We start from the raw sequence: 52,862 nt of genomic DNA, 5'->3' as shown, positions 1-52,862 counted from the left end.
GCGCCCTGCGCCCGAGCAAGGGCGGTCCGGCCGCCGGGAGTTCGGGCACGGCGGACCCCGCGGCGGCCGCGCCCGCCGACGACCCGTCCGCCCGCCACCCCCAGCCGCAGCCGCCCGCCGACGGGACGGTCTCCATCCGCGCGCTGCGCGCCGGTGGCGGAGCGCCCGCCGGGCAGGCCGATGGACCGTTCTCCGTCCGGTCCATGACACCGGGCGCATCCGCGGCGCCCACCACGCCCGCGGCCCCGGCCGCGCCCGCTCAGCCCCAGCCGCAGGCCCCGGCCCAGCGCCGCCCGCAGCCGCAGGCGCCCGTCCAGCCGCAGCCCCAGCCGCAGGCGCCCGTCCAGCCGCAGCCCCAGCCGCAGGTGCCCGCGCAGTCCCAGGCGCCCGTCACCAACGGCCCCGGCGGCGGCTCCGCCTCCTGGGCGCAGCAGGTCCATCGGCTCGCCCAGCCCGGATCCGCGGACGCCGCAGAGGCCGAGCAGCCCGTCGTGCCCTGGAAGCCGCCGGTCAGCGACCCGTTCCTGCAGGCCGCCCAGGCTCAGGCGGCGGCCCGTCCCGCCTCGCTCGGCAAGCGGCTCGCCGCCCGGCTGATCGACGCCCTGCTGCTCGGAGCGCTGGTGGGCGCCGTCGCCGTACCCGTCCTGTCCCAGGCGCGCGCCCATGTCGACGAGAAGATCGAGGCGGCGAAGCAGTCGGGCGAGACGGTCACCGTCTGGCTGGTCGACTCCACCACCGTGGGCCATCTCGGCATCATCCTCGGCGCGCTGCTGGTCCTCGGTGTGCTGTACGAGGCGCTGCCGACGGCGAAGTGGGGCCGCACTCTCGGCAAGAAGCTCTGCGGGCTCACGGTCTGGGACATCGAGTCCCACCAGCCCCCGTCCTTCGGGGCCGCGCTGCGCCGCTGGCTCGTCTACAGCGTGCTCGGCGTGATCGCACTCGGGGTGCTCAATGTGCTGTGGTGCCTGTTCGACCGCCCGTGGCGGCAGTGCTGGCACGACAAGGCGGCGCACACCTTCGTGACCGGCTGATTCGCGACCGGCTGACCGCGTTCCCCCGAACGGCGTGCGAGCCGTTGCGGGGGCCATCGGGGCGCGGTGCACTGCCCCCATGAGCAACAACCATCCGCCGCCCGGCCAGCCGCCCGAGGACGACCCCTTCTTCAAGAAGCCCCAGGAACCCACGCCGCCGTCGGCGGGCGGTCCTCAGGAGCCCCGGCCCCCGGGGGGACCGCCGCCGCCCGGAGGCCCGTACGGGCCTCCACCGGGTGGCTCCGGTCCGTACGACGGCGGTGGCGGCCAGCCGCCGCCGGGCGGTCCGAACGCCTACGGAGGGGCGTACGGCGGCGCGGACCCGCTGTCCGGGATGCCGCCGCTCGCGGACTTCGGCAGGCGGTTCCTGGCCCGCGTGATCGACGTGCTGATCGTCTTCGTGCCGCTCTTCCTGATCTCTCTGGCCTTCGGAGGCTGGGACGTCGGGACGGACGACGGCGACAGCTGGGACGACTTCACCAACCAGGTGAACACCGGAAGGCAGTGGATCTGGTCGCTGGTCTCCCTGGTCGCGTACGTCGGCTATGACACCGTGATGACCGCCAAGGGGCACGGTCAGACCGTCGGCAAGCGCCTGATGAAGATCCGGGTCGCCATGCTCAACGACGGCAGCGTGCCGGACGTCAGCTCCTCGCTGATGCGAGCGATCGTCCTCTGGGTGCCCGCGCTGGTCTGCTGCTTCTGCCTCTGGTGGCTCATCATCATCGCGACGATCCTGGCCGACAAGCCGTACAAACAGGGTCTGCACGACAAGGCGGGCAAGACGGTCGTGGTGTCAGCGCCGCAGTGAGGGCTCGCCGACCCTGGTCTCTGCGCCCGCGTGCGCGCGCGATGCGGACACCCGGGTGGTGAGACCGTCGGCGGAGGCGGCCGAGGCGGCAGGGGTGGAAACACCGGAGGCGGCGGCATGGTTCGTACGGACCGTGCCCGCCGCCTTCGTCGTCCTCGGTCCCCGTGCGGTCCTGCCCATCGGCAGGGCGACGGCGACCACCAGGCCGAGCGCCATCGACGCGACGCCTATGGCGGCGACAGCGATGCCGTTGGCGGTACGGGTGAGCAGCAGCAGGGCGAGGGTCGAGAAGACCACAGTGGCCGAACCGTAGGCGAGCTGTGCGGCAGTCGGACGCGGCATGACGGAATCCGTCCTCGGGACATGGTCGGGGGGTGTCTCTCTCAACGCGGTCGCACTGACAAATGACTCTACGACGGTGGATGCCCTGGAGGAACGGGCGGTAAGCGTGACCTAACCCACGGTGCCGGTGCACGGGGGGCGCACGGAGTCATTCGTTCGGCCAACTGCCTAATCCGGTGCGCCCGTTGTTCGATTGTTCGTCGTCCGGATACCGGAACTTGGCTCGCGCATAGTGCAGTTGGTCTGCTCAAGTCAAGGTCTGTCTTTTCTCCGGCAACTCCGGTCGAATGTCGTCACTTGTGACGCGACACCGCGCGCGGACGACCCCACATCCGGTCCGTTGCGACGGACCGCGGGGGAGGACAGCATCAAGTGACCACCAAGCGACGGACGATCAGAGCGTCCGCGATGCTCGTGGCCCTGGCCGCGAGCACCGCGTCGGCCTCGGCGTTCAGTAGCGCGCAGGCCGACAACCAGCCGTCGTCGGCATCGACAGGCATCGAGCGCCATGACCCGGCGCCGCAGAAGGGCCATGTCGAGCACGATCTCGAGGGCCCGTTCAGCAAGCAGCAGGAGCAGCAGCGCGAGGCTGCGCTGGAGCAGGTCATAGCCGGCGACGCGACCGTGCAGAAGCGCGGCGCGTCCAATGTCGTGAAGCTCGGCGAGAAGAAGTACGTCGAGCTCGGCCGGGAGAAGACGGACAAGATCTTCACGATCCTGGTGGAGTTCGGCGACAAGGTCGACGACACCACCATGTTCGACCCGGACGGCCCGGAGGGCCCAGAGGCACCGGTCAAGAAGTACGGGGGCACGCCGGGCCCGCTGCACAACAAGATCGCCCAGCCGGACCGTAAGAACGACAACTCCACGGCCTGGCAGGCGGATTACAACCAGAAGCACTTCCAGGACCTGTACTTCGGCACCGGCAAGGACAAGACCGGTCAGCCGAAGCACTCCCTGAAGACCTACTACGAGAAGACCTCCTCGGGCCGTTACTCGGTCGACGGCGAGGTCTCCGACTGGGTCAAGGTCGACTACAACGAGGCCCGCTACGGCTCCAACTACTGCGGCGACAGCAACTGCGCCAACGTCTGGGACACGGTCAAGGACGGTGTCACCTCCTGGGCCGCCGACCAGAAGGCCAAGGGCCGTACCGACGCGCAGATCAAGGCGGACCTGGCCAAGTACGACCAGTGGGACCGCTACGACTTCGACAACGACGGCAACTTCAACGAGACCGACGGCTACATCGACCACTTCCAGATCGTCCACGCGGGCGAGGACGAGTCGGCGGGCGGCGGCGCCGAGGGCACCAACGCCCTGTGGGCGCACCGCTGGTACGCGTACGGCACCGACGCGGGCAGGACCGGCCCGGCGAACAACAAGGCCGGCGGCACCCAGATCGGCTCCACCGGCATCTGGGTCGGTGACTACACCATGCAGCCCGAGAACGGCGGCCTCGGTGTCTTCGCCCACGAGTACGGTCACGACCTCGGTCTGCCCGACCACTACGACACCTCGGGCAAGGGCGAGAACTCGACCGGCTTCTGGAGCCTGATGTCGGCCGGCTCCTGGCTCGGCACCGGCAAGGACTCCATCGGCGACCTGCCGGGCGACATGAACGCCTGGGACAAGCTGCAGCTGGGCTGGCTCAACTACACCAAGGGCAAGGCGGGGACGAAGTCCACGCACAAGCTGGGTGTGGCGGCGTACAACACCAAGAACCCGCAGGCGCTCGTCGTCGAGCTGCCGAAGAAGCCGGTCACCACGACTGTCGTGAAGCCCTCCGAGGGCTCCAAGCAGTGGTGGAGCGACATGGGTGACGACCTCAAGAACACCCTGTCCCGCCCGGTCGACCTCACCGGCAAGTCCAAGGCCTCCCTCGAGCTTTCTGGCTGGTGGGACATCGAGGCGGGCTACGACTACCTGTACGCCGAGGTGTCGACGGACGGCGGCGCCAACTGGACGCCGGTGGACGGCACGGCGGACGGCAAGCCGATCAGCCGCGACGCGGGCGACAAGCCGGCGCTGACCGGTGCGTCGAACGCGTACAAGAAGCTGGCGTACTCGCTGGACGCGTACGCCGGCAAGAAGGTCGACGTCCGCTTCCGCTACCAAACGGACGGCGGCGCGGGCGGCAAGGGCTTCGCGGCGGACGCGCTGAGCGTGGTCGCGGACGGCAAGGCGCTGTTCACCGACAACGCCGAGGGCGACGACGCGGGCTGGACCTCGAAGGGCTTCTCGCGCATCGGTGAGTCCTTCACCAAGGAGTACGAGCAGTACTACCTGGCCGAGAACCGTCAGTACGTCTCGTACGACAAGACGCTGAAGGTCGGCCCGTACAACTTCGGCTTCAAGGCGCCGAAGGACTCCTGGGTCGAGCACTACCCGTACCAGAACGGCCTGCTGATCTGGCTCTGGGACACCTCGCAGAAGGACAACAACACCAGCCAGCACCCGGGCCGTGGCCTGGTCCTGCCGGTGGACGCGCACCCGAAGGCCATGAAGTGGGCGGACGGCACGCTGCTGCGGAACAAGATCCAGGCGTTCGACTCGACCTTCAGCCGGTGGCGGACCGACGGCTTCACGCTGCACAAGGCCGACGTCGGGCTCCGGATCAAGCCGCAGGCGGGCAACCCGGTCTTCGACGACCGCAAGGGTGTGTACTGGTTCGCCGAGAACCCGACGGCGGGTGTCCAGGTAACTGACACCAACACCAAGATCTCGATCGTGAGCGAGCCGCTGAACGGCCAAACGATCACGGTCAAGGTCGGCCCGTCGACCAAGTAATTCGCGTTTTAGCAGGTCAGAGCATGATCGGCCGTCGCCCTCTAGCGGGCGGCGGCCGATCGTGTTTAGGTGCGTCTTGCCAGGTCCTTATTGACATGCCATCTCACGGGGGAGTGGTTCCGCATGCCCGGCGGAGGTTTTTGCAAGTTGCCGAACGGCAACGTGGTGGTCGCGCTCAGCCTGCCGAGCCCGGTGGGCGACGGCAGCCAGGTCCGCTTTCTGGTCCTCGCCGCGAACCGCGCCAGGGCGCTGACGCGGCTGCGGAATCTGGGTCTGCGGGCGGTGTATCTGCGGGGCAACGCGGAACCGCCGACCCCGGACGAGATCACGGCGGTGCTGCACCATCCGGACGGCCTGCTGTGGCGTGCGACGCCGGAGGTCCGCGAGGAGCTCTGGCACCCGATAGGGGCGCTGCTGAGCCCGGCGCGCTTGGCGTGAACCGGGGCTCCGCCCCGGACCTCCCCCATAGCCCTTCGGGCATGGGAGGTGCCCCCACCCCCTACGCCCTGCGGGCGTGGGGGGACCCCCACGCCCGCAGGGCGGCGAGGCTGGAATTCAGCCCCGGCAGTCACACCACCGGCTTGCCGGACAGCTCCACGCCCGCCGCCCGCAGCTCCGCCAGCGCCTTCTGCGTCGTCTCCTGCGCGACGCCCGCCGTCAGGTCGAGCAGCACATGCGTCGTGAAGCCCGCCCGCGCCGCGTCCAGCGCCGTCGCCCGTACGCAGTGGTCCGTCGCGATGCCGACCACGTCGACCTCGGAGACCTCACGCGCCCGCAGCCACGCCGCCAGCGTCGTGCCGTTCTCGTCCGTGCCCTCGAAGCCGCTGTACGCAGCCGCGTACGCGCCCTTTTCGAAGACCGCGTCGATCGCGCCCGACGCGACCGCCGGAGCGAAGTTCGGGTGGAAGCCCACGCCCTCCGTGCCGGCGACGCAGTGCGGCGGCCACGACCTGACGTAGTCCGGGTGCTCCGAGAAGTGGTCGCCCGGCTCTATGTGGTGGTCGCGGGTGGCGACGACATGGCGGTAGCCCGGCTGGGCCTGGCCCACCAGGTCCGTGATGGCGGCTGCGACTTCGGCACCCCCCGCCACCGCGAGGCTGCCGCCCTCGCAGAAGTCGTTCTGAACGTCCACGACGATCAAGGCGCGGTGCATGGCGGGTGTCCTTCGATGGGGGGCGGCGGGGAGACCTGCGGGCGGCGAGCGGATGTATTGAGCCTAGAGACTCCGGACGCCTTGCGGGAGAGGGCTTCAGGCGGCGTTCACGCGGACTCCGTCGTACGTACTTCGTCACGCGTACTCGGTGGGCAGGACCGGCTCGCCCCTGGACAGCTGCATCGCCGACATCGGCAGCCCCGCCCGCGCGGCGATGTGCCGCTCGCGCACCGCGTCCAGCGGCTCGCGGGCGACGACCTCGCCGCCCTTGACCAGCTCCACCAGCAGCTGCCGGTCCACGAGGTCCGGCGGCACCGCGTCGACGCAGATCACCTCCGCCTCGGCGACCCCGTCCGCGTCCAGCCGGCGCGCGGCCCATTTGCGGCCGCCGATGGAGGTCTTGCCGCCCAGCGACTTCTTCGCGACCGGCAGCAGCGGAGCCTTGGGGTCGGCGGACCCGGACCTGGCGACCAGCTTGTAGACCATCGAGCAGGTGGGGTGCCCGCTACCGGTGACCAGCTGTGTTCCCACGCCGTACGCGTCCACCGGCGCCGCGGCCAGTGAGGCGATGGCGTACTCGTCCAGGTCCGAGGTGACCACGATCTTGGTGCCGGTCGCGCCGAGCTCGTCCAGCTGCTGCCGCACACGGTGGGCGACCAGCAGCAGGTCCCCGGAGTCGATGCGTACGGCTCCGAGCTCGGGACCGGCGATGTCCACCGCCGTACGGACGGCCTCGGCCACGTCGTAGGTGTCCACCAGCAGCGTCGTGCCCCGCCCGAGCGAGTCGACCTGCGCCTGGAAGGCGTCGCGCTCGCTGTCGTGCAGCAGGGTGAAGGCGTGTGCGCTGGTGCCCACCGTCGGAATGGCGTAGCGGAAGCCCGCCGCCAGATCGGAGGTGGAATTGAAGCCGCCGACGTACGCCGCGCGGGCCGACGCGACCGCGGAGAGCTCGTGCGTACGCCGTGCGCCCATCTCGATCAGCCGCCGCCCGCCCGCCGCCGTCGACATCCGGGAGGCCGCGGCCGCGATCGCCGAGTCGTGGTTGAGGATCGACAGGACGACGGTCTCCAGCAGCACGCACTCGGCGAAGGTGCCCTCGACCCGCATGATCGGCGAGCCCGGGAAGTAGACCTCGCCCTCCGGATAGCCCCAGATGTCTCCGCCGAAGCGGTACGAGGCGAGCCACCGCAGGGTCGGCTCGTCGACGATCTTCCGCTCTTTGAGAAAGTCCAGCACGCCCGCGTCGAAGCGGAAGTTCTCGACGGCGTCGAGCACCCGGCCGGTGCCCGCCACGACGCCGTACCGCCGGCCCTCGGGGAGCCTGCGGGTGAAGACCTCGAAGACGGATCGGCGATCGGCGGTTCCGGACTTCAGTGCCGCCTGGAGCATCGTGAGCTCGTACTGGTCGGTGAAGAGCGCCGTCGACGGAACGTCCACCGGCAGCCCAAGGTCCGCAGGGTTCATACGCCGGATGCTACCGCACATCTCGTCAGAGTGACGAGATGTGCGGGTCGTTTGTGCGATGAGCCCTCTTGGGTGGCAGCATGGACCAGGTGAGTGTTGCTCCCACAGAGATCGAACGCCCTGAGTCGGCGGAAGAGACCTTCGCCGTGCCCGAGCCCGACGTGCCGTGGGTGACGCTCGTCCACAACGATCCGGTCAACCTGATGAGCTACGTCACCTATGTCTTCCAGGCCTATTTCGGCTACTCCAAGGACAAGGCGCACAAGCTGATGCTCGATGTCCATCACAAGGGACGCGCCGTCGTCTCCAGCGGCAGCCGCGAGGAGATGGAGCGTGACGTGCAGGCGATGCACGGTTACGGCCTGTGGGCGACGCTGTCCCAGGACCGCTTCTGATGGCCGGGCACTTCGAGTCGATTCCCGGCGGCGGCGCCGCCGTCGCGCTCGACGAGGTCGAGATCTCCATCCTGCGCTCGCTGGCCGTACAGCTGCTTGAGCTGATCGGGCCCGGCGACGAGCCGGTGGAGGGCGAGGACCCGCTGGCCGCGCTGTTCGCCGAGGGGCCGAGTGAGCCGCCGACCGACCCGGCGCTGGCCCGCCTCTTCCCGGAGGCGTACGCAGGTCCCGGCGCCGACATAGAGGACGAGGAACTGCTCGCCGCGTCTTCGGAGTTCAGGCGCTTCACCGAGAAGGACCTGCGCTCCCGCAAGCGCGACGACGCGCTCGCGGTCGTCCGCACCCTCGACTCGCTGGCCTCGGCCGGCGAGGGCGGCGCCGTCCTGAAGCTGACCGCCGACGACTGTCTGCACTGGCTCGGCGCGCTCAACGACCTGCGGCTGACCATCGGCACCCGTCTGGAGGTCGGCGACGAGGACGAGAACGGCGAGCTGTACCGGCTGCCCGACTCCGACCCGCGCAAGCCGATGGTGATGGCCTATCTCTGGCTCGGCGCGCTCCAGGAGACGCTCGTCGAGACGCTGATGTCCTGACTCCGCGGCTCCTGACTCCTGATGTCCTGAGATGTCCATGTGGGCGCCATCGGGCGTTCGCTCAACGGACACTCAAATCCGGATAACGATCCCGTCACCACAGCGCCTTGGATTGCGTTGCCGAGGGACGTTTGTCCCCTTCTTCGTGTGGCGTGCGGCACGTTTCCCTGGGTGAATCAATGTTGCAGGCGTGATAAATCTTCACGACCGCCTGCGGGACGCCACCCATGTCCCCGGGGGCGCTTGGGCCGGCTGACCGCCGGTAGCACTCCATCCACTTCCGGGGGGATCAGGACCTGGTCCGCAGTCGCGCGGCAGACGCGGCGCGCGGGCCAGCATGGAGAAAGGGCGCATCACCATGACCTCACTGCAGGTCGACAAGCACGACGGCAATGAGGCCGCGGGGTCCGCGGCAGGCGGAGACGAGGGCTACCAGCGCGGACTGGGTGCTCGTCAGATCCAGATGATCGCGATTGGCGGGGCCATCGGCACCGGCCTCTTCCTCGGCGCGGGCAAGGGCATCTCCAAGGCCGGCCCCAGCCTCATCCTGGCCTACGCCATCGCGGGCCTGGTCATCTTCTTCATCATGCGGGCGCTGGGCGAGCTGCTCATGTACCGCCCGGTCTCGGGGTCCTTCTCCGAGTACGCGCGTGAGTTCGTCGGTCCCTTCGCGGGCTTCGTCACCGGATGGACGTACTGGCTCTTCTGGGTCGTCACCGGCATCACCGAAGTCACCGCGGCCGCCACGTACATGACGTACTGGTGGGACATTCCGCAATGGCTCTCCGCGCTGGTCTTCACGGTCATCCTCTACGGCGCGAACCTCATCTCCGTGAAGCTCTTCGGCGAGCTGGAGTTCTGGTTCTCGATGGTCAAGGTGACGGCCATCATCGGCATGATCCTGATCTGCGCCGGTGTACTCACGATCGGCTTCTCCGACGCCGGTGACACCGCGTCCGTCACGCACCTGTGGTCCGACGGCGGCTTCTTCCCCAAGGGCATCGGCGGCACGCTGATGACCCTTCAGCTCGTGATGTTCGCCTTCCTCGCGGTCGAACTGGTCGGCGTCACCGCCGGCGAGTCCAAGGACCCGGAGAAGACCCTCCCCAAGGCCATCAACACCGTGCCGTGGCGTATCGCCGTCTTCTACGTGGGCGCGCTGATCATGATCCTGTCGGTGGTGCCCTGGACCCACTTCCAGCCGGGCATCTCGCCGTTCGTCGCCGCCTTCGAGAAGATGGGCCTCGGCATCGGCGCCGCGATCGTCAACTTCGTCGTGCTGACGGCCGCGCTCTCCTCCTGCAACTCCGGTATGTACTCCACCGGCCGCATGCTGCGTGACCTGGCGCTCAACGGGCAGGGCCCGAAGGCCTTCACCAAGCTGACGAAGAACGGCCTGCCGCTGATGGGCACGACCTTCTCCGCCGCGCTGATGCTGGTCGGCGTCTGGATCAACTACAAGGCTCCGGGCGAGGCGTTCAACTACGTCGTCTCGTTCGCGACCATCTCCGGCATGTGGGCCTGGATCATGATCCTGGTCTGCCAGATCCGCTACCGGGCCCAGGCAGACCGCGGCCGGCTGCCGCAGTCCACCTTCAAGGCGCCCGGGGCCCCGTACACCAGCTGGTTCGCGCTGCTCTTCATCGGCATGGTCATCGTGATGATGGGCATCGACAAGGACGCGCGGATCTCGCTGTACTGCGCGCCGCTGTGGGGCCTGCTCCTCGCCGTGACGTACCTGGTCCTGAAGAAGCGCAACCCCGAGGGCGCGGCCTTCGCCAAGCGCTCGACGCAGGGTGGACCCAGGCGCCGGCCGCTGCGCTGACCCCAGCGCCGACGTCCGTCATTCGGGCCGGTCCGTACCACTCATCGGTACGGGCCGGCCCTTCTGCTTATCCTGTCGCTCATGCTGACCCTTACCCAGGCCCTGTTCGACCAGATCGTGGCGCACGCCCGCGCCGACCACCCCGACGAGGCCTGTGGCGTGGTCGCGGGCCCCGAGGGCAGTGGCCGCCCCGAGCGCTTCATCCCGATGCTGAACGCCGCCCGATCGCCCACGTTCTACGAGTTCGACTCGGGGGACCTGCTGAAGCTCTACCGGGAGCTGGACGACCGCGAAGAAGAGCCGGTGATCATCTACCACTCGCACACGGCGACCGAGGCGTACCCGTCCCGTACGGACATTTCGTACGCCAATGAGCCGGGCGCCCACTATGTCCTGGTCTCCACGGCCGACGCCGATGGCGCGGGCCCCTTCCAGTTCCGCTCCTTCCGCATCGTGGAGGGCGAGATCACCGAGGAAGAGGTCAAGGTCGTAGAGGCGTACTGAGCGCGGCCGCCTCACCCCGGCACCTCCTGTGACCGCATGCTGAGCAGAGTTCGTCCATCATGCGAGATCACATTCCGGAACCCGGACCGGGAATCGTTACGATGACCGCATGGTTTCCCATGACGTGAGCGACAAGACGCCGAGCGCCCCGCTGCTCGTGGCGCGGCTGCACGTCGACCTGTGCCGTCTCGCCAGCGCGATGTGTACGACCCGCGCTGCGTCCTGACCGTTCCGGCCGGTTGCCAACCACGGCCGCACGGCCCGAGCGCACTGCACCGCACCACCCCCTCGCGCGGGGGCCAGAGCCGCGCGCCCCTTGTGCCACCCCCGCCACCCTCCCGAAAACAGGAGCCCACGTCATGGCCATCGAGGTCCGCATCCCGACCATCCTCCGCCCCTACACCGGCGGCGCCAAGGCCGTCGAGGGCAGCGGGGACACTCTCGCCGAGCTCTTCGCCGACCTCGAGTCCCGCCACAACGGCATCCAGGAGCGCATCGTCGACGGCGACCAGCTGCGCCGCTTCGTGAACGTCTATCTGAACGACGAGGACGTCCGCTTCCTGGACGGCATCTCCACCAAGCTCGCCGACGGCGACAGCGTCACGATCCTCCCGGCCGTCGCCGGCGGCATGGTCTGATGCGTTACGACTCCCCGCTCGCGGCGGTCGGCAACACCCCGCTGGTCCGCCTTCCGCGGCTGTCCCCGTCGGACGAGGTCCGCATCTGGGCGAAGCTGGAGGACCGCAACCCGACCGGCTCGATCAAGGACCGCCCGGCGCTCCACATGATCGAACAGGCGGAGAAGGACGGCCGCCTGACTCCGGGCTGCACGATCCTGGAGCCGACGTCAGGCAACACCGGTATCTCGCTGGCGATGGCGGCCAAGCTCAAGGGCTACCGGATCGTGTGCGTGATGCCGGAGAACACGAGCGAGGAGCGCCGTCAGCTGCTGGCGATGTGGGGCGCGGAGATCATCCCGTCGCCCGCGGCGGGCGGCTCCAACACGGCGGTACGGGTCGCCAAGGAGCTGTCGGCAGAGAACCCTTCCTGGGTGATGCTCTACCAGTACGGCAACCCGGACAACGCGGGCGCGCACTACGCCACGACGGGCCCGGAGATCTTGGCGGACCTCCCCTCCGTCACCCACTTCGTGGCGGGCCTGGGCACCACAGGCACGCTGATGGGAGTGGGCCGCTACCTGCGCGAACACGTCCCGGGCATCCGCATCGTCGCCGCGGAGCCGCGCTACGACGACCTGGTCTACGGCCTCAGGAACCTGGACGAGGGCTTCGTCCCCGAGCTGTACGACGCGTCGGTCCTGACGACCCGCTTCTCGGTGGGCTCGGCGGACGCGGTCACCCGCACCCGCGAACTCCTCCAGCAGGAGGGCATCTTCGCGGGCGTCTCGACGGGGGCGGCGCTGCACGCGGCGATCGGAGTCGGCAAGAAGGCGATGAAGGCGGGCGAACAGGCGGACATCGTCTTCGTGGTCGCGGACGGCGGCTGGAAGTACCTGTCGACGGGCGTCTACACGGCCCCGACGACGGAGGCGGCGATCGAAGCGCTGCAGGGCCAGCTCTGGGCGTAGGCCCAGCCGACGCGACGCCGCGGGGGAGCGGGGGCGCGAGCCCCCGCGTCCCCCCGGTCGGCGGGACCGCGAGCCGCGACGTAGCCCCGGGGTCTGCGGGGCGAGAGTCGCGTATCCCCCGGGCAGAGGGGCGCGCGAGCCCACGTATCCGCGAGGCTGACGTACCCAGGTCATTGGGGTGTGGGACCTATGTCCCCTTTGGGCCAGTGAGCGCGCCAGCCCTGAGTCCCCCGGTCGGTGGGGCCGCGAGCCGCGACGCAGCCCGGGGTCTGTGGGGCGAGACTCACGTATCCCCGGGTCGGTGGGGCCGCGTACGGGCGAGGCCCGCTTACCCACCAGGTCACGGCGTCAGGTGCCGTACCTGGTCCCACACCGTCGGGTCCACCACTCCCACCCTTCGGCGAAATTCCCACACCCCTACATTCCGCAGCTCGTCCGTCTCCAGAAAGCTCGGCCGCCCCCGCGCGTCCCCCACCGTCCCCGGCGGCAGTGAGATCACGCCCGGACTCTCGTCGTGGTACTTGCTCGTGATCTTCGCGACCTGCGCCGTCCCGCCCCGTACCGACAGCACCAGGCACGGCCTGTCCTTCGACCCGGGGCCGTCCTCGTACGGGACCTCCGCCCACCAGATCTCGCCCGGTCGCGGGCGCCGCTTCGGGCCGCGCCGGGGCCCCGGCGGTCGGCCCGGCGGGCGGGCGCGGCCGCCCGGGCGGCGGGACGCTATCCGCCCGCGCCCGTCCACCACCGTGGCGACCAGCGCGATCACCACCACGGCGAGCACTGCGAGCCACCACGACGTGTCCATACCCCAGACGGTACCGGCGCGCCGCCACACGCGCGCGCTCCGTCCGAACCGGTGACAGAGCAGGTGAGTTCCCCCACAACGGCCCGCCACCGAGGAGCGACCAGCCGTTTCGCGCCTTACGCTCGACAGACCGCACGACCCTCTCCCAGCCCTCCCCGTCAACGGAGGTTCAAGCTCCATGAAGCTCACCGTCGTCGGCTGCTCGGGGTCGTTTCCGTCCGCGGAATCGGCCTGCTCGAGCTACCTCGTAGAGGCCGACGGCTTCCGGCTGCTTCTCGACATGGGCAACGGCGCCCTCGGCGAGCTGCAGCGCCACATCGGTCTCTACGACCTCGATGCGATCTTCCTCAGTCACCTTCATGCGGATCACTGCATCGATATGTGCGGGTATTTCGTGGCCCGCTACTACCGACACGATGGCGGTCGCTGCGACGCCCTCCCGGTCTACGGCCCGGAAGGCACCGAGCAGCGCCTGACCACTGCGTACGCGGACACCCCCTCCGCCACCTCCATGAGCGAGGTCTTCGACTTCCACACGCTCAAGGCCGGCAGCTTCCACATCGGCCCGTTCTCCGTGCGCACGGAGAGGGTGAGACACCCCGTCGAGGCGTACGGCATCCGCCTGGAGCACGCCGGCAAGTCGCTGACGTACTCCGGCGACACCGGCGTCAGCGAGACCCTGCACGAACTCGCCGACGACACCGATCTGTTCCTCTGCGAGGCGTCCTTCACGCACGGCAAGGAGGACGTCCCCGACCTCCACCTCAACGGCCGCGAGGCCGGCGCCCATGCCCAGCGCGCGAACGTCGGCCGGCTCGTGCTCACTCACATCCCGCCGTGGACGGACGCGCAGCAGAATCTGGCGGACGCCCGCATGGTCTACGGCGGCCCTGCCGAACTGGCCGTCGCGGGTGCGGTCTACGAGGTCTGACCGGAAGAAAGAAGAAAGCCGAAGCCCCTGCCCTTCCGTACGGAAAGGCAGGGGCTTCGGTCCTCAGCGGAGGGCTGACTACGCCTTCGTCAGGTCCTCGACCTCTTCCTCGGGCTCACGGCCCGGGGTGGTGAGGTTGAACCTGACGATCGCGAAGCGGAAGACCGTGTAGTAGATCGCCGCGAACGCCAGGCCGATCGGAATGATCATCCATGGCTTGGTCGCGAGTCCCCAGTTCAGGAAGTAGTCGATCGCGCCGGCCGAGAAGCTGAAGCCGTGATGCACGCCGAGCGCCCAGGTCACAGCCATGGACACGGCGGTCAGTACGGCGTGGATGGCGTACAGCAGCGGCGCGACGAAGAGGAACGCGAACTCGATCGGCTCGGTGATGCCGGTGACGAACGACGTCAGCGCCAGCGACATCATCATGCCCATCACGGCCTTGCGGCGCTCGGGGCGAGCGGTGTGCGCGATGGCGAGCGCGGCGGCCGGGAGGGCGAACATCATGATCGGGAAGAAGCCCGACATGAACTGACCGGCCGTGGGGTCGCCGTGGAAGAAGCGCGGCAGGTCGCCGTGCCACATCTGGCCCGCGGAGTCCTTGAAGGAGCCGATCTCCTGCCAGGCCACGGTGTTCACGAACTGGTGCATACCGATGGGCAGCAGCGCCCGGTTGATGACGCCGAAGATGCCCGCGCCGACAGCGCCGAGGCCGGTCATCCACTCGCCGAAGTCGGTGATGACGTTGCCGACGGGCTCCCAGATGAGGCCGAACAGTACGCCCATGGCCGTGCCGACGAAGGCCATGATGATCGGCACGAGGCGGCGGCCGTTGAAGAAGCCGAGCCAGTCGACGAGCTTCTTGCGGTGGTACCGCTGCCAGATGACGGCGGCGAGCAGGCCCATGATGATGCCGCCGAAGACCTTCGGGTCGTTGTAGGTCGCGGGTATGTCGGCGCCGGCCTGGACCTTGGCCTCTGCGATGGGGAACGCCGTGAGGACGTTCTTGTACACCAGGAATCCGACGAGCGCGGCGAGCGCGGTGGAGCCGTCGGCCTTCTTGGCGAAGCCGATCGCGATGCCGATACAGAACAGCAGGGGCAGGTTGGCGAAGACGGCGTCACCGGCCGTGGCGAAGACCGCGGCGACCTTGTTCCAGCCCAGGCCGTCCTTGCCGAACACGTCGTCCTGGCCCAGACGCAGCAGGATGCCTGCCGCCGGCAGGACGGCGATCGGCAGCTGCAGGCTCCGGCCGACCTTCTGCAGGCCCTGGAACAGACCCGAACCCCACTTCTTGGTGGGCGACGCCGCCGTAGCGGTAGCCGTACTCATCAACTTCCTCCAGTGGGCAAGGCGCCGCGGCATACACGGGGGAGGGCGGCATCTCAAGGGGAACGCGGCGAAACGCCGCGTGGTCTACACCACTCAGTGGTGTAGACCAGTTTTAGCACGGTGAGGGCGGGATAAGGAACCTTCGATTTCTGTGGGCTGGACCATAGGGCGAAATGCACGACATAAGGCCCCCGGACCACAGGTCCATGGGGCCTTATGAGGCATTACGCCGAGGGCCGCAGGGCGCAGGAAGCGCTGTCCTACTTGATGACGTCCCGGTCCAGTTCGCCCTCGACTTCCTCCGGTTCACGCCCCGGCGTCGGGATATTGAACTTGGTGATCGCGAACCGGAAGATCGCGTAGTACACCACCGCGAAGCCCAGGCCGATCGGAATGAGCAGCCAGGGCTTGGTCGCCAGGCCCCAGTTGATGACGTAGTCGATCAGACCGGCCGAGAAGCTGAAGCCGTCCTTGGCTCCGAGGCCCCAGCTCAGCGCCATCGAGACACCGGTGAGCAGCGCGTGGATCACGTACAGCAGCGGCGCGACGAAGAGGAACGAGTACTCGATCGGCTCGGTGATGCCGGTGACGAAGGACGTCAGTGCGAGCGACAGCATCAGACCGCCGATCTCCTTGCGGCGGTGCGGCTTGGCGCAGTGCGTGATCGCCAGCGCCGCCGCCGGGAGAGCGAACATCATGATCGGGAAGAAGCCGGTGGTGAACTGGCCCGCGTTCGGGTCGCCCGCCAGGAACATGCTGATGTCGCCGTGCACGACCGTGCCGTCCGGCTTGGTGTAGCTGCCGAACTGGAACCAGATGGGCACGTTCAGGAACTGGTGCAGGCCGACGACGAGCAGCGCCCGGTTCGCGACACCGAAGATGCCCGCACCCCACGCGTCCAGGCCCGACAGCCAGTCGCTGAAGCTCTCCAGCGCGTCGCCGACCGGCGGCCAGACGAACAGGCACAGGGCTGCGAAGACGATCGCGACGAACGACATGATGATCGGGACGAGTCGGCGGCCGTTGAAGAAGCCGAGCCAGTCCACGAGCTTGGTGCGGTGGTAGCGCTGCCAGAAGTAGGCGGCCAGCAGGCCCATGATGATGCCGCCGAAGACGCCCGGGTTCTGGTACGCGTACGCCACGACCATGCCGTCTTCCGACTGGCAGCCGACGGTCACTGCCTTCGCCGTGCCCTCGCAGTCCTTGGGGAACTGGTGCAAGACGCCGTAGTAGACGAGGAAGCCCGCGACGGCCGCGAGCGCTGTGGAGCCGTCCGCCTTCTTGGCCATGCCGATCGCGACGCCGACGCAGAACAGCAGTGGCAGGCCGATGTTGGGGTCCAGCAGCGCGCCGCCGGCGCCGGCCATCACCTTGGCGACGTCGTTCCAGCCCAGGCCGTCCGCGCCGAAGACATCGGGCTGGCCGAGCCGGTTGAGGATGCCGGCCGCGGGGAGGACGGCGATGGGCAACTGCAGGCTGCGGCCCATCTTCTGGAGCCCCTGGAACGCGCCGGTCCACCACTTGTGCTGTGGTGCGGCAGCGCTGTCCGAACTCATCGGCGTCCTCCCGGAAGATGCCTGGTTTGGCAGGTGTTGCAGACTGGTGTAGACCAGTTGCGGTACGGTCCCGGGGTCCGGTCGCGGGACAGTGTTCCCGTGATCGTCATCATTCGGTACGAGATGGTTACTCGCCCGTGAAGATGGGCCAACCGTGCGTTACCGTGACAAAGCGGGCCGATGGTGGGCCGAGGCAGCGCTGAGCGCCCAGCGAACGCGCTCTTGAACGCAGGGAGAAGACATGGCCAGCAAGGCTGAGAAGATCGTCGCCGGGCTCGGCGGGATCGACAACATCGAAGAGATCGAGGGCTGCATCACCCGCCTCCGCACCGAAGTCGTGGACCCGGCCAAGGTCGACGAGGCCGCCCTCAAGGCCGCCGGAGCCCACGGTGTCGTCAAGATGGGCAACGCGATCCAGGTCGTCATCGGCACCGACGCCGACCCGATCGCCGCCGACATCGAGGACATGATGTGAGCCGCTGAGCCACTGTACGAAGCCGTACGCAGCCGTACGAGAAGGGCCCCGCTCCGGCCGGAACGGGGCCCTCGTACACGCGGAACGGGGCCCGCGCGACAGCAGCTAGGCTCGACGGCATGTCTCGAATCGACGGCCGCACCCCCGAACAGCTCCGCCCGGTCACCATCGAACGCGGATGGAGCAAGCACGCCGAGGGCTCCGTCCTCATCTCCTTCGGCGACACGAAGGTCTTCTGCACCGCCTCGGTCACCGAAGGCGTCCCGCGCTGGCGCAAGGGCAGCGGCGAAGGCTGGGTCACCGCCGAGTACTCGATGCTGCCGCGCTCCACCAACACCCGCGGCGACCGCGAATCCGTACGCGGCAAGATCGGCGGCCGTACGCACGAGATCAGCCGCCTCATCGGCCGCTCGCTGCGCGCCGTCATCGACTACAAGGCGCTCGGCGAGAACACCATCGTCCTGGACTGCGACGTCCTCCAGGCCGACGGCGGCACCCGCACCGCCGCCGTCACCGGCGCATACGTCGCACTCGCCGACGCCGTCGCCTGGGCCCAGGCCAAGAAAATCGTCAAGGCCGGCCGCAAGCCGCTCACCGGGACCGTCGCCGCCGTCAGCGTCGGCATCGTCGACGGCACTCCGCTCCTCGACCTCTGCTACGAGGAGGACGTGCGCGCAGAGACCGACATGAACGTCGTCTGCACCGGCGACGGCCGCTTCGTCGAGGTCCAGGGCACCGCCGAGGCCGAGCCCTTCGACCGCAAGGAACTCAACGCGCTCCTCGACCTCGCGACCGGCGGCTGCGCCGACCTGGCCGCGCTCCAGCTCGAAGCGCTCGGCGCTACCGAGCCGCTCGGGTAAAGAGGCAACCAAGAACGCGCCACTGGGCGTCGATACAGTCACGGGCGCACGGGCCGAACCGTGCGCCCGTCCGTATACAGGAGGCCAGTTCCATGTCTGCGCGCCGCCGCATAGCCCTCACGCTCGCCACCGCCGCTCTGATCGTCCCGATCACCGTCGGCTGCAGCGCCATCGACAAGGCACTCGACTGCGTCGAGACCGCCGACGCCATAGCCACCAGCGTCGACAAGCTCCAGCAGGCCGTCTCCAGTGCCGGGGACGACCCGACACAGGCCAGGCAGGCTCTCGACGACATCGACAAGGAACTGAAGAACCTCGGCGACAAGACCGACAACGCCGACCTGAGCAAGGCCGTCGACGACCTGGGCACGGGTGTCGACAGCGTCCGCAAGGCGATCGAGAACGGCGACACCACCCCGGACATCAAGCCCGTCACCGACGCCGCGAGCGAGATCGGCAAGGTCTGCACACCCTGATAATCGGGGCATGACCCGTCTGATCCTCGCCACCCGCAACGCCGGGAAAATCACCGAACTCAAGGCCATCCTCGCCGACGCGGGCCTCACCCACGACCTCGTCGGCGCGGATGCCTACCCCGACATCCCCGACGTCAAGGAAACCGGCGTCACCTTCGCCGAGAACGCCCTGCTCAAGGCGCACGCGCTGGCCCGGGCCACCGGCCTGCCGGCCGTCGCCGACGACTCCGGACTCTGCGTCGACGTCCTCGGCGGCGCGCCCGGCATCTTCTCCGCCCGGTGGGCGGGCCGACACGGCGACGACACGGCCAACCTGAACCTGCTGCTGGCCCAGCTCGGCGACATCGACGACGCCCACCGCGGCGCCCACTTCGCGTGCGCGGCGGCCCTGGCCCTCCCGGACGGCACCGAACGCGTCGTCGAGGGCCGCCTGCTGGGCACCCTGCGCCACGCGCCCTCGGGCACGGGCGGCTTCGGCTACGACCCGATCCTGCAGCCGGAGGGCGACACGCGTACCTGCGCGGAGCTGACCCCGGCGGAGAAGAACGCGATCAGCCATAGGGGGAAGGCGTTCAGGGCGCTGGTGCCGGTGGTGCGGGAGCTGCTGGGCTGACCCACGCAGAAGGGCGCGGCACCGATGCGGTGCCGCGCCCTTCGCTGTGGGCCCGGTGGGACTCGAACCCACGACACACCGGACCTAAACCGGCGCCCTCTTGGCCAGCTGGGGTACGGACCCGCGGCGCCCACTGTACTGTGCCTCGCCCCGAGGGTTCGAGAAGGATCTTGTCTGGCTGTGGCACGAGGGGCAGAGGAAGTGCAGGTTTTCCAGCCGGTTGTCGAGACGGTCGCCGTTGATGTGGTCGATCTCCAGGACGAGCAGCTTGCCCTGCCAGGTGTTCCCGGTGCCGCACTCGCCGCATGCCCGGAGTCGTGCCCGCCGCTTGCCGGTTCGGGCCCTTTCGGGAACAGACCTCAGATGCCGAGGTCCTTGATGATCTTGGCTACATGGCCCGTCGCCTTCACGTTGTACAGCGCCTGCTCGATCTTGCCCTCCTCGTCGACCACGACCGTCGAGCGGATGACACCGGTCACCGTCTTGCCGTACAGCTTCTTCTCGCCGAACGCGCCGTACGCCGCCAGGGTCTCCTTGGACGGGTCCCCGACCAGCGTGACCTTCAGGCTCTCCTTGTCGCGGAACTTCGCCAGCTTCTCCGGCTTGTCCGGCGACACGCCGATGACGTCGTAGCCCGCCCCCGCCAGCAGGTCCAGGTTGTCCGTGAAGTCGCAGGCCTGCTTGGTGCATCCGGGAGTCAGCGCCGCCGGGTAGAAGTAGACGATCACCTTCCGGCCTTTGTGGTCGGCGAGCGAGACCTCGTTGCCGTCCGCGTCGGGCAGGGTGAAGGCCGGGGCCGTGTCGCCGGGCTGGAGTCGCTCGCTCATGGTTCTCCTCGGGGGGACGTGAGGTGTACGCGGTCGAGCGTAATAGGGGTCCCATGGGGTACGGGAACGGCCGAGCTGACAGACTGTCGAGGAAGGACTACCGGACACGACCACGGAGGCAGCGCGGTGTCGGATGCCAGGACCCCTGCGCAGATCGAGGCGGACATCGTCCGCAGGCGCGACCAGCTTGCCGAGACGCTCGACGAGATCGGGGTGCGCATGCATCCGAAGACGGTCATCGGTGATGCGAAGGCCCGGGTCGCCTCGACCGTGGACCAGACCGCGGGGCGTGCCTTCGTCGTGGTGAACCGCACGGTGTCCGACATCAGGGCGCAGTTCGTGACGGAAAAGGGCGCGCCCCGGCTGGAGCGGCTGGTTCCGGTGGCGCTGGTGGCCGTGGGGCTCGTGGGCCTGCTCGCCGTGTCGGCGAGAAGGCGGCGGCTGTGACCCTCGGGCGTGCGGAAGGCTCCCGGGCAGGTAGGTTCGAGGCGTGAGCGACAACACCCACCACGACAAGCTGCCCATCCGGATGCTGCACGACCGCGTGCTGGTGCGGACCGACATCCCGGAGGGTGAGCGGCGTTCCAGCGGCGGCATCGTCATCCCGGCGACAGCGGCGGTCGGCAGGCGTCTGGCCTGGGCCGAGGTGGTCGCGGTCGGGCAGAACGTGCGCACAGTGGAGCCGGGCGACCGGGTGCTGTACGACCCCGAGGACCGCGCCGAGGTCGAGGTGCGGGGCGTGGCGTACGTACTGATGCGGGAGCGCGATCTGCACGCGGTCGCGGCGGACCGTTTCCAGGGCTCCGAGGACTCCACCGGGCTGTATCTGTAGAACTGGCGCCTGGGGCCCCGCGCCTTGAGCGCCCCCACCTGAAGAGCGCGCAAAGGCGCAGGTCAGGCCTTTGCTATCGTTGACTGTTCCCGACGAGACGCGTCGTACCGGGTCATGCAAAGACGACGCACCCCGCTGAAGTTCCGCGTCTCGGAGGTGCCGTCATGGCCTGGGTTCTGCTTGTTGTCGCCGGTCTGCTCGAGGTCGGCTGGTCGATCGGGATGAAGTTCACCGACGGCTTCACCCGGCTGTGGCCGAGCGTGTTCACCGGACTCGGGATCGTCGCCAGCATGATGCTGCTCTCGCACGCCGCCAAGACGCTGCCGATCGGCACGGCGTACGGCGTCTGGGTCGGCATCGGCGCGGCCGGTGCGGCGGTCGTCGGCATGACGGCGCTGAACGAGCCCGCGACCGCCGCGCGGATCTTTTTCGTCTGTCTGCTGCTGGTTGCCGTGGTGGGACTGAAGGCGACCTCGGGTCACTGACTCGCCGGCTCACTGAGGCCGGGTGGGATGAGTGGGCGGGGGCCTGCGGCCCGTGCCTCGTCCGTGTCGCCCGTGTCGTCGTCGCTCGTGTCGTCGTCGCCCTCACCGCGGTCGGTGGTGCCGTCGCTGTCCGTGCCCTCTTCCGTGTCCCCGTCGGTCTCACCGCTGTCCGTCGCCCCGTCGTCGGTGGCGTCCCCGTCCGTCTGCCCCTCGCTCTCGCCCGAACTCTCGTCCGGTGTCTCCGGCGACTCGTCCGTCGACTCCTGCTCCTGCTCCTGTGACCACTCGTCCTCCGGCTCCTGCTCCCACGGCTCCTCTTCTTCCTCCGCGCCCTCCTGCAGTTCTAGGTCGAACTCTTCGATCTCGGAGCCCTCCAGCGCGGCGCCCGTGAACTGGCCCCAGATCTTCGCCGGCGCCCCGCCGCCGTTGATCCGCGGCAGCCCCAGCGCGCCGTACAGCGGCTTCTGCACACCCGTGACCGGGTCCTGGCCCATCACCGCGACCACCGTCGCCAGGTTCGGGGTGTAGCCCGCGAACCAGGCCGCCTTGTCCTCCTCCGCCGTGCCCGTTTTGCCCGCGGCGGGACGGCCCGCCGACCTGGCCGCGAGACCGGTGCCGTCGTCGACGACGCTCTGCAGGATCGAGGTGGTGGTGTCGGCGGCCTCCCGGCTGACGGCCTGCTCGCTGTCCTCCTTGGGCAGTCGGACGTCGAGGCCGTTCTTGGTGACCTTTTCGACGAGGGTGTACGTGCCGTGCCTGCCGTGGTTGGCGAGCGTCGCGTACGCCTCTGTCAGGTCGAGGACGCTCGCGGTGGCGGGGCCCAGCGCGATGGAGGGGGAGGCGTTCAGGTCCGGGGTGCTCGCGGGGATCCCGAGGTCGATCGCGGTCCGCTTGACCCTGGCGGGGCCGACGTCCATGGCCATCTGCGCGTACACCGCGTTGACGGACCTGTCGGTGGCGGTGCGGACCGTGATCGGGCCGTACGAGACGTGGTCCTCGTTCTCGGGGGCGTACGGCTTGCCGCTCCAGCCCTCGACCCAGCGCCTGTTGGTGCCGTCGTAGAAGGTGTTGGGGGTGACGGTCCGGCCGTCCTGGGTGCTCGACCCGTTCTCGACGGCCGCGGTGAAGACGAACGGCTTGAAGGTGGATCCGACCTGGTAGTCACGGCGGGTCGCGTTGTTGACGTACTGCTTGGTGTAGTCGACGCCGCCGTACATGGCGACGACCTTGCCGGTGGCCGGGTCGATGGAAGCTCCGCCGACGCGGACATTGCGGTCCGCTGGGCGGCCCGCGTCCAGCTTGGACATCACCTGGTCGTCGACGGCCTCGGCGAACGCGTCCTGCTTGTGCCGCTCCAGCGTGGTGGTGATCCGGTAGCCGCCGGTGGCCAGGGTGCTCTCGTCGATGATCTTGTTGCTGGTGAGGTAGTCCTCGACGGCCTGGACGATATAGCCGCGCTGGCCCGACAGCGCCGTCGCGGGCTTCGCCGTCTGCGGCATGGGGAACTTCATGGCCGCTCGCTCGGCGGGGCTGAGCCACTTCTTCTTGACCATGCCGTCGAGCGTGTAGTTCCAGCGGCCGAGCGCGGCCGCCCGGTTCTCCGGGTGCGTGGCGATGTCGTAGGCGCTGGGGGCGTTGAGCAGCGAGGCCAGGTACGCGCCCTTCGCGGTGTCGATGTCCTCGATGTCCTCGCCGTAGTAGGCATGGGCCGCGGCCTGGATGCCGTACGCGTTGCGCCCGAAGTAGCTGGTGTTGAGGTAGCCCTCCAGGATGTCGTTCTTGCTCTCCTCGCGGCCCAGCTTGATCGCGATGAAGAACTCCTTCCACTTCCGCGAGATGGTCTGCTCCTGGCCCAGGTAGTAGTTCTTGACGTACTGCTGGGTGATGGTGGAGCCGGACTGCCTGCCCTTGCCGGTGAGGGTGTTCCAGGCGGCGCGGACCATCGCCTTGGGGTCGACGGCGCGCGCGGAGTAGAAGTCCCGGTTCTCGGCGGCCAGTACGGCCCGCTGCACCGCCAGGGGTACCTGCGCGAGGCTCACGTTCTCCCGGTTGACCTCGCCGTCACGTGCGATCTGGGTGCCGTCCTCGTAGAGGTAGACGTTCGACTGGGCGGTGGCCAAGGCGTTGGCGGGCGGGATGTCGACGAGCTTGTAGCCGGCCAGGAAGCCGCCGATCAGCAGCAGGGCGACGATCAGAAACGCACCGAGCGCCGCCCGCCAGGTGGGGATGGCGCGACGCCAGCCGGTGCGCTTGCCGGGGGGCCTGAAGCCCTTCTTCTCGAGTGCGGCAGGCGGTCCGACGACGGTCGCGTCCCGGGGGTTCCAGCCCTGCTGCTGTGGCTCGTCGCTCATACGCCCATACTGCACTTTTCGGTACGACAACCCGCGGACCCGGCAGGCGTAAAAGCGCTCGCGGCGGCTCGCCCGGCTGGGCTAGGGTCGTGCGCTTTGGTGCCCGCGTGCGGAGGGGGGAATCAACGTGCGGCTGTACGTGGTCGTCGCCGCCGGTGGGTTCCGGCGCTATGCGACGTACCGGGTGGCGACGGCGGCAGGGGTGTTCACCAACACCGTCTTCGGCTTCATCATGGCGTACACCTATACGGCCCTGTGGGACCAGCGGCCGCAGCTCGGCGGGTACGACCTCTCCCAGGCGCTCACCTATGTGTGGCTGGGACAGGCGCTGCTGATGACCTGCGCCATGATGGGCGGCGGCTTCGAGGACGAGCTGATGGAGCGGATCCGCACCGGGGACATCGCGATCGACCTCTACCGGCCCGCCGACCTCCAACTGTGGTGGCTTTCGGGCGACTTGGGGCGGGCAGCCTTCCATCTCATGGGCCGCGGCATCGTGCCGATGGCGCTCGGCGCGCTCGCCTTCGACCTTGCGCTGCCGAGCTCGCCGCTGACCTGGCTCGCTTTCCTGGTGTCGGTGGCGCTCGGAGTGGTGGTGAGCTTCGCGGTCCGGTTCCTGGTGGCGCTCTCCGCGTTCTGGCTGATGGACGGGGCCGGGGTGATGCAGATCTGCTGGCTGGCCGGGCTGTTCTTCTCCGGGATGCTGCTGCCGCTGAACCTCTTCCCGGGCGCCCTGGGCGAGGTGGCCCGGGCGCTGCCCTGGTCCTCGCTGCTCCAGGTCCCGGCGGACGTCTTCCTCGGCAAGCACACCGGCTGGGGGCTGGTGCAGGCGTACGCCTTCCAGGGCGGCTGGGCGCTGGCGCTGCTGGCCGCCGGGCGGGCCCTGCAGACAGTCGCCACCCGCAGGGTGGTGGTCCAGGGTGGCTGACGCCCTCTTCGGCGGACTGCGGGCATACGGACTGATCGCCGCGATGTGGATCCGCTCCACGATGGCCTACCGCGCGTCGTTCGTGATGACGGCCTTGGGAAACTTCGCCGCCACCTCCTTCGACTTCATCACGATCCTGCTGATGTTCTCGCACGTGGACGCGCTGGGCGGCTACACCCTGGGCGAGATCGCCTTTCTGTACGGAGCGTCGGGCACCGCCTTCGGCCTCGCCGACCTGGTGATGGGATCGATGAACCGGCTCGGGCGGCGGGTGCGTGACGGCACGCTGGACACGCTGCTGGTGCGTCCGGTGCCGGTGCTCGCCCAGGTGGCGGCGGACCGGTTCGCGCTGCGCAGGCTGGGCCGGATCACCCAGGGACTGCTGATCTTCGGATACGGAGTGCTCGCCCTCGACATCGAGTGGACGCCGCTGCGGGTAATGATGGTGCCGCTGATGCTGCTCAGCGGGGCGGCGATCTTCTCGGCGCTGTACGTGGCGGGGGCGGCGTTCCAGTTCTGGGCGCAGGACGCCTCCGAAGTGCAGAACTCCTTCACGTACGGCGGGAACACGCTGCTCCAGTACCCGCCGACGCTCTTCGCGAAGGACCTGGTGCGCGGGGTGACCTTCGTGGTGCCGCTGGCCTTCGTCAACTGGCTGCCGGCGCTGTACGTGCTGGGGCGGCCCTACCCGCTGGACCTGCCGCAGTGGCTCGCCTTCATGCCGCCCGTGGTCGCCGCGGTCTGCTGCTGGCTGGCCGCCCTCGCCTGGCGTGTCGGCCTTCGTTCGTACCGGAGCACAGGGAGCTGAGGGTGGACCTCGCAGAGGGGGACTTCATGGACTTCATCGAACTCGACGGCGTCGAGAAGGTCTTCGACGTACGCCGGAAAGCCGGCCGGCTGCGCCGCGAGAAGCACCAGGTGCGGGCCGTCGACGGGATCAGCTTCCGGGTGCCGCGCGGCGAGATGGTCGGCTACATCGGCCCGAACGGCGCCGGGAAGTCCACCACCATCAAGATGCTGACGGGCATTCTGACCCCGAGCGGCGGACGGCTGCGGGTCGCGGGCATCGACCCGTCCCGGGAGCGTACGAGGCTGGCGAGGCGGATCGGCGTGGTCTTCGGGCAGCGTACGACCCTGTGGTGGGACCTGCCGCTGAAGGACTCGTACCGTCTGGTGCACCGGATGTACCGGATCCCCGACAAGCGGTTCCGCGAGAACCTCGACCGCTGTGTCGAACTCCTCGACCTGGCAGAGCTGTTGGATGTGCCCGTGCGCCAGCTCTCGCTCGGGCAGCGGATGCGCGGCGACATCGCGGCGGCCCTGCTGCACGACCCAGAGGTGCTGTATCTGGACGAGCCGACCATCGGCCTCGATGTGATCTCCAAGGCGAAGGTCCGGGACTTTCTCCGGGACCTGAACGCCGAGCGGGCCACCACGGTGCTGCTCACGACGCACGATCTGACCGACATCGAGCAGCTGTGCAAGCGCGTGATGGTCATCGATCACGGGCGGCTGATGTATGACGGGGCGCTCGCCGGGCTCCACGAGGTGGGGGAGAGCGAGCGGACGCTGGTGGTGGACCTGGAGCGCGAGCTGCCGCCGATCGTCCTCGACTCCGCTCGTACGGTGAAGGTCGAGGGCCCCCGCCAGTGGCTGGCCTTCCCGGCTTCCCAGTCCGCGGCGCCGCTGGTGGCCGCGCTGGCCGACACGTATCCGCTGGTGGACCTGTCGGTGCGGGAGCCCGACATCGAGGCGGTGATCGCGAAAATGTACGCGGAGAGGCCGGGGATGTAGCGCGCGGCTCGGGGCTGTAAGCGCGGCGCGGCCTTGACTAGGCTGCTGACCATGACGAGTGAACTCCCTGAAATGCGCGCTTCGGACTCCGAGCGCGAAGGGGTGGCCGAGCGGCTGCGCGATGCGGTGGCGGAGGGGCGGCTCGACATGGAGGAGTTCGAGCAGCGCCTGGACGCCGCCTACAGGGCGCGTACGCACGGCGACTTGGAGCCGCTGGTCAGCGATCTTCCCGCGGCGGGCACGGTGTTGTCGTCACCGGCGGTCGCCGCAGGCGTGGGCAGCTGGGCCGCGCGCGTCGGCGGCCCGGCCACCTCGAAGGGGGCCTTCGCCTTCTGGGGCGGCTTCGTACGCAAGGGCACCTGGACGGTGGCCCGCAGGTTCACCAGCTTCACGATGATGGGCGGCGGCGAACTCGATCTGCGGGAAGCCCGTTTCGAGGACCGGGTGACCGTGATCCGCTGCATCGCGATCATGGGCGGGGTCAATATCGTCGTGCCGCCCGACCTGAACGTCGAGGTCAATGGCATCGGCCTGATGGGCGGCTTCGGCGAACAGGGCGAGGGCAAGCCCGACCCGTCGGCGCCGCGCGTGATCGTCTCCGGCTTCGCGCTGATGGGCGGCGTGGGCGTGGAGCGCAAGCGCACCCGGGCGGAGAAGCAGCGGCTCAGGGCTGAGCGCGAGGAGGAGAAGCGCGGGCGGCTGGAGAAGGGCGACCGCAAGGAGCTCGACTGAGCCCGGTGGTGTCCCGTCGGGTTCACAGCCGCGTCGGGTTCACAGCCGCGCCGGGTCCACCGCCTTGGCCATCCGCGCGTAACCGGCGTCGCTCGGGTGGAGATGGTCGCCCGAGTCGTAGCGCGGGAGCAGCCGGTTCGGTGCGTACGGATCGCGCAGCGCGCGGTCGAAGTCGACGACCGCGTCGAAGATCCCACCCGCGCGGACCATCGCGTTGACCTGGTCGCGTACGGACTCGACTGCGCGCGTGCAGCGGTGGTGTCCGCCGCAGGGCAGCAGCGTCGCGCCGACGACGCGCAGTCCGCGTGCGTGCGCCCGGTCGGCGAGTTCGGCGAACCCGGCCGTGATCGTGTCGGCGGTGGGGGCGGGGACGTACGGAGAGGCGTGCAGCAGGTCGTTGATGCCGATCGCGACGATCACGGTCTTCGCCCCGGACCGGGCGAGCACATCGCGGTCGAAGCGGGCGAGGGTGCTGGGGCCGCGGCCGTCGGCGAGCAGGCGGTTGCCGCTGATGCCCTGGTTGAGGACGCCGTAGTGGCCCGCGCCCCGGCCGGCCAGCCGGTCGGCGAGGACGTCCGGCCAGCGGCGGTTGGCGTCGGAGGTGGAGGTGACCCCGTCGGTGATCGAGTCGCCGACGACGACCACCGCGCCGCGTGCCTCCCGGGTCAGCACGTCGACGGCGGTGAGGTGGTGCCAGGCGCGGATCCGGCCGGTGTACGCGTCCCCGCCGACGTCCTGCGTACGGTCGCCGTCCGCGACGTACGAGGTCTGGCGCGCGCGTGGGTGGATGGTGACGGGCCCGTCGGCTGCATGCACCGTGACCAGCAGATCGCCGTCGTAAGGGATCTCCAGGACGACGGGGTCGCTGACCCACTGGCCGCCGGCCGCGATCGTGACGGCTTCGGCACCCTGGAATGTCACGCGGCGCAGGGTGGCGGGGACGGCGGCGGGGCCGCGGCCCGCGCGGACGGCGAGCGAGACATGGGCGATCTCGAGCGGACGGCGGCCGAGGAGGTTGGAGAGGGTGACACGGGCGGCGACGCCGCCGATGCTGGTGTGGACGACATTGCGTACGGAGTGGCCGGCGGTGGTGCGAGCCGTGCCAGTTCCGGTGGCTGCGGCCTCGAGGGCCTGGACGGCCTGGACGGGAGCGGCTGCCTCGACGGCCTCGACGGGGGCGGCGGACCAGGTGCCGACCCAGACCGCGGGCCCGGCGGAGGGCGTACGAACGGTGGTCCGGCCCTGGGCGGCCCCGACTCCGAGGTATATCGCGCCGCAAATGAGGGCCACGACGACGGTGAGGGCAGCGAGGGTCGCGTACCCGCGGCGCTTATGCATGAGCACATCATCCGGCATGTCCGGGGAACTCGATGTGCGCCCCGGGAGTACCTGAGGTAGGGACTATTGCGTACGGGACGCGCGCGGATGGGTGGAGCGGATGGAACGTACAGGTCCGGAACGGACGGAACGGGAACCGACAGGACCGGAAGGGCCAGGACCGGGACGGAAAGGACGGGGTCGGAAAGGACCGGGACGGCCGGCGCTGACAGGGGGCGGCCGCGCCGACGCGAACCCGTCTGCCGAGGACCGGTCTGCCGAGGACCGGTCCGCCGATGGCCGGTCCGCCCACGACCGGTCTGCCGATGGCGCGGTGCGGGCACGCACGCCCCTCGCCTCCTTCGCGTTCACCGAGGCGGACGCCGAGAAGCAGCGCGGCGTCCGCAGGATGAAGGCGACGGCGACCGGCGCGCTGGTGTTCGTCGCTGTGATCTTCGCCCTCGCCACCTGGGGGAAGAACGCCGGGCTCGGCGCCTGGACCGGCTATGTCGCGGCCGCCGCGGAGGCGGGCATGGTCGGCGCCCTGGCCGACTGGTTCGCGGTCACGGCGCTGTTCCGCTACCCCCTGGGTCTGCCCATCCCGCACACCGCGATCATCCCGAACAAGAAGGACCAGCTCGGCACCACACTCGGCTCCTTCGTCGGGGAGAACTTCCTCTCCGGCGATGTCGTCCGCGCCCGGCTGCACGCCCTCGGCATCGGCGGCCGCCTCGGCGCCTGGCTCGCAGAGCCCGCCCACGCCGACCGGGTCACCGCCGAGCTGTCCACCGCACTGCGCGGCGCGCTGACGGTGCTGCGCGACTCCGACGTCCAGGCCGTCGTCGGCGAGGCGATCACACGCCGCGCGGACAGCGCGGAGATCGCCCCCGGCATCGGCAAGACCCTGGACAAGGTCGTCGCCGACGGCGCCCACCACCGCGCGGTCGACCTGATCTGCGCCCGCGCGGCCGACTGGCTGGTGCTCCACTCGGACTCGGTGTTGGTCGCGGTCGAGGGCGGGGCGCCGGGCTGGACCCCGCGGTTCGTGGACAAGAAGGTCGGCGAGCGCGTCTACAAGGAGCTGCTGCGCTTCGTCACCGAGATGCGCGACATGCCTGCCCACCCGGCGCGCGGCGCGATCGACCGCTTCCTGACGGACTTCGCGGCGGACCTCCAGTCGGACACGGACACTCGGGCGCGGGTGGAGCGTATGAAGTCGGACCTGCTGTCGCGTTCGGAGGTGCAGGACGTGATCGCCTCCGCCTGGTCCTCCGTACGCACCATGATCATCTCGGCGGCCGAGGACGACCGGAGCGAACTGCGGCTGCGCGCCCGCGCCTCGCTGCTGTCGCTGGGCTCGCGGCTGGCGACGGACAGCCGGCTTCAGGCGAAGGTGGACGGCTGGCTGGAGGACGCGGCGGTCTACGTGGTGACGACGTACCGCGCCGAGATCACCTCGCTGATCTCGGAGACGGTCGCGAGCTGGGACGCGGAGCACACCTCGCGCAAGATCGAGGCGCACATCGGCCGGGATCTGCAGTTCATCCGGATCAACGGCACGGTGGTCGGCGCGCTGGCCGGCCTGTTGATCTACACGGTGGCACACGCGCTGGGCGCGTGACCGGTCCCTGGGGTACGGTCACGCGCCCAGCCACCTGGGGGAGGTGTCGTGGAATACGTACGGCGGTCCGTACGCGTTCACGGCGGGCCCGTACGCGTTCACGATGGGCCGTGCGCGCTCAGTGGAAGAGCTGCCCGCGGACGGCCCCGTCGGGGAACTCGGCGGTGTGGATGTTGGAGTAGTAGTTCTGCGGGTTGGCCCGCACGCGCTTGACCACGTCGGGGTTCTGCCCCGCCAGCTTCCCGGAGACGGCGAAGATCCCGTCCGGCACGGGCCGGTTGAAGAAGTCGAAGACGACGTCGCCGTTCTTCCCGAACGCGCCCTTGTGGATGTGGCCCTTGGAGGGGCTCTTGATGTTGACCCATGCCAAGGAGTAGTCGACGTTCGTACCCTTCGGGTGCAGGAACGTCACGGCGTGCCCGTCCGGATCGCCCACCTTGGACGCGTCGTTCTTCGGGACTTCCTGGTCGCCGTTGGACAGCGCCCGCAGCTTGCCGCCCTTGATGATGTCGAGCGGGTTGATGTTCTTGTGGAGCGGCTTGAGCTGCCCTCGTACGGCTCCGCCCGGGAACTCCGCGCTGTGCAGGTTCACATAGAAGCCGGACGGGTTGGTACGGATGCTCTTGGCCAGCTCGGCGTCGGTGATGGCCACTTGACCGGCCGCCGAGTGAACGGTGTCGGGCATCGCGGTCCCGAAGAGCGGGACCTTGACGGCGCCGTTCTTCCCGGTGACGCCCTCGTGGATGTGCCCGAGGCTGGGCACGAAGCCCTTCCACTGAAGCGCGAAGGTGACGCGGTCGCCCTTCACCTTGACGAGGGCGACGGCCTTGCCGTCGGGGTCGTTGACGGCGGGCCCGCCGGGGACGGCGACTTCATTGGCGCCGGAGAGCTGGGCGGCGAAGGTGACGGCGCGCCCGCTGGAGGCCTTGCTGAAGGTGGCGCCGGCGTTGCCGCCCGCGGCTGATCCCTGGCTGCTGCTGTGCCCGGCGCTGTGACTGCTGTGACTGCCGTGGGCGATGGCCGGAGTAACACCTGCAACACCAAGCACAATTGCGGCGGCGGTAACAGCAACATAACGCTTCTGCATTGTTTTGATCCTCCCCTTGAGGCCGACTCCGGACGGGGCCGGTCGCGATGAAGTACGCGCCCCGAAGTCGACTCGTTCAATGGAAAATTCTTGAATTCGTTTGAACCCCGGTTCAGTTGCCGCCGTACCACTCGATGTACCCATCACCCACAACACACCGGGGGAACAATCATGCGCAGCACCCGTAAGAAAGCGCTGCTCGCCGCACCGCTGGCAGCGCTCGCGCTGCTGACTCTGGCGGCCTGCGGCGGCTCGACCGAGGACTCCAAGGACGGCGGCAAGGACGGCGCCGGGAAGCCGGGAGCGAAGCCCGCTGCGACGGTGTCCGTCAGGACGGCGGACTCGTCCCTCGGCAAGATCCTCGTCGACGATTCGGGCCGTACGCTGTACGGATTCACCAAGGACAAGGCCGGCGCCAGCAAGTGCGACGCCGACTGCATCGCGGTCTGGCCGGCCCTCACCTCCGCGAAGGACGTGAAGGCTGGCGCGGGGACCGACGCCGCCCTGCTGAAGGAGACGAAGCTCGGCGAGGGCGCGGAACAGGCGGTCTACGGAGACTGGCCGCTGTACTACTACGTGGGCGACGCGACGGCGGGGGACGTGAACGGGCAGGGCCTGGACGGGGAGTGGTTCGTGATCGCGGCGGACGGCAAGCTCATCAAGAAGCCGGCGTGATGTCCGTGCGCATTGCGGAATTCACCAGTCCTTCATAAATGGGGGACTTGATTCATCGGATTCAATTCCGTATCTGCTCCTGCTCCCGCTCCTGCTGCACAAAACCTGCGGCGGCCGTATCCACTCCACGGCCGCCGCAGTCATGCCCATTTCCGTTACCAGCAGCCGACGCCGCCGCCCGGGTGCTCAGCTCACCCGCGCCAGTCGGCGTTCGACGCGGCTGCGCGGCGGCTCGGCTGCGGTGGACGTGTGGGGATGTGGTCGGACCGAGGGCGTGGCCTACGGCGCGAGCCACTCCGCCTGGAGCTGGGGAGCCACGTTGGTCTCTCCTGTGAACAGCCAGGTCGAGGTGGCGGCACTTCCGGTGGTCTGGAAAACCCTGAGGGAGATTACGTCACCGACATTCAGCTGAACAATCGTTGACACGTCCTGCGAGGTGCCCATGCCGACCGGGGCGTCCGCGGTGTCCTGCCCGTCAAAGGCGACGACACTGCCGTTGACGGAGATACGAAGTTGACGCTGCCCCTCGTCATTCGGGGTGAAGTTCCAGAGAACCCTTCCCTTGAGGAGGTAGCGCCCGGCGGTGTTGACCTCCAGCGTCGAGTTCGTCGCGTCGAACATCGTGTCCGTGTCGTAGGCGGTGCCACTGAAAGTGATCTGGGTCTGGGCGTTGGTCGGGATGTTCTGATCTGCGGCGCCGAAGATGCTCGCACCGACATTGACCGTGGGCGCGGCAGGCCCCGTAGCCCCGGTCGATCCGGTAGCCCCGGTCGGCCCCGTAGCCCCGGTCGATCCTGTCGCACCCGTCGGTCCCGGCCCGCCCGTGGCACCCGGGTCACCCGGCACGCCCTGCGCGCCCGTTGCCCCCGGCCCGCCCGTCGCCCCCGTCGCCCCCGTCGCACCGGTCGGACCCGTCGCACCGGTCGCGCCCGTCGGGCCCCTCTTGCACTCGTCCTTGCCGCCGCGGTCCGCCCCTTCCCGGCACTTGTCGTCTCCGCCGCCCGGGCCGCTCGACACGCTCACGCGTTCGCCCATGCTCTGAGCCGCGACCCCGACCGGACTGACGAGCCCGGTCGCCAGGACCAGCGCGAGTGAGGCGATCGCGCCGCCCGCGGTCCAGGTGGCTCGACAAGCCAGCGGTCCCAGTCGGGACCCTGTCCTGTTGGCAGGACTCATGTACGCGCTCCTCGCTTCGACCGGTTGGGGACTCCACGTCCGGTCCCAAGGGCGAGTTTGACCCGCGCGCAGCCGATCGATCGTCACAGCCGGTCGGCACGCGCTGATTATCAATAACTCGGAGTAATCGGCAGATCCAGGTGGGGTGCCTGTCGGGGTCACCAGGCGTGGCGCCCGCCGAGGTCGGCGCATTCGCCGCAGGGAGCCGATGTGCTAGGCGCAGCGAACCAAATCCCCACAGCCCAGGCGACGTTGTGGCCCCGACCTCGAACGGGGTCAGGGCCACAACGTGGTGGAGGAGGCGACCGATCCGGGCGGGAGTTGCACGAGCGGGCGTGCTCTTCAGGGCGGATCAGTCACCGGACCGCGAGAGGCGGCGGGAGATCGCCGTGGCTAGGCCGGGCGCGCTCACCTGTTCCCGGGCGACAGCACCGGGATGCGGACGTCGCTCTGGCCGGGCAGCACTGACGTCAGGTCGGGCTTGTCGTCGTCGCGCTTCTTGCACAGGGTGACGGTGGAGGGCAGATAGGTGTCGTCGCCGGGGAAGGCGGCGGTGTAGCAGGTGTCCTTGTCCTGCTTACCGGGGACCTTGCAGGTGGCTTTGCCGCGGTCGTCGGTGGTCTCGGTGCACAGCAGGACGGCGTTGGTGAAGGTGATTTCCTTGCCTTCCAGGGGCAGGCCCTCGGCGGTCAGCTTGGCGGTCAGCGTGAGACCGTTCCCGCCCTCGGGGTGGTCCTTGTCCTTCCCCTTCTTCTTCGCCTTCAGCGTCAGCTTGGTCGGGGTCCGCTCCGTGGTGACGGTTCCGATCGCCACGCCCGATGGGCCGACACCGACGGGGACGGTGGTGATGACAGTGTTCGTCGCGGTGTCGATCACCGACACGTTGGCCGAGCTGGTGTTGGCGACATAGACGCGAGAGCCGTCCGGAGTCGCCGCCTCCGCAGTGGGTCCCACGCCGACCGGGATGTTGGTGATGACGGTGTTCGTCGCGGTGTCGATCACTGCCACGTCGTTGCCGAAGGCGTTGGTGACGTAGACGCGGGAGCCGTTGGGGGTCACCGTCAGGCTGATGGGGACGTCGCCGACGGGGATGGGGGCTCCGATGACGGTGTTGGTGGCGGTGTCGATCACCTGCACGCTGTTCGTGTCGACGTCGGTGACGTAGGCGCGGGTGCCGTCCGGGGTGACCGCCACATCCGTGGGGCCGCCACCGACGGGGATGGTGGTGGTGACGGTGTTGGTGGCGGTGTCGATCACCGACACATCGCTTGAGGATTGATTGGTGACGTAGACGCGGGTGCCGTCGGGGGTGACCGCCACGCCCTGGGGGAAGTCGCCGACGGGGATGGTGGTGGTGACGGTGTTGGTGGCGGTGTCGATCACCGACACGTTGTCCGAGTCGCGGTTGGTGACATAGACGCGGGTGCCGTCCGGGGTGACCGCTACACCGAAGGGGCCGTCGCCGACGGGGATGGTGGTGGTGACGGTGTTGGTGGCGGTGTCGATCACCGACACGTCGTTCGAGGAGTTGTTGGCGACGTAGACGCGGGTGCCGTCCGGGGTGAACGCCACCCCAACAGGGCCGTCACCGACGGGGATGGTGGTGGTGATCGTGTTGGTGGCGGTGTCGATCACCGACACGTTGTCCGAGTTGAAGTTGGCGACGTAGGCGAAAGTTCCGGTCTGCGCGGCAGCGGGCGTGGCCACGGCGAGCGGGACGGCCAGGCCGGCCAGAACCGCCAGTCCCGCCACCCAGGCCCGCAGCAGCACCCACCACGAGCCCCCGCCCCCGCGACTTCGCCCCCCACTCTCCGGATCCGACGCCGCCCGTACCGCGATACCCGACATGAAGACCTCCTGCAGCGCACGACACCGAGGTGTATGCGAGTGATCAGAATGGACTCGGCGATGATGCCCCCGTCATGGACGGGCGGGATCGCCGCGGCGCTGATGATCGCCGCGCCAGACGCTAACTGCCACGATCAGCCGCACCCGCTTGAAACCTGTGAATACGGGCCAAACGGACGACTCGAGTCCCCCTTGCGGGCCCCGCCGTCGCCGGCCCGCGGCGAACCCAACCTGCGCAACCGCTGCTGGAAGGCATCCGAGTGCCCGCGTCGGTCTTGTTCGACCGCGCTGCGGACGTCACCACGTCATCGCTGCCCAACAGGTTTTGGACTCGCCACTGCTGTGGACGTGGGGTAGCCCCGGCCTGTCCGCGCGAGGGGGGACGCAGACAGGCGGGGGCCGGCGGATTGTTCAAGCCGTCGAGGCGTTGGAGGCCGGGCCAGCGAACCCGAGTGACGCCCGTCCACTGGACTGACGCAGGGCGCGCCGACCGCACCGGTGTCACGGCGGTCGGTCTCGTGGGAATCAGGGAGATCGTGGGTCAGCGGCGCGTCCTGCGAGGGCCGGAAGCGCCCGTCCCAGGCGTGCGAGCGGGGATAGGGCCATCAGTACTGGGGACAGCATCATGCCTGCGGCCGTCACCAGGAGGCTGGTGCGCAACCCCCACTCCTCCGCGAGAAATCCGCCGAGTAGCGCTCCGAGTGGGGTCAGCCCCATGCCGACAAATGTGATCGTCGCGGCCGCGCGGCCCTGCATCCCGTCCGGAGTGACGGCCTGCCGGACAGCCATGACGGTGACATTCACCAACTGGCCGCCGGTCCCGAACACGAAACTGACCGCAAGGAGCGCGGGAACCGTCACCGCAGAGGAGCCGTGCAGCGCGGGCACACACAGGAACGCGCCGTCGCCGAGTGCCGCCGCGGACACGAGCACCGCACCATAACCGAACCGGCTCGGCAGGCGGGCGGCCAGCACCGAGCCCAGGAGCGCGCCGGGCCCCGTCGCCGCAAGCGACAGCCCGACGGCGGTGCCCGACAGGTGCAGTTCCCGCGGCAGGAAGAGCAGATAGACGGTCATCATGGCCGCGAAGGAGAACTGGAAGGCCGCCGAGGCGAGGCACACGGTCCGCAGCGAGGTATCGCTGACGACAAAACGGAGGCCCTCATGAATGCGCCGCCATATGCGAGGGGGACGTTCGGAGCGCTCCGAGATCGATTCGCGGTGACGGATCCGTCGGATCGACAGGAACGACAGCGCGAAGAACAGCGCGCTGAAGGCGACAGCGATCGGCGCCGACAGCAGTGACACCAACGCACCGCCGAGGGCAGGACCGCCGATCTGCGCCGCGGACCGGCTGCCCTCGAGCGCGCTGTTGCCCCGCACCAACTGATCGCGTTTCACCAGCCGTACGAGAGACGCCTGGTATGCCACGTCGAAGAACACCGACAGGGCCCCGACGGCAAAGGCGACCACGAACAGCGCAGGCAGGCCGAGCCAACCGAGGAGGCCGGCCACGGCGGCGGCGCCCAGTGCCAGGGTCCGGCCGATGTCCGTCAGCACCATCACCGTGCGGGACCGCCACCCGTCTACCCACGCGCCGACGAAGAGCGAGAGCAACAGGATCGGCGCCTGCCCCACCGCGCGCAGGACGCCCAACTGGCCGGCACCGGCGTTGAGCGTCAGGACGGCGAAGAGCGGCAACACCAACAGACCTGCATGTTCGCCGAGTTGGGAGGCGGTCTGACCCACCCAGAGTCTGCGGAAGTCGCCGTCCCGCCACAGACTTGAAGGGACAGGTCGACCGGAATCGGATACAGCGGAGGAAGCGGACGGCACGGGGATCCCTTGGATTGCCGACAACGAGGCCCGTCACCCGGCGCACAACGGGCGCACCGATGGCTCAGGCAGGGGAAGGCTCGCTATGCCGCAACATCAAGGGCAGCACGCGATGACAGGCCGATCACGGCCTACGACGTCAGCGCGCGCTCGGACGACCGATCATGTCTTAGCTCCTCGTGGGTCACTCGCCGAACCCGAACACTAGCCTTCGGCGGCCATTGTCTGCGGGAAGACCTCAGACCGCCCCCGCGGCAGACGTCCCGTCAGCCGCCCACCAGGGCCGACAGATCCTTAGCGCCGGTTTTCGTTCCGATGTTCCTACCGACGCCAATTGCATCCGATGCGAATAGGCGACACCCGTCCTGGAAGCGGGCCCAGGACCATATCAAGCGGTCCTGCCAGGGACGTTGGCCTCGGAAATACGGTAATTCAGGGACCCGCGGTTGCGCACAAGCCTCCCGGACAGGTTCCAAAGGCGTCCCGGACACGTCCCGGACACGCCAATGACCAGCACGGACGGGCTGCACGATGTCCCGGACGCCTGAACCTGTTGCGCCGTACACGACAGCCGCAGCACGCTTCCGTCACCGGCCGCCCGCCGCCGCAGATCAGATTTCCAAGGGCCCGTGGGCAGCTCAACCACCACCACTCACAGGGGGAAACAAGGTGAAGAGTTCAAGGCGTAGCGCTCTGGCCGCAAAGAGCGCACTGGCACTGCTGATGACGGCAGGACTGATGACCCCCGCCTATGCCCAAGGCACCGGAGCGGGCGCTAAGGCTGCCCCCGAACCGGCCGCCAAGGCTGCGGTAATCAAGGACCGGGTCATGACCTGGAACTCCCACGGACAAGACCTTCTCAGCGGACCGGGCTTGCTGAGGGATCAGATCCGCAAGTTCAGGCCCCAGATCGTGCTGCTTCAGGAATCGTGCCTGGGCGAGGTCAGGCAGGCCGTGTGGCAGCTGGAAACTTACGGCCTGCACTACCAGTACAAGCCTGGAACGGCCAACTATCACTGGTTGTGCGGGGGAGACAACGGCCAGGCCGTTCTCGTCGCCAAGGGAACACCTCTCAGCAACTACAAGACCGTCCGGTACAGCAAGGATGACGGCGAGAAGCGGGGTTACAGCAAGTTCACGACCAAGCTTGCAGGGCGCACCGTGCAGGTCTTCAACACACACCTGAACAGTGCTGGGGGCGCTGCGACTCGGCCCGAGCAAATAAATGATCTGATCGCTGCGGCGCGTCCCTACCGGCGCACACTGCTGGGCGGTGACTTCAACACCCAGCCCTGGGACAGTGCCATGGGTCCGATGTGGGAAGAGCGTCCGGCCTACCGGGACGTTGACCCCTACTGCGGCAAGAACCAGCATCAGTGGTGCAACGGCACCCAGGAAGGCTCGGGCAAGAAGTTCGACTACCTGCTGCACCAGGGCATCAACTCACGGGCCTGCTATCTGCGTAACACCCGCAACGAGGACCACCGCGTCGTGATCAGTGATGTGACCGCATCGGCACCCTCGACGGCCACCTGCCGGTTCGTGTAGGAGGTCGTTGCCGAACCTCGGAAGCCTTCCGCTTACCGTTCGGCGGGCTTCGAGAACGAGGGGACCCGCCGAGTCGGACCCAGATGGCCAACGGTACGCGCCCGCCGAGCAGCGAGGCCAGGACCAGCACCGCCCTGCAACTCGCCGGGCAGGCCGTCCGTGGAGTCTTCGCTGGCGCTTCTCTCGCCGTTGCTGAGCGGCTGATCAAGCTGTTCTCGGAGCAGTCACCGCCCTTCCCGGCTTCGCAGCCCACGCCGCACAGCCGGGAAGGGCGGCGGTCAGCCGGCCGCCGCTCCGGGAAGATCATCCGCACCTATCGGTGGTCGACCGTTACTCACCGCGATCGCAAGGCGAACCTTGCGGATGAATACGCGACACCGCAACATGTGCGCCTGCCAGTCTCAACCCCCGGACCGCCGGGCGGGGTTCGGCAGCCGCCTGTTGATTATCGATCGAAATCAATCGATAATCGATACATGCATAGCTTCTTCATCGCCGCACTCCGGGCCGGCATCGCCGCAGCGATCTTGGTCGGTCTCTTCGGTCAGATCGTGGTCATCCCGACGGCGGCAGCCGATGAGGTCGACCGTTTCCCTCCTTACGCCCCGTTCGCCGCGCCTTACATGACGGTGGCGATCGTGGGTGTCGCCTGCGTCCAAGTGGCGCTCGTCGCCATGTGGGTGCTGCTCACCATGGTTCAACGCGATGCGATCTTCACGTCACGGGCCTTCCGATGGGTCGACACCATCATCGGGTCCTCGATCACGGCGACGCTGCTGGCGCTCGGGGTCACCGTGCATCTGGCCTTGGCCGACGTCCCCTCTCCCGACGACGGCATGGATGCCATTGGCGCGCTGGCCGCCGCGACCGCGAGCGTCGGCGTGGGGGCATCGTTCGCAATGCTCATGGTCATCATGCGAAGCCTCTTGAACAAGGCGACGGATCTGCAGACCGAGATCGCCGAGGTGGTCTGATGGCGATCATCGTCGACCTCGACCTCCAACTCGCCAAACGCAACCTGTCGGTTGGTGAGTTCGCCGATGCCGTCGGCATCACGCCCGCCAACATCGCCGTACTGAAGAACGGTCGTGCGAAGGCGGTGCGGTTCACGACGCTTGACGCGATCTGCCGCACACTCGGCTGTCAGCCCGGCGACGTGCTGCGCTGGGTGCCCGACGACAGCGCGGAGCAGGCTCGCTGAGATTCCCGAGTACGTGCCATACGGCCTCTTCGATCCGGTGCAGGCGTATCTCGACAGCTCGCTAAGCGAGTGATGCGGCACAGTCGCCGAGTCGCCTGCTTCCAAGCGACGGACCGTGATGTACGTATTCACGGTCGAGTGTGCCAGCCGGCGTGCTCATCGCGCCGCCTCCGGTTCCGCCATTGAGAGACGATTCGGGTGGACGACCTGCCCGCGGGCAACAGTTCCCCGGTGTCCTCGAAGCGGAGGACGCCAACTCCGGGACAGCCCGAGCGACATCACCACGGCAGTACGCACGGCCCTGACCACGGGCGCGGCGCACCCACCACCGTCGGTCTGCCTGGGGGTGCCTACCTGAGCCGCCCTTGGCGCAGGGCGGTCATGAAGTCACCCCAGACGGGGGCTCGGAGAGCGATGCGCGGGCCGCGCGGTTATGACCACTGAGAGCGTCGGGCTCACTCATCCAGGACTCTTGGGTAGGCGGTGCATGTGGCATCGTCGGATAGCCGGAAGGGAACGCCGGTGAGCTTCTCGGACTGCTCCCACAGCCGGCGGGCGGTGGTGGTGTCACGGATGGCGGGCTCCCGGTTGCGCAGGACGGGCTCGCCGCGTAGCTGCAGCGGCCCGTCGGGCACGACATACGCTCCGCCCGGCAGGTCCGGGACGGTCGCGGCGTACAGGGAGGTCTTGGCGCCTTCGGGGGTTGGGCGGAAGGCGACGCGGACCAGCAGCCGGGTCAACGCTCCATAGAGTCGACCGCGGTTGCCGTTGGCACCGCCGGTGAGAACGTTGGTGCGGGTGAGTCCGGGGGCGACAGCCACGCTGCGCAGCCTCAGCCCGGCGGCGTCGGCGCGGCGTTGCAGTTCGGTGGCGAAGTAGAGATTGGCGCGCTTGGACTGCAGGTAGGCGAACACGGTGCGATAGCGGCGTTCAGCGTTGAGGTTGTCCGGGTCGAAGCGGGCGAATCGCTGGCCTTCGCTGCTGACGGTGACCACCCGCGGATCGGGGGAGGCGAGCAGATGGGGCAGCATTAGCCCGGTCAGGGCGAAGGTACCGAGGTGGTTGATCCCGAACTGCGACTCGAAGCCATCGGCGGTCCGGGCAAACGGCACCATCGCCACGCCGGCGTTGTTGACCAGCAGATCGAGCCGGTCATGGTCCCAGCCGTCGGCGAAGACGCGTATGGAGGCAAGATCGGCCAGGTCGAGGAGGCGCACCTCTGCGTGGGCGCCGGGTGCCTGGGCGAGCAGCCGATCCAGGGCGGCCTGCCCCCGTTGGGGACTGCGGCAGGCCAGCACGACGTGGGCGCCCCGGCGAGCGAGCGCCTCTGCTGTGACCTGGCCGATGCCGCTGTTGGCTCCGGTCACCACTACCAGGCGGCTGGATTGGTCGGGGATGGAGTCGAGGGTCCAAGTGCGGGAAGCGCTGGGCATGGCTTTCCTTCTCAGCTCATCGGTTGAGGCGTCCGGTACGCAGCTGGACAGGACCCGCCTCAGTGCAACTTCTAGTTGCGATAGGCTGGAGCCTGACACGCGATCGACCACTAGCGCAACTAGGAGTTGCAATGGAGTTGGGGTCCTCCGGTCCTGCCCGCCCGGTCGGGCGCGGTCGCAAGGCGCAGGCGGCGGTGCGCGCGGCTACCCTCGCCGAGTTGCTGGACCGGGGATATGCCGAGCTGACCGTCGAGGGCGTGGCCCAGCGGGCCGGGGTGCACAAAACGACGGTCTACCGGCGCTGGAAGGATCGCGCGAGCCTGGTCGTGGACGCGCTTGCCGAGCACTTCGCCACCGACATCCCAACCCCGGACACCGGAGCCATCGAGACCGACCTGCGGGCGCTCGCGCGGGCGCTCGCGCAAAGCATGACAGGCCCGGTGGGCAGGGCGGTGCAGACCGCGATGTACTCCGACGCAGGTCGGCTGCCGGAGATCGCCGAGGCGCGGCGGCGGGTCTTCGCCGACCGGTTCCGGCGTGCCGAGCCCGTGATCACCCGCGCCATCGAGCGAGGCGAACTCCCGGCGGAGACCGATCCGGTCGAGCTGCTCAAAACGCTGGCTGCACCGATCTACTTCCGGTTGCTGGTCAGCGCTGATCCGATCGAGGAGGGCACCGCCGACCAGGCCGTGCGGATCACGCTCGCCGCCGCCCGCGCCGGCGCCCTGACACAGGGCTCCGCCGTAGCCGTCAAGGCGACCGAAGCGGACGCCGGTCAGGCATGAAGGGCAGCGTGCTTGCCCCACGCGTACGGTGCCGCCAGAAGGGCGTCCAGACCGGTAGGCACACAGGCCAACGGGCGCCCTTCACCATGGTCGCGGCCAGCACAAACATCGGACTCATTCATCTAGGGCGCCTGCCAAACAGGTTTCGGGCTCGCCACTGCTGAGGAGGTGGGGTGGCCCCGGCCTGTCCCCGACGAGGGCCGTAGACAGACCGGGCCGGCGGATTGCTCAAGCCGTCACGCGAATGGTGAGACGACCCGTGCGCAGGATGGCGTGATTGGCGAAGAGGCCCTCGAGGTGGAACTCGCGGTTCAGGTCGCCGGTCCACTTGGCGTCTGGCAGGTCGCGGTAGGTGGGTGCTTTGACGGTGCGGGCCCGGGTGCATTGGGTGAGGATCCACCGGGCTTGTGTCTGGCTGGTGGGCGGGTTGTTGTACATGCTCGCGGCCAGTCGCCACAGGTGGTCGCCGGTGGCGGTGCCCGGGTCGGTGACGCCGACGACGGCGATGTCGCCGAGGCTGCGGGAGTCGCTCGACTGTGTGGTGTAGGCGACGGTCAGGCCCTCCAGCGGGAAGACGGTGAGGCGGCTGCGGGCGGAGAGCAGGGCGGGCATGGGCGGGTTTCCGTTCTGCGCGCGAGGGTGCGCGGCCCGCTGGGGGAGACGGGCCGCGCGGGGAATCGAAAAGGGGTCAGCAGCCGTCGCCGTCGCCGCAGCAGGCCGGCGGGTTGCACTCCGCGGCGGTGCCCCACAGTTCGTGGTCGACGGCGTAGCCCATCTCTTCGATGGCTTGGACGGTGCGCTTGATGGCGATGCCGTCGCGCAGGCGCCGGCCCCCCAGCGGGTTGTGATGCAGGAACGTGCCGAACCGGCGGTGGCAGAAGTCGGCGTACTCGCGGCTGTGCAGCATGAAGGCGTGCCAGCCCGGGTCGACCTTCCGTGACGGGGACAGCGGTACGTCCGTGCGGTGCCCGGCCATGTCGATGAAGGCGAGGGCCTGGTCCATCACGCGTTCGGCCTGGGGCCGGTCCAGGTCCTCTTCGAACTCGAGGAAGGTGACGAGCCGTTCGAAGAGTTCGGGGTCGAGGAGTCGGCGGCCGGTGGTCTGTTCTGTCGCGAGAGCAGTCATGCAACGCTCCTTGATGTGTCCTCGGCGCGAGGCGTTCCCTCACGCCGTCGTGCACGTCGGGGCCCTAAAGGGCCCGTCACCGCCTCGGCCGGGGTTTCCTGGCCGGAGTCGTCGGCCGAGGCGGGGCTCATTGGTTGGTGGTTACGGGCAACACACGCCCGCGAACACCTCGATGTCGAGGACGTGGGCGCCGAGCCGGCCGCGCGATACTCCGACGCTGCGCGCGCCGGTCGCGAGGGGCTGATCGCACCAGACGCCGGCACGTCCCGCGTACTGCTCCCAGCTGAGGTCTCCGGCCGCGGGCAGCACGCGCGCATCGGCCGTGGACGCGGTCACCGGACGATCCTGCAGCGGGGGCAGGAGCATGGCGGGAAGGCGAGGGGGTCCGGGAGCCGCTCGGGGTCGCCCGTCGGGACCGTCAGCCTCCAGACCTCCCGCCGTCGGCAGGTCGCGGCGTCCACCCGGTACACCTTGATCGTCATCACGGCCTGGCCCCTCGTCGGCGATCAGCTCCGATGCCGACGGTAGGAATCGCGCCCTTGCGTCCGCCATAAACCTGCACCAACTTGCACGGCAATGGATCTGACCTGCACTTGGCCGGTTCGCCACCTTGACGGGTTGCGGCGATAGCCTGAAAGTGATGCAAGTCCGAGCATGTAACCAGGCGTTGGAGGTCGACATGGCGTTACGGTTCATCGGCATCGATCCAGATACGGACCGCGATCACTGCCCGACAGTGTGGACCGATAAAGAAAAGCAGGAGTTGCTTTTCCAGGGCTGGAAGCCTGACGCCGGAACAGTTGCCGAATGCGAGGCGGCCAGCCCGGCGAACGGATCCGTGCCGGAGACTGAGGCCATCATCAGGATTCCGGCGCGCATGGTGCCGATGATCAGGAAGGCGTGCGATGCGATCGAGCGGGGAAATCCCGAGCTTCGCTGAGCTGCTGGCAAGCTGTCACACGTCCGCCGCGCACCTTGAAATGCGCGACAGTTACGCCGACAACGAGCGCTTCGAAGCCTGGCGGCGCGGAGACCGCATCGACTGGAAGGACCGGGCGACGTGGTGGCATCCCTACGACCAGACGATCGCAGACGCGGTCGCCCGCGGCGTCGTCATCCGCCGGGCTCGTATCGTCTCCGAGCCTGTGAGCGAATACATCCAGTGGGAGCACTACGTCACGACTGCCAACGTCACCGCAGGCGAGCAAGTGCGCTGGCTGCCACGTCGGCTGGCCACAGACATTGCCCTTCCTGGGAATGACTTCTGGCTCTTCGACGGCGCCCTTCTTCGGGTCCACCACTTCGACGGCAACGGCGCCGTGGTGGAAGACGAACTCACTGATGCCCCGGCCATACTGAAGCTCTGTGCCGCCGCGTTCGAAACCGTCTGGGATCGCGCAACCCCGCACGATCAGTACCGGATCTGATAGCCCGTAGACACGTGACCGAGTCCGCATCGTCCAGCGTGCAATCCGCACGCGCCGCGCTTGCCGAGCGGCTGCGGGAGGTACGGCTGGACGCGGGCATCACCAAGCGGGAGCTGGCTGCTCGGTGCGGATGGCACGAGTCGAAGTCGTCGCGCATCGAGAGCGCCAAGACGCCACCGTCCGATGCGGACATCAGGTTGTGGTGCCTCGCTTGCGGAGCCGACAGGCAGGCACCCGACCTCATTGCGGCGAACCGGCAGGCCGACTACATGTACGTCCAGTGGAGGCGGCTTCAGCGCACCGGGCTCAAGCGGCTCCAGCAGGCAAGCCTTCCGCTGTACAAGCGGACCAAACACTTCAAGGTCTACTGCTCCAACGTGGTGCCCGGCTTCCTGCAGACGCCCGGCTACGCCACGGTCCTGCTGCGGGCCATCGCCACCTTCCGCGGTCTCCCGGACGATGTGGCCGAAGCCGTCAGCGCCCGTATGGATCGCTCCCGTCTCGTCCGGGAAGGGAATCGGCGCTTCGCGATCGTCATGGAGGAAACCGTCCTGCGCTACCGCATCGGAGATGCCGGAATGATGGCTGGCCAACTCGGCTCACTACTGTCGGTGATGGATCTCCCGTCCGTGTCGCTGGGCGTCATCCCGGCCGGTGCAGAGCGATCCATGTGGCCCATCGAGACGTTCACAGTCTTCGACGACGAGCGGGTACACCATGAGCCGTTGTCGGCGTCCGTGAAGATCACCGCACCGGACGAGGTTGTCCAGTACCTGAAGGCGTTCTCGGCGCTGCACCAGCAGGCTGTGTACGGGGCGGAGGCGCGAGCACTGATAGTGAAAGCCATCGAGGCCCTGACATGACAGGCATACGAGGCAGCGAACACGGACCTGTGCGAGCCGCGGAGCCCCAGGGCTGGAAGCCGAGCCTCCAAACTCGAAGCGGCCACGAGGCAGTGATCGGGATCCCGACCAGGACGGTGCAAGTGATCAGAGAGGCAAGCGATGCCATCGAGCGCTCCGTCATTCGATGAAATGATCCACCGCTGCACGCGTTCCGCCGTGCACTTGGAGATGCGTGACTCCTATGCCGTCGACTACGAGAAGGGTCCGTACGCGGCCTGGAAGAACGGGTTTCGCCACGATCCGGCCGACCGGGGCGTCCTGGTGGCGGCCGTGGCTCGACCTGATGTCCCGGACGGTGTCGCGCGGTCTCGTCGTGCGGCGCGCCCGCATTGTGTCCGAGCCGGTGAGTGAGTACATCCGCTACGAACACTCGGGCACCTTCACCAACGTGGCGGCCGGGGAACAGGTGCGGTGGTTGCCGCGCCGCCATGCGTCGGACATCGCCCTTCCAGGCAATGACTTCTGGCTCTTCGACGAACAGTTCGTGCGCTGGAACCACTTCGCCGGCGACGGGTCGTCCATGGGCGCGGAGATCAGCGGAGCCCCTACGACCGCGAAACTGTGTGCCGAGGCCTTTGAGGCCGTGTGGTCGCGCGCGATCCCACACGACCAATACGAGATCCACTAGCAGGAAGGAACGGCTTACCCGTGACCTTTTCCCCGTCGTCATCCGCGCAATCCGTCCGCGAATCGGTCGCCCGAAGGTTGCGCGACTTACGCGAGGCGTCAGGGCTGACGGTTTCTGAGCTGGCCGACCGATGTGGCTGGCAGCTCGCGAAGACGTCCCGCATCGAGAATGCCCGCACCGCACCCTCAGCCAAGGACATCCACCTGTGGTGCCGAGCGTGCGGGGACGCCGACCAGGCGAGCGACCTCATCGCCAAGTCCCCCAACACAGAGTCGATGTATAGCGAGTGGCGCCACCAGGTGGGCAGCGGGCTGAAGCAACTCCAGGGCAGCTGGGTGGAGTTCTTTCACCACACCCAACTGTTCCGCATCTACTCGTCGACGCTGGTGCCCGGCCTCCTGCAGACCGAGGGCTACGCAGCCGCGTTGCTGAGCTCCATCGCCGACTTCCGCGAGATCCCCAACGACGGCGCCGAGGCGGCGGCTTCCAGGGTCGAGCGCTCCCGTGTCATCCACGAGCAGGGACACCGGTTCGTCCTTCTCGTCGAGGAAGCCGCTCTGCACCACCAGCTCGGCGACGGGGACGCGATGGCCGCGCAGCTGGATTTCCTCCTCACGGCGGGCGCTCTGCCGAGGGTGTCGCTCGGTGTGATCCCGATGGCCACCCCGCGGCGTCGGCTCTGGCCGCAGGAGACGTTCAACATGTACGACGACACCCTCGTGTCGGTGGAGCTGTTGTCGGCGCAGGTGGACATCACGCAGCCGAGTGAGATCGCCCTGTACCTGAAGGCGTTCGAGGAGCTGCGCGCCATGGCGGTGTACGGGCAGGCGGCACGGGCGCTGATCGTGAAAGCAATCGACGCCCTCAACTGAACCCGGACACGCCTAGGTGGGCGTCCCTCGCGGGCGGGCGTCCACGAACTCCCCCAGGCGGCCGGTCGGAGGTCGAGTTATGACACGAGACCGGTGCGTCAGCAACACCGGGCCGGGACACGACAAAGGGATTCCCGCTCATGAGTCGGTGATCCGTATCCCCGCCCGCCTGGTACCCATGCTGAGGGAGGCCTGCGATGCCGCAGAACGAGCTGCGCTTTAACGACCTGCTGGAAGCGGTGAAGAACTCCGCTGTCCACTTGGAAATGCGTGACGTGTACGGAGTCGGCGACGAGGCCGACGACTTCACCCAGTGGCAAGAGACCGGGCGGCGAGACGGCGACCCCGGCTCCGCCTACTGGGCACCCTGGGTCGACCTGATCTCCCGGGCGAAGGGTCGCGGTGTCGCCGTGCGACGGGCGCGCATCGTGTCCGAGCCGGTCACCGACTACATCCGATACGAGCACGCCGGGACTCACGTCAACGCGTATGCTGGAGAGCAGGTGCGTTGGCTGACGCGCCGGCGGGCAGGCGATCTGCTGCTTCCTGGCTGCGACCTGTGGATCTTCGATGGGGCGCAGGTGCTGTTCAACCACTTCACCGGCCAAGGAGATTGGGCGTCACCGCCCCTCGAACTGCGTATCGAGCCCGGCATCGTCAAGCAGTGCGTGGCTTCCTTCGAGGCGGTATGGGACCGAGCCATCCCGCACGACCAGTACGAGATCCGCTAACAGGAAGTAGGGACAGGTCAGCTCCTGCCCATCTCCCCGTCGTCCGCGGCTCAGGCAGCCCCCAAGAGGCCTTTGGACCGCGACCGTCTACCGGGTCGGACTCCACCTCGCAGCCATCCTCATCTGGGCCGGGAGGTGATCCGAAAGCAACGGCCTGGTTCTCCTCGTTGTTCTAGTCCGTCCCCTTGAATCCGCTGCACTCGGTGCGCTCGTTGCCCTGCGACACGGTGTACTTGGCGTTCTCCACGTTCAGCATCTGAAACCCGCCGTTGTCACTGATGGTGAATGACCCGCCCGCGGCGGTCGGCGAGGACACGAACGCGGGCCCCGGCTTGAAGCCGCCACCGGAGAGGTGCACCTTTCCGTTGGGCAGGACACCGGAGATGGAGCAGGTGGCGGCGGGGGCCGCGGCGGCCGACGGGCCCCAGGCGAAGGCGGCCGGGGCGGCGATGAGCGCGCCGGCCACAAGGGGGGTGAGCATGGAGAGACGTACACGTCGGTGCATCATTCTTCCTCCCGAAGGGAGTCAAGGGAAAAGCAGTAACGGAAGGCACGGGCGCACGCCCGCGGTGTGAGCCTCCCTCGGGGCCCCGCACTCTTCGGTTGGGCCGTGAGCTTGCGTCGGCGGGCGGCCGGGGGGCCGGAAACAGTCCGTCGCTTCCATCGTCCCCCGCCCGGCCTGAGGTGTCGACCGGTGACCGGACCCCGCAGCCCGATCCGAATCCGGGCCCAAGGCGGCCCGTTCTCCCCAGCGCGACTGGGGCGTTACGGACTGGCTATGACATCACGCTTACACAGCACAGGGTGGAAAGGCTCCAGCCAGCGATCACGACAGAAACGGCCGGTGAAGGGAGGGCCGGCCCGTGCAGGCCGCGTCGGCCGCCACGCGATGACGAGGTCGGGCCTGCTGAGGCGTCCCTCGCGCAGGGCGCCCGCGAATTCCCCCCAGGCGGACGGTCGGAGGTCGAGTCGCGCACCGTGCGGCACCTTGGAGTCCCGCACGGCGACGTCAGCGGCGGACGCGGCGACCTCGACACACTCCGTGCCGCTTCCCCCGCTATACGAGGACTTGAACCATTCAGCCGGTTGAATGTCATGCCGGTGCATCAAGTGTCCCATCAGGCAAGACGGTCGCCCCGCAGCGCGTCCAAAAAGCTGGCCCAGGTGTTGGTGCTGAATGCGAGCCGGGGCCCCAGAGGATTCTTGCTGTCCCGTACTCCAGCGCCGTTCACAATCGCTGCCGCCTCGACACACTCGCTGGTGTTAGCCCCGCTGTACGAGGACTTGAACCAAGCCTCGGCCGGTATCTCAGGGGTGTTGCTCTGCATCACATCTCCTCATGGACTCGCTCGATCATGGCTGATGAGGCAGCCATGTCCAACGCTTGTGCGCGGAGGTAGTCGAACGCAAGCCGGTATCGGTCCAGTTCCTCGGCCTTCTCCATGAAGAGAGAGCCGAGGTGGATGTCCACGTAGACGACATCCAGGCTGGGCTCCGCGCCCCCGAGGATCACGAAGCTGCCCATCGCTGCCGAGTGGGCACCCTTGGAGAACGGCAGCACCTGGAGCGTGATGTCCGGGGACTCGTTGGCCTGGAGCAGATGGCTGAGCTGCTCCCTCATGACGTCGCGCGAACCGACCATGCGGCGGATAACCGACTCGTCGAGGATGGCCCAGAGGTGCAAGGGCTTGGTCCGACTGAGGATCTCCTGGCGCTTCATCCGGATGTCAACGAGGCGCTCGATCTCTTCGGGCAGCAACCGCATCTCGGAGGCATGTTGCACGGCCTCCGTGTACCTGCGGGTCTGCAAGAGCCCGGGTACGTAGAGGCAGTTGAAGTGATCCTCGCGTACCGCCTCGTCTTCGAGGGTGAGCAGGAGGTTCATCGTCTCCGGGATGGAGTCGGCGAACGAGCTCCACCACCCCTGCTGCTTCGCGTCCTTGGCGAGTGCGACAACCGCCTTACGTTCGGCTTCGCTCGCGTCGTACTCACGGCAGAGCGCGTCCACGATGGGCCACTTCACTGGCCCTTCTTGTGTCTCGTACCGGCTGACAGTGGCCTTCGAGACCCCAACGAGACGGCCGGCTTCCTCCAAGGTCATGCCCTTCCGGGCGCGCAGCTTGCGCATCGTCACGCCGAGCTGACGGCGTCGGGTTGTGGCCCTCGCGGACATGGCAGAGACCTTCCGTTTCGTACTGGCCAGCCCTGTGGCCGCCAGCAAGGCTATGCAGACCTGAAGTTGAGGAACCACCAGGTTCACTCGATAGATTTCTGTGAGAAGTTTCATGGTGAGACTTCTCGATGCAATACTCCACGTGCATCGCTACGCAGTGCAGCCGTACGGACGCGGTGGGCGCAGGGCTGCTGTGGCGCGGAGGGGAGTGGCCATGTGCGGCAACGAAGTCGCTAATACTCGATCTCGGCTTCGCTTTGTTCTGCCCTTTGTGGCGGAACCAGCTGAACTCCACGTACTCAGAACAGCCGTGCGAGAGCAGCTCGCTCACTGGGGATTCCAAGCGCTTGAAGACGAGGTGCAACTTGCGGTCACGGAGCTCGCGGCGAACGTCATCAAGCATGTAGGTGCAGGTGCGGCGGCAACCCTCGTCATGGAGCCCAGCGAGGCAAGGCTTCGCGTAGAGCTCCATGACAAGAGCAGTGCGGTGCCGACGTTGAGGGATCCGGACTGCGAAGGCGAATGCGGCCGAGGCCTGCATCTGCTGGAAGCCCTGGCAGCGGAATGGGGCACCGCTGTCACGGCGGCCGGCAAGGGCGTGTGGTGTGAGATCGCGCTCGGCTCTGTTCCGCGCCTTCGCCAACTGCGCCGTGCGGTCGCGGCGCTGGAGCACTACCGGGGTGAGGCCGGCCCTGTGGGAATGCGCCAGGTCCGAAACCTGGTGATCCTCGAGGATGCGGCCACGGACCTCATTGCCGACCTCCTGCACTGGGTCGCCGCTCAAGGCGGCGACCCAGACGAACTCCTGGACCGAGCGCTAATGCACTACGAGGCCGAAGCGCAGGCGGCGTGATGCTGTGCGGCTCCAGTGCTCAGCCAGTGCCACGGGTGGCGGCGGCCAGGATGAGGGCGGCATCTTCATGCCGGCCGGCCCGGTGCAATGCTGCTGTGATGTCCAGGACGGCCTGTTTGTCGGCTCGTTCACCAGCATTGACGAGTACGGTCTCCGCGGCCTCCTCTAGGCCTGCAGAACGGCAGGAGGAGACGACATTCAGGACATCGCCCGCGGAGAATGACATTCCAGCCCTCCAGAGCATGAGGTCCGCGTCGCGCTTCCTGCCCTCGGCGAGGTAGCGAGTTACTACCCCGAGTTCCGTCCAGGCGACTTCGGCAGCCTCTGCAGGGTGCCGGTCCCCCGCCTGCAGGGGGACCGGCACCCTCATCTGTGCCGCCAGCACTTGATTCTCGAGCCGACGGGCATGCCGACGGAGGCGGAGTCGCCGCCGACCGTGCCGACTCTGGACAGTACGAGAGGCCGGCTCACCGACCTCCCCGGGTGTGGGCGGGTAGCCGATACGACAGCAGTGGCAGTGCTTCTTGAGCGCGTCGAGGCGCATCTCCTGTAAGGGATCAAGGGCATGCGGCAGTTGGAGGCCCGGGGAGGCGGCAGCATCCTTCTCTACAACCTTGTAAAAGTCCCGAAGGAGGTGTTCCTCCGGGATGCGGCCAGCGTTGAGGTGGTTCGAGAGAGTGGTTGCCGCAAGGTGCGCGTCACGGGCTATCTCGTGCTGGGTACGCGGACTGCACTCCCTGAGTTGACGCATGGCTGCCACCAGCGCCTGGTGGGCGGCGGAGATGCCGCTTGGCAGCTCTTTCCACTTCCTTGGATAGGGCGTCACGAGAGCTTCCGTTCCTCTGGAGGGGGAGGCGAGTGAGCCCCAATTCTGCTGCACAGCACGCACTCTGAGGGAGCGACGGATGTTTTCCGTTCCCCCTCGAAATCGTGCTGAGGCTGGCGTATCGGGTCGTCACGGCTGAAGAGTGGAGGTTGTTCGTAGCGGCAGCTGGTTGGGGGGTCACCCAGCTCCAATACGGGCTTCCGTGTACCTGACGTTAGGGGAACCTGTGATGGCTCTGCCGTCTTGGACAGATGGGCAGTTCGGCACCATGAAGCGCGCCGCACTGTGGCTGGTGTCGGTGGTGGGGGAGGGCAACGTCTTCACGAAGGAGGACGTCAAGACGGCGTTTCCAGGGATCAGTCAGGCCGATCGCCGGGTGCGTGACTTGCGTGACTACGGATGGCAGATCGACACGCACAGGGAAGACGCGTCACTGGGGCAGCACGAGCAGCGGTTCGTCGCGCAGGGTCAGCCGGTCTGGGAGCCGGGGAAGGCCACTAAGACCAGTACTGCGATCACTGATACCCAGCGGCGGAAGGTGCTGGCCAAGGACGGCAACCGCTGCAGGTCTTGCGGGATCGCTCCTGGACAGGTCTACGCCGGCTCGTTTGAATCGGCGCAGATCGACATCGCCCGGCGCCAGGTGAAGCAGCCTGGCGGCAGCAGCAAGTTGGAACTCGTAGCGGAGTGCAATCGCTGTCGTGTCGGCGGCCGTGGACTGGACGCCGACCTTGAGGCCGTACTTGCGGGCATTGCCAAGCTCGGAGGGCTGGAGCGGAAGATGCTCACCGAGTGGGTTGCCGCGGACGAGCGGGAGTTCGGCGCGGTAGAGCGCCTCTGGGCCGACTTCCGTACGTTGCCGGCGGAGGCCAGGGACCAGGTCCGCGAGGACCTTGGATTGCCGCCCGCCTGAGTCGCATCCGCAAGGAACGGTGGGGGCTGCCAGCATCGGCGACCCCATCGCACACACCGCTACGCCGCTGCAATTGGAAGGGAACAAACACCGTGAGCAAGGATCTCGGAGACTTCGGTCGGCCGCCGCTCGCCGTTGAGAACCAGGATCTGGTGGAGCAGCGCCTCCTGGAGGCGGCTGCGGGTACGGGGCTCCAAGAAACCCTGACAGTTGAGTGGCGCACGAAGCCGCTGGTAGTACAGGTCATCGACGTGCCGGTCGAGTCGCTCTACTACAACCCTGGTACGCACCGCATCCGTGCTCAGCGCAGCTTTGACCCGGTCCGCGACCGGCTGCTGGATGAGGACCCCTGGAGTGAGGAGAGCCAGGACTACCTGCAGTACCTGCT

General features: G+C 68.3%; 60 protein-coding genes, 1 tRNA gene, 1 pseudogene and 1 riboswitch (2 of these 63 running past the window's edge). Of the genes and pseudogenes, 38 read left to right on the top strand and 24 right to left on the bottom strand.

The window, feature by feature from the left end:
• Both ACFYWY_RS15515 and ACFYWY_RS15510 read left to right on the top strand, forming a co-directional pair.
• Positions 1 to 1,031: the 3' portion of an RDD family protein gene (locus ACFYWY_RS15515; protein WP_389185574.1), read on the top strand. 529 nt of this gene lie to the left of the window's left edge; only the last 1,031 of its 1,560 coding nucleotides appear in the window; its start codon lies off the left edge, out of view; its stop codon occupies positions 1,029 to 1,031.
• A 79-nt stretch (positions 1,032 to 1,110) separates the two neighbouring features.
• Positions 1,111 to 1,842, top strand: a complete 732-nt coding sequence (locus ACFYWY_RS15510) for an RDD family protein (protein ID WP_389185571.1) — start codon at positions 1,111 to 1,113, stop codon at positions 1,840 to 1,842.
• Here ACFYWY_RS15510 and ACFYWY_RS15505 read toward each other — a convergent pair.
• Positions 1,828 to 2,184, bottom strand: coding sequence for a hypothetical protein (locus tag ACFYWY_RS15505; protein ID WP_389185568.1), 357 nt, complete (start codon positions 2,182 to 2,184; stop codon positions 1,828 to 1,830). The two genes, ACFYWY_RS15510 and ACFYWY_RS15505, sit on opposite strands and share 15 nt — an antisense overlap.
• A gap of 372 nt (positions 2,185 to 2,556) precedes the next feature.
• On the opposite strand from ACFYWY_RS15505, the gene ACFYWY_RS15500 reads away from it, so the two are divergent.
• On the top strand, positions 2,557 to 4,974 hold the full coding sequence (locus ACFYWY_RS15500) for an immune inhibitor A domain-containing protein (RefSeq protein ID WP_389185565.1): 2,418 nt from the start codon (positions 2,557 to 2,559) through the stop codon (positions 4,972 to 4,974).
• 123 nt (positions 4,975 to 5,097) lie between these two features.
• On the top strand, positions 5,098 to 5,412 hold the full coding sequence (locus ACFYWY_RS15495) for a hypothetical protein (RefSeq protein ID WP_389185563.1): 315 nt from the start codon (positions 5,098 to 5,100) through the stop codon (positions 5,410 to 5,412).
• 130 nt (positions 5,413 to 5,542) lie between these two features.
• Here ACFYWY_RS15495 and ACFYWY_RS15490 read toward each other — a convergent pair whose 3' ends face one another.
• Together ACFYWY_RS15490 and ACFYWY_RS15485 are read right to left on the bottom strand one after the other, a co-directional pair.
• The gene (locus ACFYWY_RS15490; protein WP_389185560.1) at positions 5,543 to 6,127 is read right to left on the bottom strand and encodes an isochorismatase family protein; all 585 of its coding nucleotides are present in this window, start codon (positions 6,125 to 6,127) and stop codon (positions 5,543 to 5,545) included.
• A 135-nt stretch (positions 6,128 to 6,262) separates the two neighbouring features.
• Entirely contained in the window at positions 6,263 to 7,591 is a 1,329-nt protein-coding gene (locus tag ACFYWY_RS15485; protein WP_389185557.1) for a nicotinate phosphoribosyltransferase, read from the bottom strand.
• An 80-nt stretch (positions 7,592 to 7,671) separates the two neighbouring features.
• Here ACFYWY_RS15485 and clpS point away from each other — a divergent pair, with 80 nt between their 5' ends.
• From clpS to ACFYWY_RS15450, 7 genes are all read left to right on the top strand, one after another.
• Positions 7,672 to 7,986: an ATP-dependent Clp protease adapter ClpS gene (gene clpS / locus ACFYWY_RS15480; protein ID WP_389185554.1), complete on the top strand. Its 315-nt coding sequence runs from the start codon at positions 7,672 to 7,674 to the stop codon at positions 7,984 to 7,986.
• On the top strand, positions 7,986 to 8,579 hold the full coding sequence (locus ACFYWY_RS15475; RefSeq protein ID WP_389185551.1) for a DUF2017 domain-containing protein: 594 nt from the start codon (positions 7,986 to 7,988) through the stop codon (positions 8,577 to 8,579). The genes clpS and ACFYWY_RS15475 overlap by 1 nt, the downstream gene beginning before the upstream one ends.
• Before the next feature lie 358 nt (positions 8,580 to 8,937).
• Positions 8,938 to 10,404, top strand: a complete 1,467-nt coding sequence (locus ACFYWY_RS15470) for an amino acid permease (protein ID WP_389185548.1) — start codon at positions 8,938 to 8,940, stop codon at positions 10,402 to 10,404.
• Between the two features lie 81 nt (positions 10,405 to 10,485).
• On the top strand, positions 10,486 to 10,908 hold the full coding sequence (locus tag ACFYWY_RS15465; protein WP_389185545.1) for a Mov34/MPN/PAD-1 family protein: 423 nt from the start codon (positions 10,486 to 10,488) through the stop codon (positions 10,906 to 10,908).
• A 109-nt stretch (positions 10,909 to 11,017) separates the two neighbouring features.
• Positions 11,018 to 11,134 carry a putative leader peptide gene (locus tag ACFYWY_RS15460; protein ID WP_389185542.1) on the top strand — a complete coding sequence of 39 codons (117 nt, stop codon included), beginning with the start codon at positions 11,018 to 11,020 and terminating at the stop codon, positions 11,132 to 11,134.
• 133 nt (positions 11,135 to 11,267) lie between these two features.
• The gene (locus tag ACFYWY_RS15455; RefSeq protein ID WP_389185539.1) at positions 11,268 to 11,546 is read left to right on the top strand and encodes a MoaD/ThiS family protein; all 279 of its coding nucleotides are present in this window, start codon (positions 11,268 to 11,270) and stop codon (positions 11,544 to 11,546) included.
• Positions 11,546 to 12,496 carry a PLP-dependent cysteine synthase family protein gene (locus ACFYWY_RS15450; protein ID WP_389185536.1) on the top strand — a complete coding sequence of 317 codons (951 nt, stop codon included), beginning with the start codon at positions 11,546 to 11,548 and terminating at the stop codon, positions 12,494 to 12,496. Before ACFYWY_RS15455 ends, ACFYWY_RS15450 begins: the two co-directional genes overlap by 1 nt.
• Before the next feature lie 340 nt (positions 12,497 to 12,836).
• On the opposite strand, the gene ACFYWY_RS15445 is transcribed toward ACFYWY_RS15450, so the two are convergent.
• On the bottom strand, positions 12,837 to 13,301 hold the full coding sequence (locus ACFYWY_RS15445; protein ID WP_389185534.1) for a type II toxin-antitoxin system PemK/MazF family toxin: 465 nt from the start codon (positions 13,299 to 13,301) through the stop codon (positions 12,837 to 12,839).
• Between the two features lie 178 nt (positions 13,302 to 13,479).
• Here ACFYWY_RS15445 and ACFYWY_RS15440 point away from each other — a divergent pair, with 178 nt between their 5' ends.
• Positions 13,480 to 14,232, top strand: coding sequence for an MBL fold metallo-hydrolase (locus ACFYWY_RS15440; protein WP_389185531.1), 753 nt, complete (start codon positions 13,480 to 13,482; stop codon positions 14,230 to 14,232).
• 78 nt (positions 14,233 to 14,310) lie between these two features.
• Here ACFYWY_RS15440 and ACFYWY_RS15435 read toward each other — a convergent pair whose 3' ends face one another.
• On the bottom strand, positions 14,311 to 15,564 hold the full coding sequence (locus tag ACFYWY_RS15435) for a PTS transporter subunit EIIC (RefSeq protein ID WP_389185528.1): 1,254 nt from the start codon (positions 15,562 to 15,564) through the stop codon (positions 14,311 to 14,313).
• Positions 15,565 to 15,824: 260 nt separating this feature from the next.
• Complete coding sequence (locus tag ACFYWY_RS15430) at positions 15,825 to 17,120, bottom strand: PTS transporter subunit EIIC (protein WP_389185525.1); 1,296 nt, start codon at positions 17,118 to 17,120, stop codon at positions 15,825 to 15,827.
• A 241-nt stretch (positions 17,121 to 17,361) separates the two neighbouring features.
• On the opposite strand from ACFYWY_RS15430, the gene ACFYWY_RS15425 reads away from it, so the two are divergent.
• The 4 genes from ACFYWY_RS15425 to rdgB all read left to right on the top strand — a co-directional run bounded on the left by ACFYWY_RS15425 (position 17,362) and on the right by rdgB (position 19,544).
• The gene (locus ACFYWY_RS15425) at positions 17,362 to 17,595 is read left to right on the top strand and encodes a PTS glucose/sucrose transporter subunit IIB (protein WP_307663158.1); all 234 of its coding nucleotides are present in this window, start codon (positions 17,362 to 17,364) and stop codon (positions 17,593 to 17,595) included.
• A gap of 119 nt (positions 17,596 to 17,714) precedes the next feature.
• Positions 17,715 to 18,455 carry a ribonuclease PH gene (gene rph, locus ACFYWY_RS15420; protein WP_389185521.1) on the top strand — a complete coding sequence of 247 codons (741 nt, stop codon included), beginning with the start codon at positions 17,715 to 17,717 and terminating at the stop codon, positions 18,453 to 18,455.
• Between the two features lie 92 nt (positions 18,456 to 18,547).
• Positions 18,548 to 18,931 carry a hypothetical protein gene (locus ACFYWY_RS15415; protein ID WP_389185518.1) on the top strand — a complete coding sequence of 128 codons (384 nt, stop codon included), beginning with the start codon at positions 18,548 to 18,550 and terminating at the stop codon, positions 18,929 to 18,931.
• A gap of 10 nt (positions 18,932 to 18,941) precedes the next feature.
• Positions 18,942 to 19,544, top strand: a complete 603-nt coding sequence (gene rdgB, locus ACFYWY_RS15410) for an RdgB/HAM1 family non-canonical purine NTP pyrophosphatase (protein WP_389185515.1) — start codon at positions 18,942 to 18,944, stop codon at positions 19,542 to 19,544.
• Positions 19,545 to 19,591: 47 nt separating this feature from the next.
• Here the strand turns inward: rdgB and ACFYWY_RS15405 are convergent.
• The 3 genes from ACFYWY_RS15405 to bcp form a co-directional block, all read right to left on the bottom strand.
• A tRNA-Leu gene (locus ACFYWY_RS15405) sits at positions 19,592 to 19,667 on the bottom strand.
• Positions 19,629 to 19,796 carry an HNH endonuclease gene (locus tag ACFYWY_RS15400; RefSeq protein WP_389185778.1) on the bottom strand — a complete coding sequence of 56 codons (168 nt, stop codon included), beginning with the start codon at positions 19,794 to 19,796 and terminating at the stop codon, positions 19,629 to 19,631. The genes ACFYWY_RS15405 and ACFYWY_RS15400 overlap by 39 nt, the downstream gene beginning before the upstream one ends.
• A gap of 107 nt (positions 19,797 to 19,903) precedes the next feature.
• On the bottom strand, positions 19,904 to 20,371 hold the full coding sequence (bcp, locus tag ACFYWY_RS15395) for a thioredoxin-dependent thiol peroxidase (protein WP_389185512.1): 468 nt from the start codon (positions 20,369 to 20,371) through the stop codon (positions 19,904 to 19,906).
• Positions 20,372 to 20,497: 126 nt separating this feature from the next.
• On the opposite strand from bcp, the gene ACFYWY_RS15390 reads away from it, so the two are divergent.
• The 3 genes from ACFYWY_RS15390 to ACFYWY_RS15380 all read left to right on the top strand — a co-directional run bounded on the left by ACFYWY_RS15390 (position 20,498) and on the right by ACFYWY_RS15380 (position 21,688).
• Positions 20,498 to 20,818: a DUF3618 domain-containing protein gene (locus tag ACFYWY_RS15390; RefSeq protein WP_389185509.1), complete on the top strand. Its 321-nt coding sequence runs from the start codon at positions 20,498 to 20,500 to the stop codon at positions 20,816 to 20,818.
• 43 nt (positions 20,819 to 20,861) lie between these two features.
• Entirely contained in the window at positions 20,862 to 21,203 is a 342-nt protein-coding gene (locus ACFYWY_RS15385) for a co-chaperone GroES (protein WP_307663164.1), read from the top strand.
• A 72-nt stretch (positions 21,204 to 21,275) separates the two neighbouring features.
• Positions 21,276 to 21,335, top strand: a riboswitch (guanidine-III (ykkC-III) riboswitch).
• A gap of 32 nt (positions 21,336 to 21,367) precedes the next feature.
• Positions 21,368 to 21,688 (top strand): DMT family transporter, encoded by a 321-nt coding sequence (locus ACFYWY_RS15380; protein WP_389185505.1) that lies wholly within the window; start codon positions 21,368 to 21,370, stop codon positions 21,686 to 21,688.
• On the opposite strand, the gene ACFYWY_RS15375 is transcribed toward ACFYWY_RS15380, so the two are convergent.
• The gene (locus ACFYWY_RS15375; protein WP_389185502.1) at positions 21,682 to 24,039 is read right to left on the bottom strand and encodes a transglycosylase domain-containing protein; all 2,358 of its coding nucleotides are present in this window, start codon (positions 24,037 to 24,039) and stop codon (positions 21,682 to 21,684) included. The two genes, ACFYWY_RS15380 and ACFYWY_RS15375, sit on opposite strands and share 7 nt — an antisense overlap.
• A gap of 127 nt (positions 24,040 to 24,166) precedes the next feature.
• Here ACFYWY_RS15375 and ACFYWY_RS15370 point away from each other — a divergent pair, with 127 nt between their 5' ends.
• Genes ACFYWY_RS15370 through ACFYWY_RS15355 form a run of 4 tightly spaced genes read left to right on the top strand, consistent with a single transcriptional unit; the run spans position 24,167 to position 27,493 of the window.
• Positions 24,167 to 24,967, top strand: coding sequence for an ABC transporter permease (locus ACFYWY_RS15370; protein WP_389185500.1), 801 nt, complete (start codon positions 24,167 to 24,169; stop codon positions 24,965 to 24,967).
• On the top strand, positions 24,960 to 25,775 hold the full coding sequence (locus tag ACFYWY_RS15365; protein ID WP_389185497.1) for an ABC transporter permease: 816 nt from the start codon (positions 24,960 to 24,962) through the stop codon (positions 25,773 to 25,775). The genes ACFYWY_RS15370 and ACFYWY_RS15365 overlap by 8 nt, the downstream gene beginning before the upstream one ends.
• Positions 25,776 to 25,801: 26 nt before the next feature.
• A complete protein-coding gene (locus tag ACFYWY_RS15360) occupies positions 25,802 to 26,761 on the top strand; it encodes an ATP-binding cassette domain-containing protein (RefSeq protein ID WP_389185775.1) in 960 nt (319 codons plus the stop codon).
• Positions 26,762 to 26,812: 51 nt separating this feature from the next.
• The gene (locus ACFYWY_RS15355) at positions 26,813 to 27,493 is read left to right on the top strand and encodes a DUF1707 domain-containing protein (RefSeq protein WP_389185494.1); all 681 of its coding nucleotides are present in this window, start codon (positions 26,813 to 26,815) and stop codon (positions 27,491 to 27,493) included.
• Between the two features lie 39 nt (positions 27,494 to 27,532).
• Here ACFYWY_RS15355 and ACFYWY_RS15350 read toward each other — a convergent pair whose 3' ends face one another.
• A complete protein-coding gene (locus ACFYWY_RS15350; RefSeq protein ID WP_389185492.1) occupies positions 27,533 to 28,831 on the bottom strand; it encodes an SGNH/GDSL hydrolase family protein in 1,299 nt (432 codons plus the stop codon).
• Positions 28,832 to 28,922: 91 nt separating this feature from the next.
• On the opposite strand from ACFYWY_RS15350, the gene ACFYWY_RS15345 reads away from it, so the two are divergent.
• Positions 28,923 to 30,431 (top strand): DUF445 domain-containing protein, encoded by a 1,509-nt coding sequence (locus ACFYWY_RS15345; RefSeq protein ID WP_389185489.1) that lies wholly within the window; start codon positions 28,923 to 28,925, stop codon positions 30,429 to 30,431.
• Positions 30,432 to 30,549: 118 nt separating this feature from the next.
• On the opposite strand, the gene ACFYWY_RS15340 is transcribed toward ACFYWY_RS15345, so the two are convergent.
• On the bottom strand, positions 30,550 to 31,518 hold the full coding sequence (locus tag ACFYWY_RS15340; protein WP_389185487.1) for a CHRD domain-containing protein: 969 nt from the start codon (positions 31,516 to 31,518) through the stop codon (positions 30,550 to 30,552).
• Between the two features lie 171 nt (positions 31,519 to 31,689).
• Between ACFYWY_RS15340 and ACFYWY_RS15335 the strand changes: the two genes are divergently transcribed.
• Positions 31,690 to 32,193, top strand: coding sequence for a hypothetical protein (locus ACFYWY_RS15335; RefSeq protein ID WP_389185484.1), 504 nt, complete (start codon positions 31,690 to 31,692; stop codon positions 32,191 to 32,193).
• Between the two features lie 279 nt (positions 32,194 to 32,472).
• Here the strand turns inward: ACFYWY_RS15335 and ACFYWY_RS15330 are convergent, their stop codons facing one another.
• From ACFYWY_RS15330 to ACFYWY_RS15320, 3 genes are all read right to left on the bottom strand, one after another.
• Positions 32,473 to 33,369 carry a hypothetical protein gene (locus ACFYWY_RS15330; RefSeq protein WP_389185481.1) on the bottom strand — a complete coding sequence of 299 codons (897 nt, stop codon included), beginning with the start codon at positions 33,367 to 33,369 and terminating at the stop codon, positions 32,473 to 32,475.
• Between the two features lie 408 nt (positions 33,370 to 33,777).
• A complete protein-coding gene (locus ACFYWY_RS15325) occupies positions 33,778 to 35,217 on the bottom strand; it encodes a beta-propeller fold lactonase family protein (RefSeq protein ID WP_389185478.1) in 1,440 nt (479 codons plus the stop codon).
• Between the two features lie 525 nt (positions 35,218 to 35,742).
• Positions 35,743 to 37,053, bottom strand: a complete 1,311-nt coding sequence (locus ACFYWY_RS15320) for an MFS transporter (protein ID WP_389185475.1) — start codon at positions 37,051 to 37,053, stop codon at positions 35,743 to 35,745.
• 723 nt (positions 37,054 to 37,776) lie between these two features.
• Here ACFYWY_RS15320 and ACFYWY_RS15315 point away from each other — a divergent pair.
• The 3 genes from ACFYWY_RS15315 to ACFYWY_RS15305 all read left to right on the top strand — a co-directional run bounded on the left by ACFYWY_RS15315 (position 37,777) and on the right by ACFYWY_RS15305 (position 39,802).
• The gene (locus ACFYWY_RS15315) at positions 37,777 to 38,601 is read left to right on the top strand and encodes an endonuclease/exonuclease/phosphatase family protein (protein WP_389185472.1); all 825 of its coding nucleotides are present in this window, start codon (positions 37,777 to 37,779) and stop codon (positions 38,599 to 38,601) included.
• An 83-nt stretch (positions 38,602 to 38,684) separates the two neighbouring features.
• Entirely contained in the window at positions 38,685 to 39,575 is an 891-nt protein-coding gene (locus ACFYWY_RS15310; RefSeq protein WP_389185470.1) for a DUF2975 domain-containing protein, read from the top strand.
• Entirely contained in the window at positions 39,575 to 39,802 is a 228-nt protein-coding gene (locus ACFYWY_RS15305; protein ID WP_389185467.1) for a helix-turn-helix domain-containing protein, read from the top strand. Before ACFYWY_RS15310 ends, ACFYWY_RS15305 begins: the two co-directional genes overlap by 1 nt.
• Before the next feature lie 455 nt (positions 39,803 to 40,257).
• On the opposite strand, the gene ACFYWY_RS15300 is transcribed toward ACFYWY_RS15305, so the two are convergent.
• Entirely contained in the window at positions 40,258 to 41,235 is a 978-nt protein-coding gene (locus tag ACFYWY_RS15300) for an oxidoreductase (protein WP_389185464.1), read from the bottom strand.
• A 131-nt stretch (positions 41,236 to 41,366) separates the two neighbouring features.
• Here ACFYWY_RS15300 and ACFYWY_RS15295 point away from each other — a divergent pair, with 131 nt between their 5' ends.
• Entirely contained in the window at positions 41,367 to 42,020 is a 654-nt protein-coding gene (locus ACFYWY_RS15295; RefSeq protein ID WP_381193875.1) for a TetR/AcrR family transcriptional regulator, read from the top strand.
• A 228-nt stretch (positions 42,021 to 42,248) separates the two neighbouring features.
• On the opposite strand, the gene ACFYWY_RS15290 is transcribed toward ACFYWY_RS15295, so the two are convergent.
• The 3 genes from ACFYWY_RS15290 to ACFYWY_RS15280 form a co-directional block, all read right to left on the bottom strand.
• Positions 42,249 to 42,632 carry a hypothetical protein gene (locus tag ACFYWY_RS15290; RefSeq protein WP_389185461.1) on the bottom strand — a complete coding sequence of 128 codons (384 nt, stop codon included), beginning with the start codon at positions 42,630 to 42,632 and terminating at the stop codon, positions 42,249 to 42,251.
• 76 nt (positions 42,633 to 42,708) lie between these two features.
• Positions 42,709 to 43,146 carry a glycine-rich domain-containing protein gene (locus ACFYWY_RS15285; protein WP_389185458.1) on the bottom strand — a complete coding sequence of 146 codons (438 nt, stop codon included), beginning with the start codon at positions 43,144 to 43,146 and terminating at the stop codon, positions 42,709 to 42,711.
• A gap of 141 nt (positions 43,147 to 43,287) precedes the next feature.
• The gene (locus ACFYWY_RS15280; protein ID WP_389185455.1) at positions 43,288 to 43,482 is read right to left on the bottom strand and encodes a hypothetical protein; all 195 of its coding nucleotides are present in this window, start codon (positions 43,480 to 43,482) and stop codon (positions 43,288 to 43,290) included.
• 343 nt (positions 43,483 to 43,825) lie between these two features.
• Between ACFYWY_RS15280 and ACFYWY_RS15275 the strand changes: the two genes are divergently transcribed.
• The 6 genes and pseudogenes from ACFYWY_RS15275 (at position 43,826) to ACFYWY_RS15250 (ending at position 47,709) form a co-directional block, all read left to right on the top strand.
• On the top strand, positions 43,826 to 44,086 hold the full coding sequence (locus ACFYWY_RS15275) for a hypothetical protein (protein WP_307665948.1): 261 nt from the start codon (positions 43,826 to 43,828) through the stop codon (positions 44,084 to 44,086).
• The gene (locus tag ACFYWY_RS15270; RefSeq protein ID WP_389185452.1) at positions 44,052 to 44,573 is read left to right on the top strand and encodes a DUF6879 family protein; all 522 of its coding nucleotides are present in this window, start codon (positions 44,052 to 44,054) and stop codon (positions 44,571 to 44,573) included. The genes ACFYWY_RS15275 and ACFYWY_RS15270 overlap by 35 nt, the downstream gene beginning before the upstream one ends.
• A gap of 14 nt (positions 44,574 to 44,587) precedes the next feature.
• Positions 44,588 to 45,436 carry a helix-turn-helix domain-containing protein gene (locus ACFYWY_RS15265; protein ID WP_389185449.1) on the top strand — a complete coding sequence of 283 codons (849 nt, stop codon included), beginning with the start codon at positions 44,588 to 44,590 and terminating at the stop codon, positions 45,434 to 45,436.
• Between the two features lie 141 nt (positions 45,437 to 45,577).
• Positions 45,578 to 46,106: pseudogene (locus ACFYWY_RS15260) on the top strand (DUF6879 family protein).
• A gap of 20 nt (positions 46,107 to 46,126) precedes the next feature.
• The gene (locus ACFYWY_RS15255; RefSeq protein WP_389185446.1) at positions 46,127 to 46,978 is read left to right on the top strand and encodes a helix-turn-helix domain-containing protein; all 852 of its coding nucleotides are present in this window, start codon (positions 46,127 to 46,129) and stop codon (positions 46,976 to 46,978) included.
• A 197-nt stretch (positions 46,979 to 47,175) separates the two neighbouring features.
• A complete protein-coding gene (locus ACFYWY_RS15250; RefSeq protein ID WP_389185443.1) occupies positions 47,176 to 47,709 on the top strand; it encodes a DUF6879 family protein in 534 nt (177 codons plus the stop codon).
• A 172-nt stretch (positions 47,710 to 47,881) separates the two neighbouring features.
• On the opposite strand, the gene ACFYWY_RS15245 is transcribed toward ACFYWY_RS15250, so the two are convergent.
• The 4 genes from ACFYWY_RS15245 to ACFYWY_RS15230 all read right to left on the bottom strand — a co-directional run bounded on the left by ACFYWY_RS15245 (position 47,882) and on the right by ACFYWY_RS15230 (position 49,882).
• A complete protein-coding gene (locus ACFYWY_RS15245) occupies positions 47,882 to 48,217 on the bottom strand; it encodes a hypothetical protein (protein WP_389185440.1) in 336 nt (111 codons plus the stop codon).
• 257 nt (positions 48,218 to 48,474) lie between these two features.
• On the bottom strand, positions 48,475 to 48,816 hold the full coding sequence (locus ACFYWY_RS15240) for a DUF397 domain-containing protein (protein ID WP_389185437.1): 342 nt from the start codon (positions 48,814 to 48,816) through the stop codon (positions 48,475 to 48,477).
• An 11-nt stretch (positions 48,817 to 48,827) separates the two neighbouring features.
• The gene (locus ACFYWY_RS15235) at positions 48,828 to 49,037 is read right to left on the bottom strand and encodes a DUF397 domain-containing protein (protein ID WP_389185434.1); all 210 of its coding nucleotides are present in this window, start codon (positions 49,035 to 49,037) and stop codon (positions 48,828 to 48,830) included.
• Positions 49,037 to 49,882 carry a helix-turn-helix domain-containing protein gene (locus ACFYWY_RS15230; protein WP_389185431.1) on the bottom strand — a complete coding sequence of 282 codons (846 nt, stop codon included), beginning with the start codon at positions 49,880 to 49,882 and terminating at the stop codon, positions 49,037 to 49,039. The genes ACFYWY_RS15235 and ACFYWY_RS15230 overlap by 1 nt, the downstream gene beginning before the upstream one ends.
• A gap of 214 nt (positions 49,883 to 50,096) precedes the next feature.
• On the opposite strand from ACFYWY_RS15230, the gene ACFYWY_RS15225 reads away from it, so the two are divergent.
• The gene (locus tag ACFYWY_RS15225) at positions 50,097 to 50,735 is read left to right on the top strand and encodes an ATP-binding protein (protein ID WP_389185428.1); all 639 of its coding nucleotides are present in this window, start codon (positions 50,097 to 50,099) and stop codon (positions 50,733 to 50,735) included.
• A gap of 19 nt (positions 50,736 to 50,754) precedes the next feature.
• On the opposite strand, the gene ACFYWY_RS15220 is transcribed toward ACFYWY_RS15225, so the two are convergent.
• Entirely contained in the window at positions 50,755 to 51,561 is an 807-nt protein-coding gene (locus ACFYWY_RS15220; protein ID WP_389185425.1) for a hypothetical protein, read from the bottom strand.
• A gap of 229 nt (positions 51,562 to 51,790) precedes the next feature.
• Between ACFYWY_RS15220 and ACFYWY_RS15215 the strand changes: the two genes are divergently transcribed.
• On the top strand, positions 51,791 to 52,474 hold the full coding sequence (locus ACFYWY_RS15215; protein ID WP_389185772.1) for an HNH endonuclease: 684 nt from the start codon (positions 51,791 to 51,793) through the stop codon (positions 52,472 to 52,474).
• Positions 52,475 to 52,566: 92 nt separating this feature from the next.
• Positions 52,567 to 52,862: the 5' end (the start) of a transcriptional regulator gene (locus ACFYWY_RS15210; RefSeq protein WP_389185422.1), read on the top strand. Its footprint extends 1,135 nt past the window's final position; 296 of the gene's 1,431 nt are visible here — the first part of the coding sequence; the start codon lies at positions 52,567 to 52,569; its stop codon lies beyond the right edge, outside the window.

Origin of the sequence: Streptomyces sp. NPDC002870 (assembly GCF_042888505.1) — a bacterium.
Lineage (GTDB): Bacteria > Actinomycetota > Actinomycetes > Streptomycetales > Streptomycetaceae > Streptomyces.
Note: the sequence above shows the minus strand (reverse complement) of the source record. Positions and strands in the feature narration are given on the sequence as shown.

What these genes read in the sequence shown, in the direction of transcription:
- ACFYWY_RS15235 (WP_389185434.1), bottom strand. Translation starts at nt 49,037, where the DNA reads ATGCAGAGCAACACCCCTGAGATACCGGCCGAGGCTTGGTTCAAGTCC.
- ACFYWY_RS15300 (WP_389185464.1), bottom strand. Translation starts at nt 41,235, where the DNA reads ATGCCCAGCGCTTCCCGCACTTGGACCCTCGACTCCATCCCCGACCAA.
- ACFYWY_RS15430 (WP_389185525.1), bottom strand. Translation starts at nt 17,120, where the DNA reads ATGAGTTCGGACAGCGCTGCCGCACCACAGCACAAGTGGTGGACCGGC.
- ACFYWY_RS15510 (WP_389185571.1), top strand. Translation starts at nt 1,111, where the DNA reads ATGAGCAACAACCATCCGCCGCCCGGCCAGCCGCCCGAGGACGACCCC.
- ACFYWY_RS15380 (WP_389185505.1), top strand. Translation starts at nt 21,368, where the DNA reads ATGGCCTGGGTTCTGCTTGTTGTCGCCGGTCTGCTCGAGGTCGGCTGG.
- ACFYWY_RS15485 (WP_389185557.1), bottom strand. Translation starts at nt 7,591, where the DNA reads ATGAACCCTGCGGACCTTGGGCTGCCGGTGGACGTTCCGTCGACGGCG.
- ACFYWY_RS15470 (WP_389185548.1), top strand. Translation starts at nt 8,938, where the DNA reads ATGACCTCACTGCAGGTCGACAAGCACGACGGCAATGAGGCCGCGGGG.
- ACFYWY_RS15425 (WP_307663158.1), top strand. Translation starts at nt 17,362, where the DNA reads ATGGCCAGCAAGGCTGAGAAGATCGTCGCCGGGCTCGGCGGGATCGAC.
- ACFYWY_RS15440 (WP_389185531.1), top strand. Translation starts at nt 13,480, where the DNA reads ATGAAGCTCACCGTCGTCGGCTGCTCGGGGTCGTTTCCGTCCGCGGAA.
- ACFYWY_RS15325 (WP_389185478.1), bottom strand. Translation starts at nt 35,217, where the DNA reads ATGTCGGGTATCGCGGTACGGGCGGCGTCGGATCCGGAGAGTGGGGGG.
- clpS (WP_389185554.1), top strand. Translation starts at nt 7,672, where the DNA reads ATGGACCAGGTGAGTGTTGCTCCCACAGAGATCGAACGCCCTGAGTCG.
- ACFYWY_RS15340 (WP_389185487.1), bottom strand. Translation starts at nt 31,518, where the DNA reads ATGCAGAAGCGTTATGTTGCTGTTACCGCCGCCGCAATTGTGCTTGGT.
- ACFYWY_RS15355 (WP_389185494.1), top strand. Translation starts at nt 26,813, where the DNA reads ATGACGAGTGAACTCCCTGAAATGCGCGCTTCGGACTCCGAGCGCGAA.
- ACFYWY_RS15285 (WP_389185458.1), bottom strand. Translation starts at nt 43,146, where the DNA reads ATGACTGCTCTCGCGACAGAACAGACCACCGGCCGCCGACTCCTCGAC.
- ACFYWY_RS15290 (WP_389185461.1), bottom strand. Translation starts at nt 42,632, where the DNA reads ATGCCCGCCCTGCTCTCCGCCCGCAGCCGCCTCACCGTCTTCCCGCTG.
- ACFYWY_RS15335 (WP_389185484.1), top strand. Translation starts at nt 31,690, where the DNA reads ATGCGCAGCACCCGTAAGAAAGCGCTGCTCGCCGCACCGCTGGCAGCG.
- ACFYWY_RS15375 (WP_389185502.1), bottom strand. Translation starts at nt 24,039, where the DNA reads ATGAGCGACGAGCCACAGCAGCAGGGCTGGAACCCCCGGGACGCGACC.
- ACFYWY_RS15465 (WP_389185545.1), top strand. Translation starts at nt 10,486, where the DNA reads ATGCTGACCCTTACCCAGGCCCTGTTCGACCAGATCGTGGCGCACGCC.
- ACFYWY_RS15230 (WP_389185431.1), bottom strand. Translation starts at nt 49,882, where the DNA reads ATGTCCGCGAGGGCCACAACCCGACGCCGTCAGCTCGGCGTGACGATG.
- ACFYWY_RS15505 (WP_389185568.1), bottom strand. Translation starts at nt 2,184, where the DNA reads ATGCCGCGTCCGACTGCCGCACAGCTCGCCTACGGTTCGGCCACTGTG.
- ACFYWY_RS15460 (WP_389185542.1), top strand. Translation starts at nt 11,018, where the DNA reads ATGGTTTCCCATGACGTGAGCGACAAGACGCCGAGCGCCCCGCTGCTC.
- ACFYWY_RS15310 (WP_389185470.1), top strand. Translation starts at nt 38,685, where the DNA reads ATGGCCAACGGTACGCGCCCGCCGAGCAGCGAGGCCAGGACCAGCACC.
- bcp (WP_389185512.1), bottom strand. Translation starts at nt 20,371, where the DNA reads ATGAGCGAGCGACTCCAGCCCGGCGACACGGCCCCGGCCTTCACCCTG.
- ACFYWY_RS15275 (WP_307665948.1), top strand. Translation starts at nt 43,826, where the DNA reads ATGGCGTTACGGTTCATCGGCATCGATCCAGATACGGACCGCGATCAC.
- ACFYWY_RS15225 (WP_389185428.1), top strand. Translation starts at nt 50,097, where the DNA reads ATGTGCGGCAACGAAGTCGCTAATACTCGATCTCGGCTTCGCTTTGTT.
- ACFYWY_RS15245 (WP_389185440.1), bottom strand. Translation starts at nt 48,217, where the DNA reads ATGATGCACCGACGTGTACGTCTCTCCATGCTCACCCCCCTTGTGGCC.
- ACFYWY_RS15450 (WP_389185536.1), top strand. Translation starts at nt 11,546, where the DNA reads ATGCGTTACGACTCCCCGCTCGCGGCGGTCGGCAACACCCCGCTGGTC.
- ACFYWY_RS15250 (WP_389185443.1), top strand. Translation starts at nt 47,176, where the DNA reads ATGCCGCAGAACGAGCTGCGCTTTAACGACCTGCTGGAAGCGGTGAAG.
- ACFYWY_RS15445 (WP_389185534.1), bottom strand. Translation starts at nt 13,301, where the DNA reads ATGGACACGTCGTGGTGGCTCGCAGTGCTCGCCGTGGTGGTGATCGCG.
- ACFYWY_RS15360 (WP_389185775.1), top strand. Translation starts at nt 25,802, where the DNA reads ATGGACTTCATCGAACTCGACGGCGTCGAGAAGGTCTTCGACGTACGC.
- rph (WP_389185521.1), top strand. Translation starts at nt 17,715, where the DNA reads ATGTCTCGAATCGACGGCCGCACCCCCGAACAGCTCCGCCCGGTCACC.
- ACFYWY_RS15295 (WP_381193875.1), top strand. Translation starts at nt 41,367, where the DNA reads ATGGAGTTGGGGTCCTCCGGTCCTGCCCGCCCGGTCGGGCGCGGTCGC.
- ACFYWY_RS15240 (WP_389185437.1), bottom strand. Translation starts at nt 48,816, where the DNA reads ATGCACCGGCATGACATTCAACCGGCTGAATGGTTCAAGTCCTCGTAT.
- ACFYWY_RS15455 (WP_389185539.1), top strand. Translation starts at nt 11,268, where the DNA reads ATGGCCATCGAGGTCCGCATCCCGACCATCCTCCGCCCCTACACCGGC.
- ACFYWY_RS15435 (WP_389185528.1), bottom strand. Translation starts at nt 15,564, where the DNA reads ATGAGTACGGCTACCGCTACGGCGGCGTCGCCCACCAAGAAGTGGGGT.
- ACFYWY_RS15330 (WP_389185481.1), bottom strand. Translation starts at nt 33,369, where the DNA reads ATGAGTCCTGCCAACAGGACAGGGTCCCGACTGGGACCGCTGGCTTGT.
- ACFYWY_RS15415 (WP_389185518.1), top strand. Translation starts at nt 18,548, where the DNA reads ATGTCTGCGCGCCGCCGCATAGCCCTCACGCTCGCCACCGCCGCTCTG.
- ACFYWY_RS15305 (WP_389185467.1), top strand. Translation starts at nt 39,575, where the DNA reads ATGGCGATCATCGTCGACCTCGACCTCCAACTCGCCAAACGCAACCTG.
- rdgB (WP_389185515.1), top strand. Translation starts at nt 18,942, where the DNA reads ATGACCCGTCTGATCCTCGCCACCCGCAACGCCGGGAAAATCACCGAA.
- ACFYWY_RS15350 (WP_389185492.1), bottom strand. Translation starts at nt 28,831, where the DNA reads ATGCATAAGCGCCGCGGGTACGCGACCCTCGCTGCCCTCACCGTCGTC.
- ACFYWY_RS15315 (WP_389185472.1), top strand. Translation starts at nt 37,777, where the DNA reads ATGACGGCAGGACTGATGACCCCCGCCTATGCCCAAGGCACCGGAGCG.
- ACFYWY_RS15215 (WP_389185772.1), top strand. Translation starts at nt 51,791, where the DNA reads ATGGCTCTGCCGTCTTGGACAGATGGGCAGTTCGGCACCATGAAGCGC.
- ACFYWY_RS15495 (WP_389185563.1), top strand. Translation starts at nt 5,098, where the DNA reads ATGCCCGGCGGAGGTTTTTGCAAGTTGCCGAACGGCAACGTGGTGGTC.
- ACFYWY_RS15270 (WP_389185452.1), top strand. Translation starts at nt 44,052, where the DNA reads ATGCGATCGAGCGGGGAAATCCCGAGCTTCGCTGAGCTGCTGGCAAGC.
- ACFYWY_RS15490 (WP_389185560.1), bottom strand. Translation starts at nt 6,127, where the DNA reads ATGCACCGCGCCTTGATCGTCGTGGACGTTCAGAACGACTTCTGCGAG.
- ACFYWY_RS15475 (WP_389185551.1), top strand. Translation starts at nt 7,986, where the DNA reads ATGGCCGGGCACTTCGAGTCGATTCCCGGCGGCGGCGCCGCCGTCGCG.